The organism is Sporosarcina sp. FSL K6-1540, assembly GCF_038620285.1.
GTDB lineage: Bacteria > Bacillota > Bacilli > Bacillales_A > Planococcaceae > Sporosarcina > Sporosarcina psychrophila.
In genome coordinates this window covers 1,818,015-1,875,685 of sequence record NZ_CP152018.1, presented here as the reverse complement: position 1 = coordinate 1,875,685, position 57,671 = coordinate 1,818,015, and the positions used below count along the sequence as shown (strand labels likewise).

The following is a 57,671-nucleotide window of genomic DNA, read 5'->3' as shown; positions in this document are numbered from 1 at the left end:
GATTGGATCGGACATCAACTGATAGACGATACTCCCTAGTAGCGCCTCGGAATGTTCGTGCTTTAACCAATCACGTTGCGCTTTAGTTAACCCTTTTGGGAGCGGAATTGTTATGGCCTCTCTATGCTTTAAAAGTGAGTCATTCACCCCATCTATCACGAACTCCGCAATTTTACTGGAAAAGTTTCTTCTTTCGACTTCTTTTAACTTTTGCAGTTGCTTTAGTGTGTGGTCAGATGTATCTGATGGGAGACGAAATGTAATGGGCTGTCCCCTTTTTAATCCCGCGTCATTCATGCATAGTCACCTTACTTTGTTTTAACTAACTTTTCTTCTTCTTTAATTTTGACTTGTTGATTTTTTTTCGCAAAGTCTGAAATTAACTTGTAATAAGCGTTGGCCATCATCCAAACACTTTCTTTTTCATCTTCAAAGAAATCGATATTATAACCATCTAAGCTATTATTTAACGTTTTAAGATAGTCTTTAAGGACAATAGAGCCTCCGCCGATGAAATAGCAGATCTCAGATTGCGAGTTTCTTGCCCATACATTCCGTAAATGGCGGTATTGCTTTTTCGCTAACTCCAAGAGAATCCGATCTACAATGTCATGAACACTTGTCCGGCTTCCTTTTACCATAATATGATTACGGTTATTTTTCTTCGTTATAATGTCCACAACATCTAGACGACTGTCCAGCTCTACGCCATGTCTAACATAAATTTCTTCTCGAATAGCATCCAGAGACTCTGAAACACCCAAGTTAAAGCCTTGCGCCTTATCATCATCAACTTTACGATTCCTAATGACCGCAACATCCGTTGATAATCCACCGATGTCTTGTATCAAGATTTGTTTATCGATTAATTCTTTATTAATGATGTTTAAATTATTATCCATTACAAGGTTGATAAACGCAGCAAAACCTTCTGGATAAACCTTTACTTCATCAAATTTAATATTTACTTTTATACCTTGATATTTAGGTGTAACCAAAAACTCTACTTGGTGAACAGAGCTAAGCAATTGGGAACGATAACCAACGTCTTTCCCTTCCTTTACTTCTCTCAGTGGAAGTCCTGTACCTAGTGTATACGTAGCTTCAATTACATTATTATTACGTTTAAAAATACCTTTATTCTCATCACGAGCTGCATCTATTGCAAGTGCCGCGAACAACATCACCAAAGTTTGATCTTCCTCAGATTTGTTGCTACCTGGATCTAGTTCAGTTGAATTACCACTTTTCGTAGCAAGATTCCCAACACGGTAAATAGCGTTGTTATCTTTTAATGTTGGAGAGTGCAAACGAATATGAATGCCATCAGTAGGCTCTTGGTTGTCTAGTTCTTCAATGCCGATAATCGGACGATCTGCAATATCTTGTGCAATTACATTGGGTATATTGAGTTCTGCTTCCAATTTACCGAAAATGGCTTTTAATGAATCGTTTCCTACGTCAATTGCTGCAATACGTGTTTCTGTCATAAAAATCATCCTCCCCAATTATTCTATCTTTCTATTGAAATGGTACTGGAATTTTGTTGGCAGGTCAATCCAATTCAACTATTTAACACACAAATGTAATATTGTGTACCTTGCTGTAAACTTGTACACATTAGCGTATACACACGCCATCACTGGTTGCGTACGTGTTTGTACACTTGTACACATTAATGTTTACAAATGTATACATTAATGTATACAAGTACACTGTAATGTATACATCCACAAAAATAGTTAAGATGGACGTTTACTCAAGTTCGATATAAGCCCTCCTTCCCCTTCCCTTCCTAACTTCAAGCTGAAGCAGAGCTTGCTTACCATTCAATAAAAAGGGTATTCACAAATAAAACCCATTAGACATTCCCTTACTTTTCTAAAGTGCCAGTGATTATAAGTTGTTATTCGATCTGTTCCCACCTTCATTACAAGCATGCGAGCTGTTGACCAAGCAATTTCGGCTTCTCAGTTTCGCCTCTAACATGCCTTTACGGGTTAAATAGTATCATCAATCACCAATTAGCTTACGCCACACTCCAGGCCCCCAGCTGCATCTAGGAGTAACCTGACTAATAATAGGTGGCCGAACAAGACAAAATGACAAACATTTCATACACCAAAATAAAAAACACGAAAAAAAGTAGACATCTATTTGAATGTCTACTCATTTTCACGTTTTTACGTACTCCTACTAATTATTCCAAACCCACCAAACGTTGCTACTCAATACTAAGGCGTATCTGACTCAATCCGTTTCATGAATTCCTCTACTGCGCTATAACCTTGCTGCTTTAAATACCAGTTATTTGCAGCGGCTTCAATCAAACCTGCGATATCACGCCCTGGTTGAAGTTGAATTTGGATATGCGGAATCTGTACGTCCATGTATTCCACAAACTTCGTTTCCTGCTCTAATTCATTATTCAAGTCATTTTCTTTCCACTTAGTTAATTCGATATCCAGTGCAATCCGCGTTTCATCCTGGAAAGCGGCTCTTCCATAAAGGCGCACCACATTTAACAAGCCAATACTACGCAACGCAAGAAATTCTTTGCTATTTTCGTCGTGCGTCCCGAGCAAGGTTTGTGGGCTAAGCTTTTTCAACACCACGACATCATCTGCCACAAGCCGATGTCCCCGACCAATCAATGTATGAGCCGTCTCGCTTTTCCCTACACCAGACTTGCCGCGGAGTAGAATACCCATTCCCGATACATTGACGCAAACGCCGTGTATTGCAATTTCTGGAGCCATTGCTTTCACAACATACGCATCTAATTTCGCACTCAATTCACTCGTGGAATCACGAGTGCGTAACACCGGGATTTTCTCTTCCGTACAGTATTGAATCAGGCCCAGTGGCTCTTCCTGCTGGGATGTAATGATGATACATGGGGGCGCATATTGAACAATATTTGCAATCCGCAGCATACACTCCTCAAACGTCAGCGTATGAAGGTAATTAACTTCATTTTTCCCCAGAATTTGAACATGTTCTTTTGCAATAAAATCAAATATATCCATAAACTCTAATCCTGGACGACGTACTTTGGATTTTTTTATAATACGATGCAATTGGTCGTGTCCGCTTAACACTTCCAAGGAAAACGTATTGACTATCTCTTCAATCGTAATCGTTTTCATGAACAGCCTCCATTCTGCAGTCTTCTTACATGACCTCTTCGTTTACTTTACCACCAATTGGAGCTAATTCTTAGCGACTATCTCCAACTTAAAACTACACTAAATATGTTCAACAAATGAATACGGCGTATGCGCTTTACAAGGGCTTTTGGGAGGCCATTGAAAAAGCCCTTGTACTTGAAATGAATTAGGATTCCCACTAATACCGCTTCGACGCTTTGTGGATGCCTCCCGCGATAAGCCAGAAAGAAGACCTCTTTCAGTCTTATCGCTCCGGCTACCACGAAGACGCGCCTGCGCTGGATGGTCTTATTTGAAAAAGCGCATTTCATTATCTGTGATGGAATCTGCAACTTAGAGTGCATCTTTCTTGACTATGAATAGTATCAACTAGTAATCACATTATAATCTCGGTATAGACATCTCAAAATTACATTTCTCTCGATAATTAACACCCTAGCGCTCGCGAGGCAAAGACATCCCCACAGCGCCAAGCGTTCTACAATCCACACCTCGAATTACAACTCTCTCATTATTGAGTACCATAACAGATTCAATAGGATTCTTTAATTCAACATATATACATGCCTACTTACCGCCATCCACTGGTCCGTTCTACTGTTGGTACGAACGAACTGGATAATGCCTTCATCCTTGCTTCTAGCAATTTAAGACGCCCCTCGACAGTTCTTGTGTAGATGAAGTCTGACTTTCCAACCCGACGTTTCCACTCTTCCAAGAAAAAGTTCACATATTCTTTCTTTTGTCCGATTACTTGCGGGATAGCATGATAATCAAATCTCTTCCAAAGTTTTCCTGCCTTACGAATTAGTATATATCGTGGATTTTCAATTGGATTAAGAAATTCCTTCAATGCGGTCATGAAGATTGTCTTCTCATGCGTCGTCCCTTCTTCAAGCCAGCATGTATATGTCCCTCCGCCGTCTCGCGTCACCCGGATCATCTTGTTATGGAGTGGCGTTATAACAGCACCTGCATGAAGCATGGATGCATAGACAGTTTCCGCAATCTCTTTCATACTCGCTTCTATGGAAGGATGCTTGCTATACAACTTCACCGTTTTATAGCAAGAAGGTGCTGCAAAAAGGAGCCCGAGCACTGTCGCAATCGCCATTCCTTCTCCGAATGAAAACGCACCAAGCTTTCGGAAAAGATTGCTAAAATCGACTACTGCTTCTAAAGCGATAAACCCCGTGATCCACAAAAGACCTCTCAATGTGTTATCTAAATAATATGGACGCGGCAAGGAGCGTTTATCCGCCACGATTTCCTCGGTCATTTCACGGCCTCCATCAATGGCTCTTTGCCAACGGACGAAAAAAGTGTCCCGTTTGCTTGCACGTTGTACCATTTCATGATTTAACATGGTAACGCGCTCCACCGTGCCTGGGGGAGCCCCAGTCTCCAGTCGAGCAATGCCCGTTTCGATGATATCTCGCTTTGCTCCTATGCCAATTAGTGATCGAAATCTCCGCGTTAGATTATCATAATCCGCTCCTCCACCTGCATCACTTCTATCCACACAGACCAGATGCCAGATGGAAGACGTTTTAGCCTGATCATTTCGATCTGTCCGAATCGCACGTCCGCGCATTTGATTTGACAGCATAAAGGAACCGACATTAGACGCCAAAATAAGTGAATTTATGCAAGGCGCATCCCATCCTTCTCCAAGGAGGGCGGCCGTCCCGGTTAGTACATCCACGCCGCCCCTTTTGAGAACTTCGGTCATTATTGCGACCATCTGTTGCCGATCACCCGAGCCTACCTCAATTCGGATAAAGGACGCATCAACGTCAAGCGGTGATGCAACGACTGTCAACCCACGGTTATTTGCTGCCTCCTCAAATATGGACCATGCACTCACTGGAAGGACGACAATCGACCCAGTTAGGATGCCTAGCTTAACTAATGGACCGAGTTTTCTACGCAGTACTTCAAATATCGGCACGACACCAAGGCGAGCAAATGGACGCTCATCTCCTTTTTTTAATGGCATATCCGCAGCTCGAATGTAATCTGTCAAAATAACCATGCGGAGCTGTTCACCGAGAAGCGCTTTTTCCGCTTTCACAATTTCTTCTATACTCTTCAATTTTGATGCACTATGTATGAGTCCCCTCTTTATGGACGCATTTGAAAGAAGTACGACTTTCCGACGTTCCACCGCCCCGATACGCGTTAAACGTTTTCGTATGTCCTTTAAAATGACATCTTTATCATCCACCTGAAATAACAAGCCCGTAAGCAACTCTTCAAGCCAAGGAAGCGACAACTCCGGCATTTGCTCATCTTTCATTCCGATGATAGGCAGGGCATGGACGTATGCTTGTGAACCGTTATTTTTCAAGAACAAAAGCATACTGGAAAAAACACCTGGACTGGACAAAATCTGCTCTACATGTGCTTCTGGTTCAGCTATCCATGGATGCTTTTCGAGATACATCACAAATTCTTTATCCTTGATCAGTTGCTCGATGAACTTATCCACTTCGTCACGAAACTCTAGAATTCGCATCATTTCATCCGCTTCGGGAATTGAATAGTGAATAAAATCCTGGTGTGGACAAAGTTCCGACGCTTTCACAAGCTCGGGTACTGATATTTCCAGATCAATCGGTCCGCACAATGCGACATAACGCTGCCACTCTGCAGCACCTACATCGAAAGGCGGTGTAGCAGTCAGCGCAACGACAACAGGTTCACCAAGTCTCTCCTTCACATCCATCATCGTCCTCCACCAAGATGTGCGAAGATGGTGTGCTTCATCCAATATTAGTGTGCCAAAACCAATCTGATCCAGTTCACGGATTAGATCGTCACCACTTCCAGTAAAACTGTCTTCTACCGTTTCATCGTCAGTCTGACCTTCATCATCATCGGTTATTTTTTCTTCTCGTCTATTAAATAGACTATGTAACGATTGATAGGTCGTCACCGTGACAAATGCAGGTTCCTTTAAATTAGTCGACATCCAGGTAGGAAGTTCATTTCCAAGGAATAGCTCGGTGAACCTCTCCATCCACTGCGCCCGAATGGCCACGGTCGGCGCAACAATCAAGGTCGGTCGATCAAGCCGAAGCATAACTTCAAGACCTAGGACCGTTTTTCCAGATCCCGGTGGCGCCACGAGATGAAGATGCCCATTCACAAGATGACTTTCCAGTTCGTTCAGTATGCGTCTCTGATATGAACGCCACTCATAACAGAATTGGATGTTATCCGGAAACCGTTCCACAATTTACTCCCCCTTTGACAAGACTGGTCTTCCATACCCCGCTCATTTTTACTTATACTCAAATTATACCAAATGGACACCACCTTTTCTTACTTGTTAGCGGAAAGTTTTATCTACAGAAACTTGTGTATTCGCCATTAGATGCTGAAACTTTTTTATGGAATGAAAAACAGCGTCCCTTTTTGGCAGACGCTGTTTTGAATGACTATTTTCATTTAAAGCAAATACAGAACCCTTTCAGTGGTCTCTATCCACAAAACACTTTGTTTCCACTATCTTCACACTACTAGACTATTTGTTTCGGAAAAAACATTGTCAATATATGTTGAATTAAAGAATACCACTGAATCTACTGTGGTGCTCAATAATCAGAGAGTTGTAATTCGGGGTATGGATTGTAGAACGCTTGGCGCTTTGGGGATGCCTCTCACCGTAAGCCTGGATTAGCGCTTCGCATCCAGTCTTACAGCTTCGGCGACCCCTTTGCCGCGCCTGCGCTAGGGTGTTCATTATCGAGAGAAATGTGAATTTGAGATGTATATAATGTGATTACTTTTTGCTACTCATTATATTCAAGAAAGACACACTCCAGCTTGCAGATTTCATCCCAGATAATGAAATGCACTTTCTACATAGACCATCCAGCGAAGGCGCGTCTTCGTGGTAGCCGGAGCGATAAGACTGAAAGAGGTCTTCTTTCTGGCTTATCGCGGGAGGCATCCACAAAGCGTCGAAGCGGTATTAGCAGGAACTCCAATTCACTCCAAGTATTAGGGCTTTTCAGTGGTCTCCCAAAATCCCCTGTAAAGCGTATACGCCCTATTCATTTGTTCAACATATATAGTTCTCCATTCACTTCAATGCCCTTAATCTTTTACTTAACTCATTAAAAACCTTATCGAGGTCAGCATACCTTTTATCCCCTTGTTTCATCATACTCAACTGCCCAAGCACTGCCTGCAGCTCCGTTTCAAGCCGCAAACGTTCATCAGCAGTCTTTTCAGGTTGCACTATGGCACTGCGCTCTTGCCATTCAGCATATGTCAGCGGTATTTTCCGCACTGTCCCTTGCTCGAATAGAAGCAGCCCGTCTGCCATCCGCTCTGTGAAATAACGGTCATGTGAGGCGAAAAGCAACGTTCCTGGAAACGTCTCCAGTGTCTTTTCTAGCTCTTCTCTAGAAGGTAAATCAAGATGATTCGTCGGTTCGTCCAACAGCAATACATCCGTTTCCTCGACAATGAACTGCATCAATTTAACCTTCACCCGCTCGCCAACGCTGAGGTCCGACAACGGCAGGTCCCACTGTTGCTTTGAAAATCCAAGGTTTGTCAAATGTGTACGGATTACTCCCTGTTCGCGGAACGTATCCACATGAAAATAATTCGCCATCGTCATGTCTTTTGGAAAGTCAGTTGCTGTCTGACTCAAATAACCAATCGTCATTCCGTTCGTTTTCCAGAGACTTCCTTTATAATTCTCTTCTCCAAGTATCATCCGGAAAAGCGTCGATTTCCCTGCACCATTTGGACCGATAAGACCAATCCTCTCACCCGCTTGTACAGTAAACGAGACGTCTGCAAAAAGTTCATGCCCGCTGAATAACTTTCGGACATCTTTTAACTCCATGACTCGCTTCCCTTTTTTCTTCCCACCTTTGACGTCAAAAGACACGCCAATTTCATCTTTAGGCTTCTCAATACGATCTTTTTCCAATTCCCCTTCTAGCCGTTTATGCTTCGAACGGATTTGGACATCGCGTTTTTTCGCCTTCATCCGGAAGTATTCCTTTGCCCCCATCATTCTTCCGCCCTTTTTCGTCGATTCCGCATGTGCCTTCGCAGACCAATTTTCCAACTCGGCGATTTGTTCTTCCACTTGCTCAATCTTTCGCTGTTGCTGTCCATAATGCTTCAACTGGACTTCCCGATTCGCGTCCTTCAGATTCCGGTATTGCGTATAGTTTCCTTTGTAGACCGTCAGTTTGCCGTGCTCAATTTCGAATACGAAATCCGCCGTCCTGTCGATGAAATGCCGATCATGGGAGACGATCAGATACGTACCAATACCCTCATTGATGATCCGGATCAATTCTTCCAGACTGTCACTGTCCAAGTGATTCGTCGGTTCATCCAAAAGGTTCAGCCTGCTCTTCTCAGCGAGCGCAGACGACAGCCGCATCTTCATCCGCTCCCCGCCGCTTGCAGAACTATATTCAGCACGCTCCGGTACTTTCCACTTCCGCCGGTACGTATGGGTTTCTGCCCGTTCCCAATCGATTGTCCCCTCGTCTTCTTGTTCCTGCCTAAAATAGGTGATGGAAGGCGGCTTGCCATTCCAATTAACTGAACCTGACGTTGGCACTCTCTCCCCTGCTAGTAATGACAGCAGCGTCGTTTTCCCCGCACCATTTGCTCCAACAATCGCAATGCACGCCCCTTCCGGAATATCCGCAGACACTCCATCAAAGATTACCGTTTCACCATGTGCTACTGATACTTGATTTAATGTTCCAATAAGCATATCCATTCCTCCAAGTTCGGAGGGAATACAAAAATCCCTCCGACATAAAATCGGAAGGATTAGTCATTATTCATCCAAATTCAAAGTTCTCTAAAAAGCCTCTTGTTCGTGCAAAGAGGAAGGAACTTATTTAAATGTGGACAGACTAATCCTATTTTCCGTTCGAATAAAAAATTCAGTTTCCGGAATCAAAAGATTAGTACTTCATTGTCCACACGTCATTCCTTCCTCTTTTAAAGTTATACATATTATAGCATACTATTCTGTTTTTCTAACCAAGTTACCATAATTCAAGAATAAATTATTCATTCATTTCTTTCTTCTGATACTGTAAAATTAGATAAACACTGAAAAACCCTTCTTTACTCTTTCATTTTACTGAAAATTTCGTTTCCTATTACAATAAGGTGGTGATTGCTATTAAATTTAAAACTGTTATATTATCTACTTTTATAATATTGATTTTTTCGTTGACAGCTTGTACCAACGAGGAAGATTTAGTAAGAGTTGCTTTTGAAGGTGAAAGTGAAAATTGGCGAGTAGAATTAGAAGTAGAGAGGCTTGCAACTCCCGGTAGTGCTTTAACATATAGATTTTTTTATGTTGGAGAAGGTACTCGTCCGGAAACTTTTACTTATGAAATAGAACCTAAAGCCCCTAATACTTTTGAAGAAGAGGGTTCATTCGATGATGATAATGAAATGTATTTACAGATGTATGGCGATACTCAGCCCGTTCATAAAAATATGCCAATTCCAATAACCATTAAATGGGACGATAAAAGTGAAGACTTGTTAGTTAAAATGGTAAAGTAGGCTTCTTTTGAATAAAAAATTCTTATATACTTGACCTATTTTATACAAGGATTAAGTACAAAAAGTATCTCACTTAAAATCAAAGGGACACTTTTCAAATTAGACTTTAGCGTGGGCAAGGAAGAATAACCCTCCCCATTTCACTGAAAAATTTTTTCCATCAAAATTATAATATGGTGGTGATTTCTATTAAATTTAAAACTGTTATATTTCCTACTTTTATAATGTTGATTTTTTCGTTGATAGGATCTTGTACGAACGAGGAAGATTGTACAATGTGTTCTTTAGTAAGACCTATACTCCACATCATGTAAGCCCCTATAGAAAGTGACACTTCCTAAAATAAGAAAAGAAATAGAGATTAGATATAACGTACATATCTAACCTCTACTCTGTGAATATGCAATTTAAGAAACTTTGCACGCTAGGTATTACGTAATTCTGTTCAACTCCCAAAAGAGAAAGCGGTTTAACATTTACCTGGCTACTTATTTAGCGTGCTAAGAGGACTGACTGATAGTGCCTTTTTCGGTGGTATTTTTAGTGAACTTGATGTTATCGGTTGAGGAACAGGCGTTTCAATTCCGTACGGAGATACCGTGTTCATTTCGTCAAGTTTCCCTGTAATCGATAATGCTTCAGGATATCCGAAGCTTCCATGTTCACTATAGTCCAAACCGACTGTTTCTTGTTCTGCCGTCACCCTCAATCCCGTCATCACCTTTTTCATGACAAACAAAATTGCGAAGGATACGCAAAACGCATAGGCAGCCGATACGGTCACGCCCATGAACTGGACCCCAAGTTGAGTGAATCCTCCACCATAGAATAACCCCTCATGCCCAACAGTTGCCAATCTGGGTGAGGCAAAAAACCCAGTTGATAAGGTCCCCCATACGCCTGCAATACCATGAACTGAAAGCACATAAATTGGATCGTCTATTTTTCGTCTTTCAAAAAATCTAGCACTATAAAATACCAGTATTCCGGCAACAAGGCCAATGATTACCGACGCCCATGTCTCTACAAAAGCACATGAAGCAGTAATCGCAACAAGTCCGGCCAATGTCCCATTCAGCATTGTCGGAACATCAGATTTCCCTAAAGCAACCCATGAGATAAGCAACGCACTTATCGCTCCCGCTGATGCTGCCAAACTAGTATTTAAGGCAATAAATCCGAAGAATCCATTCTCTACTCCAAGTGTGCTTCCAGCGTTAAAACCGAACCAACCTACCCATAAGATCAAGACACCTAAAGTAGTGTAAACCTGGTTATGTCCGCTCAAGTTGTTAGCAGTTCCATCGACGTTGTACTTTCCAGCTCTTGGCTTCAATAGAATCGTAGCTGCCAATGCTGCCATTGCTCCTGTTAAATGGACGACTGTTGACCCTGCAAAATCCTGTTTTCCATGCGCTGCCAACCATCCACCACCCCAGATCCAGTGGGCTACTACCGGATAAACGATAATTGAGAACAGCAAGGCAAAGACAAGATAGGTGGAAAGTTTAGCCCGCTCTGCAAAGCCTCCGAAAGCAATTGCTAATGAAATGCCTGCAAATGCAAGCTGAAATACAAAGAATACGGCAGTCGAATAGGTACTTCCCTCTATTTCATAGCCTGAATAGAAGAAGTCAGACCACCCTACAAAAAAGTTCCCATTTTCACCAAATATAAATCCGTAACCAACTGCCCAAAAAACAAGTGAGGCAATTCCAAATGTAAATATAGTTTTACCGGCAATGTGACCGGCATTTTTCATCCTTGTCGAGCCCGCTTCCAATAATATAAATCCACCTTGCATCAAAATGACTAAAATAGCGCCCAACATAATCCAGACACTATTTAATAAGAATAAGTTATCCATCTAAAATTCCCTCCTCCTATTTTTTATTACTTCTAATTTATTTGTACGCGGAACTAGCACCAGAACACTTTCAGTTTTCAACACCGTTACTATGTTAATGTTTTAGCCTCATGTTGATTTGCTTTAGGCAGGCAATGAGCTATGATCCTATCTTGAGCAGGCCGAACCCAGAAACTTTGATAAGACACGAATGATAATAGTACGTGCTCAATAAATAGCACTTAAGTCTTTAAAGAGCGGTTCATGCTTGCGCCATGACTGTACTGGATACTCCCCCTTTTATGTTCGCCAGTACTGCAAATCCTCAAGCAACAACTCTGAATAAACATTCGTAAAAAAACTTATTGGCTCATTGGCTATCTTCCTCAACTCCTTTTCTCTTTCAATACTATCAGCCAGAGGATCCAAGATATTTAGATTATCTGATCAAACATTTACACTTTTATGTTCATAGATAAAGTTCATGAAATACATAAAAGCCAGGCAACTAAATGCCTGGCTCTTGAACGTATGGGTAGATTTCCGAATATGCTTATCGTATCTCTGAGGGATTTTTACCAGTGTACTTTTTAAATTGTCTACTGAAAAAATGGATGTTGTTATATCCTAGAGCATCAGCAACTTCTGTCACTGTGAGTCCTGTAAAAAGCAATAAATGCTCAGCTCGCTTTATACGAGAATAGACAATATAAGACTTGACGGTATGGCCGATGACTTGTTTAAAATTCTGTGAAAAATATCGTTGAGATAGATTTGCACGTTCAGCCAAACTATTAATCGTATGCGGCGACCCTGGATTTTGTTGAATATAATTGGCAATTTCTCGAATCGTTTCTAGTAATTTATTGCTCGTATTAGTCATTTGTTTTTCTTGTCCTCGTTCTTCTCTTAATAAATGGATCATCAATTGCTTCAAGATTAGCTGGGCCTCAATTTTTGCACCAAATGCCTGCACTAGAAATAATCGAACATATTGAGTTAAAAGCGATTCAAAGGTAATGGAATTTTTGAAGACCCGGTGACCTGAAGGTACCAATTGGAACGGTTCAGTTATATCAAAATGAATGTAAGTTAACACGAGGGGATTTTGCGGATTATGTGTGGCTGTTGTCTCATCGCCGGGTTTAAAAAGAAAGCAATGCCCTTTTTCTACATTATATGGCTTACCATTGAGCACTACTGTCCCTTCCCCAGCCCAAACATAAAATAAATCATAGTTGGGAATTGGTTTATCACGTTTTTTCCATTGCCAGCTCGGTTCACAATGAATAGTGGCCAAAAATGGTTTCAACATAAAATGATCTGAATTCAGATAAAGCATCCCAACTCCTCCTTTTATTCAGCAACAACTTACCTATTTACTTTATTCTGCATCTATATGTTAAGCAACTCTAATGCATTGTTCCATTAAAAAAACACCTACCACACGTGCTGATTAACCAAATCAACCAGTAAATAACTTGATTCCCCCCTTAGCACTACTTGTATAGTCGCGTTTTTGGATTACTTCGGATTGAATGACTTCTATTACGATTACCGAGATGTCTGAATGTATAAGTACACAGAGTGCAGAAGCTCTTTGGTATGAAAGAATAGCTGGCTTTTCTATGATGTTTGCCAATTACCAAGCCTGCGCAATCTGGGGCGATACTATTCGAACGGATCGATCGTGAATTCAAGTATTCATTTGATTATATGACCGACCAATTACTAACGATTTCTTGTGATTTTCGTGATATGAGTTGCACCATTTTCATGATTTTTGCTTCATTTGAACATTTTACACTTTTTATTTATTTTTTTAGATAAAATACACGAATTGGGAAAAGATATGAATTGAGGAATAAAAATAAAGGGGCGTTTAAAGCATGTCAATGGAATGGTTTAACAGAGTAACTACTGAGCTTCATGATCATCTGAATTCAATTTGCGATCAATATGATCAAGTCGGTCATATGTCGATTGACCAAAGTGCAAAACATCCACGTATCGAATTTTTTGTCGAAACGGAGGACGACGAAAGGGATTACTTCTGTACCCTTCATTTTGATCCACATAACGCAGAGTTTTACGTGGAAACTTTTGACTTTGAATTCGAACAGCAAACCAGAATCATTCTTACTGACATTGAAGATATAATTGACGCTATTCATGATATCTTCCATGATTTCATCAGTGATGATGAACTAGATGATCTTGACGAGGAGTTCGTTTTAGACGCCGTCAATAGTGGAGAATACTACGTGGGTGAAATTTCTGATACAGAGTTTGAGGAATTGAGCGTCGAATGGGAAACACCTGAAGTCACTGCTTTCCAAATCGAAGATGCAATAGAAATAACGCATCAATTTGGGGTAGTCAATGCTACTGGAGATGGTGTTCTTCGAAGGGTCAAGCGCTTTTGGTCGGAAGGCAACGAGCTTCACAAAGAGGAAAGCAGCTTCGTCTTTACAAAAGAAGAGGCGAGCACACTCATTGCTTTGGTTGCGAGTAATATGGATAAGATGACTTCATATGAAAATCTGTAAAGCTTAAAGAAAATAAACAGGCATTAGGGAATCTTTCCTAGTGCCTGTTTATCGTTTTCATTTCCACGTAGATTTATTTCCATTGAACCGCTACGGCGCTAGGGGAGGCATCTCGCCTTAAGCCAGATGAGGTATTCTTTAACCTATCTGGAATAACCTCTTGGCATTAACTGTATAATTATAGTCAAGAAATCCGCAATCCAGATTGCAGATTTCATCACTAATAATGAAATACTCTTTCTCACATAGACCATCCAGCGCAGGCGCGTCTTCGTGGTAGTCGAAGCGGGATTAGTGGGGAATCCTAATTCATTCCAAGTACAAGGGCTGTTTCAGTGGCCTCACAAAAGCCCTTATAAAGCGCATACGCCGTATTCATTTGTTCAACGTATATAGATTTTTAATTTCCCTTTTTAGTTTTATGTAATTGTTAAGCAATACTTCACATACTCTTATTACTGAGTATTTCCAACTAAGAGGAGGAAATGCATGGACATATTTGCTAGACCTGGAGATTCGTTTTGGAATTTCAGCCAGGTATTCAAGATGCCTCTTCAACTGATTATCGATTCCAACCGAAACATCAACACACAAATACTTACGACAGGTCAGCGAATTCAAATCCCTGGATTTGTTGCTACCAATTATAAAATTCAAACAGGGGATTCTTTATGTTTGATCGCACAAAGACTAAATCTTCCTTTGTATTCACTTCTTCTTGTCAACCCTAATCTTGAACCGAACCGCCTGCAAGTTGGACAGTTGATTAAAATTCCTCAGAGGATTACCTGGAGGCTTATAAACGGGAAACAAAATTTTGATTACGACATTATGATGAATGATATCAGAAGGTTACTAGCCGTTTATCCATTTTTGCAAACCGCTCCTATCGGAAATTCCGTTTTAAAACGAGAAATACCAGAAATCTTGGTTGGTAGTGGAACTAAACGAGTTCATTATAATGCTTCATTTCATGCGAATGAATGGATTACTACCCCTATCATTTTGACCTTTTTAAATGATTATTTGCTTTCATTAACGAACCAAACTACTATCCGCGGTCTTTTTACATTCCCCTTTTACCAACAAACGACATTATCCATTGTTCCGATGATCAATCCGGACGGAGTTAATTTGGTGTTAAATGGTCCGCCTGCAAATGAGCCATGGCGAAGCAGAGTTGTTGAATTGAATAATGGTAGCTTGGACTTTTCAGACTGGAAAGCCAATATAAGGGGTGTGGATCTGAATGATCAATTTCCTGCCAATTGGGATCGGGAAAGAGCTCGTAATCCTAAGTATCCGGGTCCAAGAGATTATGGCGGTGAGCGTCCTTTGTCCGAACCTGAGGCAATTGCAATTGCGGACCTGACAAGAAGGCGGGATTTTGCAAGAGTACTCGCTTTTCATACACAGGGAGAAGTTATTTATTGGGGGTACGAGAACCTTGAACCTCCTGAGTCTGAAGTTCTTGTTAACGAGTTCAGTAGGGTCAGCGGATACGAATCAGTTCAAACAATTGAAAGCTATGCTGGATATAAGGATTGGTTTATTCAGGAATGGCGGAGACCTGGATTCACAGTTGAACTTGGTTCAGGAAAAAACCCGCTTCCCTTGGACCAGTTCGATGAAATTTATCAAGAGACGTTAGGGATTTTTCTAGCAGGTTTATATGTATGACTAATTAAAAAAATCCGACTTAGTATGCGGGTGCCTGTGAACGAAACTGGGTTTTCTTGACGGTATGTGAAGTTCTTCTCCACCCCTTTAGACATTGCACACTAAATAATCATGACCGTTTGATAGCAAAAGGTATTCAATTCATAGTAAGGCAGGTAAACACGTATTGACACGTCAATTTTTCTCTGCTAAATTAACATCTAACACTAAAAGTCTATGACGAGAAAAAGTACGAAAAGGCCCCTGTTCCCTAATAAGTTGGCGCTTAGTGAAAGTCGACGAACAGCCCTTATCCGAAATTCATCTCTGAGATACAAAGCCGATAAGTCAGTTAGCTTTGACGGTTTTCCACCGTTATCTGGGGCACGTATGAGAATACGTTGACTGAAAGCCGTTTGTTTTTAGAAACCTGCGGAGTTATGGGTATAATCGCGAGCACGAACTCGTCCCTTTTTTAGGGTCGAGTTTTTTTATTTGCCAAAGCTGGAAGGAGATTTACTAGTTATGAAAAATTTAATTGTCGTCTTAGGTTCACTCATTATTGCATTTGCTTTTAACTGCTTTCTCGTTCCTTTCGGGATTTTAAGTAGTGGTATTAGCGGAATCGCAATTTTACTCGGCCTAATCAGCCCATTTAACACCGGTCTATTAAATCTAGTCCTTAACTTGCCTTTGATTGTTTTAGGCTACTACAAACTCGGAAAAACAATTACCATTAACACACTGGTTTGCGTCGTGTCGCTCTCGGCATTCTTATACGTGATACCAGTCGTTGCTGTGACAGACAATATCCTGTTATCAACGGTTTTCGGTGGCGGCATTGGTGGTATGGGCGTTGGTCTTATCCTCAAATACTCAGGAACTTCTGGCGGTTTGGATATTATTGCGATTATCGTTTCCCGTACAAGTTCTTTCAGTATCGGCCTTCTCCTCACGGGGATGAATGGCGTAATCGTGCTACTTTCAGGATTTGTCTTTGACTGGGAAATCGCGTTATATACCCTGTTGTCTATCTATATCACTGGTAAAATGATCGATACAATCTTCACAGATCACGTCAAACTGACGCTGCAGATTGTCACGACAAAAGGTGATTTAATACGCAATGAGTTACTGGGATCCATCTATCGTGGGATTACGATTACGGAAGGTTACGGGGGCTATACTCAAGAGAAGAAAGACATTTTAATGATGGTCGTCACGCGTTATGAAACGCTGCATGTTAAAAAGATTGTCCGAAAGCATGATGAAGACGCATTTATTAATATTTATGAGACGGTTGAAGTTGATGGTAAATTTTCAGTTAACTAGTAGATAGTAAAAAATAGGTGCCCGGTTCTGAAAACAACTCAAATTGTTTTAGAACCAGTGGCACCTATTTTAATTCAATATAACGGTTAAGAAACTGATTTATTTTCATATTGTATTTGTCTTCGTCCAATGCAATGGATTCACCGTGGTTTGCATTCGGGACAAGATAGAGTTCTGCGTCACTTGAAGTATGTCGATACAAATCCTTTGTCAACTCTGTTGGAACAAATGTATCGCTTTCCCCATGAATATACAGGATCGGGACACTCGTTTTCTCCACCTCTTTTAGTGCACTCGCTTCTCTGAATGAATAACCTGCCCTGATTTTGGTTAACACACTGGTGCTATCTAACAATGGAAATGCCGGCAGATGAAACATCCGATTCATTTGATACTGGAATAATTGATAGACGGACGCATAGGGACTGTCCGCTATGATGGCTTTGACCTGGCTAGGAAGTTCTTCTTCTCCACTAGCCATCAAGACGGTCGCCGCCCCCATCGATAAACCATGGTAGACCACTTTAATATCAGTTCCAAGTTTCTCCACCAATAGTTGTGTCCAATCAATCAAATCGAGCCGATCTGGCCAGCCAAATCCATAATAATTACCCTCGCTCTTTCCATGCCCTCGTGCATCAGGCATGAAAATATTATAATCCAAATCGTTATGATAATGCTGTCCGAATAGCCCCATTTGCTTCGCGTTTCCTAAATAGCCATGCGTTAAAATGACCAATTTATCCGTTGGCTTGGATGCCGGCAAATAGTAACCTGACAGTTTCAGTCCGTCGCGTGACGTTAAAGTGAGTCGTTCAAAATTTTGATCCGCGACCCAACCTATCCAATCTCCATTCAAAAAGAGGTTCATTGCCTTATCGGATACTTCCAAATCTGCATTCTTCTGCAAGAAATCTTTCGGTCCCCGCTTGACTGCTAGCTCATAAAAAAAGAAACTGCCGATGATTTGGATCAGCAAGAAAACTGTAGCAAAAAGAACAAGTAGCCTCTTCCATTTGATTCGAATCTTACTCATTCCCCTTTACTATGCTGTCTCTTAGCATTCATGACGCCTATGATTAGTATAGTAGAGAAACTGAGAAAAATGAAAGAAATCAATACGATTACAGGAAATACCAATAGAGTTTCTGATAGTCTATCGCATCACCCAAGCAATTCGTGCAAAAAGGAATGGTACCTATTTTGCATTCTCCTACATAGAACTCTGCACCTTGGACACAATAGCTAGGATGAAATCATTCTACAAAAGGAGGTTCAAGTCATGTCGGAAGAAAATAAAAACAAAAACAAAGACAAAGGTAAACAGCGGAATGCCCTCAAATACGATACAAAGCCGAAAGACGATGTTGAGTTTGCACGTGAAAGCGAATTTTTAAATTTAGATGGTAAGAAAAACAAAAGAAAGCGTTGAAAACAGTGCCTGTCAGTTTCCCCCTAGAGAACTGTTAACTGATGCACTGAATTCTACTTATCGCATCTAACATAAATCCCCCTAGTCAGATGAGCATCTGACTAGGGGGATTTATTTTGGATATTTTGACTTAAAACGTTATTAACTCAGCTACTCATCCTCATACATAATCGATTTCTACCTACAGAAAACGCATCGGCCTAAAGTTTAAATAATCACACGCATATATTAATCGAGGACAGACGTATTTTTGATAAGCATAAGGTATGAGATTTCTTTTTAACAAGGTATCAACAATAACTTGTTACGAATTGCGCTAATTGGAAAATTTAACGGTAGATGATGCATGCTTTCTACTACCTTGGTATTAATAAATTGATCAATAAAGGAATGAGGTCTTTGAATGAAAATTAGTTTTCTAACTCCAGCTTACAATAGTGAAGAATGGATTAAGATAATGCTGGATAGTATTCCGAAAGAATATGCTTATGAAATTATTGTTTGCGACGATGGTTCCACTGATAAAACAGTAGAACTACTAAAGGAATATGAAAAAACTTGTCCACAATTAAAAATAATAACGCATGAAGCAAATAGAGGTGCTAGTGAATCATATAATCGATGCATTGCTGAAGCAACCGGGGATTATGTAGCAATCATTGATAGCGATGATCAATATTTACCTCCGATTCGGGATGTACTAGCACAAGTTGACGGTGAATATGACATTTATTACTACAATATGTTAACGAAACACGGACTACAATTTGTGAAAAGTAAAGATGATGCTTATACGTGGTGTGGACAATTTAAGATCATTCGAAGAAGTTTTATAGGGGATGCAGTGTTCACAACGAGAAAAGATTTTGCCGGAGATTGGGATTTTAATAGAGTATTAATGGATAATAACCCCAAGTGTAAATATACTGGACTATTTGCCTATTGGTATAACTATCCTAGAGAAACTTCCGAATCTGATTTGCATCTTAGAGGGCTGAAATAAGGAAATGAATGTCGTTCTATTTCTGGAACAGCCTCTCCAATGAAAGGAGTTGACCTATAACTATATGTTTAAAGATAAAATATTACTAATAACAGGTGGAACTGGTTCATTTGGTAACGCTGTATTAGAAAGATTCTTAACTACTGATATCAAGGAAATTAGGATATTTTCAAGAGACGAAAAAAAACAAGATGATATGCGCATTTTATATCAGAATAACAAAATTAAATTTTTCATCGGAGATGTACGTGATAGTAGCAGTTTAAATAACGCTATGTACAATGTAGACTTCGTTTTTCATGCAGCAGCCCTTAAACAAGTTCCCTCTTGCGAATTTTTCCCCTTAGAAGCCGTAAAAACAAATATTCTTGGAACAGAAAATGTATTAACTGCAGCGATAAACGCAGGTGTGAAAAAAATCATTTGTCTCTCTACAGATAAAGCCGCATACCCTGTCAATGCAATGGGGATTTCAAAAGCGATGATGGAGAAAACATTCATTGCAAAATCTAGAATGGTTACTCCTGACAAAACCTTAATTTGTGGAACTCGCTACGGTAATGTGATGGCATCCCGTGGATCAGTCATACCATTGTTCATAGAACAAATTAAGAACGGAAAGCCGTTAACGGTTACTGATTCCAAAATGACTCGTTTTATGATGAGCCTTGAAGAAGCAGTCGAATTGGTGTTATATGCCTTTACAAACGCAGTGAATGGCGACATTGTGGTTCAAAAATCCCCCGCTTGTTATATAAAAGATTTAGCACAAGCATTGATTGAATTATTTAATGCGAAAAATGAAGTTAATATCATTGGTACCCGTCACGGAGAAAAAATTTACGAGGTACTTCTTACGAAAGAAGAAGCAGCCAAAGCAATTGATATGGGAGATTTTTATAGAATTCCTGCTGATAACCGAGATCTAAATTATGGGAAATACCTCGAAGAAGGTTCCCCTAAAATTACGTTGACCGATGAATATAACTCTAATAATACAAAGACCCTTTCAGTAGATGAAATAAAAGAAAAGTTGTTAAAACTAGATTTCATTAAAGACGAACTGCGTAAATGGAATGGAGGATAACATGAAATTCCTAGTTCTTGGGGCAACTGGAATGGCAGGTCACACCATCTCATTATTTTTAAGTGAGAAAGGGCATGAAGTTACTACCTTTTCAAGAACAGCATTTCCTTATTGCAAGAACATAAATGGGGATATTATGGATGATTTTTTGTTGAATTCAATTCTAGTAAAAGAAAACTATGACGTAGTGATCAACTGCATAGGTATTTTAAACGAAGCGTGTGAGTTAGTACCGTCAAGAGCTGTCTATCTAAATAGTTACTTACCACACCTTATAGCCGATAAATTAAAAAACACCAACACTAAATTAATTCATATGAGTACAGATTGTGTTTTCTCAGGTAAATCAGGACCCTATTCCGAAGATAGCGCTCGTGATGGTGAAACTTTTTATGATCGAACAAAAGCTCTGGGCGAAGTTAATGATAACAAAAATTTAACCTTTAGAAATTCAATTATTGGTCCGGATATGAAAAAGAATGGAATTGGTTTATTTGATTGGTTTATGAAACAACAAGGAACTATTAATGGATTTACAGGAGCCATCTGGACTGGCGTCACTACTTTGACTTTAGCAAAAGCTATGGAAAAGGCTGCAATCGAAGATTTAACAGGGTTATATCACCTTGTAAATAATCAGAGTATAAGTAAGTTTGATTTATTAAAACAATTCAATGCGAATTTTAAAGCGGATGAGTTAACGATTTTGCCTAGCGATTCCGTCAATGCCGATAAAACACTGATAAATAACCGACAGGATTTTTCATTCAAAGTACCCAGTTATGAAAATATGATCATAGAGATGAAACAATGGATTTGGACACACAAGAATTTATACCCACACTATTTCAGTAAACGTTGACCATGTTCTTCAGATAATGGAAGTATAAACAAAGGTACCTGGTCCTGAAGCGATTTAGAATTGTTTCAGAACCAGATACCTTTTTTAATTTGTAGTAAACGGGTTTGCGACCATTACTTTTCTTTAAGATCTTAAAGGTCACTGAAGACTTTTCCCTTGTAAACACTAGTAATTGCCACCTCGTAATCTTCCAGTTCACACTGTTCTTAACTTGCTTTATAACATTAATATTTCCCGAATGTCTTCTTCGGTTAAAGTAGACGACGCTTTCTCCTCAGAATCGATGATTTCTTCAATCAGATGCCTTTTCTTATCTTGCAATTCATTTATTTTTTCTTCGATTGTACCGCGGGCAACAAGCTTGATGACTTGTACAACATTTGTCTGGCCAATACGATGCGCACGATCAGCTGCTTGCTCCTCAACCGCAGGATTCCACCAAATGTCATATAGAATAACGGTATCTGCTCCCGTCAGATTGAGACCTGTACCGCCTGCTTTCAAGGAAATGAGAAATAAATCACGTTCACCTGCATTGAATCGATTACAAATTTCCACGCGTTTCTCTGATGGCGTTTGTCCATCAAGGTAGAAATAAAGCAGTTCTTGATTCGCTAACTCTCTACCTATAAGTCCAAGCATTTTCGTGAATTGGGAAAAAATCAACACCCTTCTTCCCGACAGCTTGGATTCCTCTATAATCTGCATTAGCTGTTCAAATTTCCCCGAACTTCCTTTATAGCCATCCACAAATAAGGCCGGGTGACAGCAAATCTGTCTTAACCGAGTCAAACCAGCGAGAATTTTGATGCGGTTTTTTCGGAGTGTATCCTTGTCGAGATGTTTCAGTGTGTCGTGTCTGAGCTTAGCCAAAAAGGCAGCATATAGCTTCTTCTGATCAGGTAGCAACTCCACCGATTCCAGCCACTCGACTTTTTCAGGAAGCTCCGCAAGGACATCCTTTTTCAACCTACGAAGCAAAAATGGACGAATCCTCCGGGCAATCGTTTTCCTTGGCAGATTACTGAATTCCTTAAGACCCTGAAATAATTCAGGAAAGACAACCCGGTAAATGGACCATAGCTCTTCTAATGAATTCTCTATCGGTGTACCAGTTAGGGCGAAGCGGTTATCTGCCTGTATCTTCCGCGCTGCTTTTGCTGTTTGTGTCACAGGATTTTTAAATGCCTGTGCCTCATCAAAATAAACGGTATGAAAGAACTGTTTTTCGTACCACATGATGTCACTGCGCAACAACGGATAGGAAGTGATAAGAACGTCCATATCTATTACATCCTTCTGTAAATTGCTCCGCTCTGTCTTATTACCATCTACCACAACAGCTTGAATCTCTGGAGAAAACTTCATGATTTCACTTAACCAGTTATACGTCAAAGATGATGGGCAGACAATAAGAACCGGGAGCTTCTTTTTACGGATGTTAGGAAGCTCGGATAAAATAAACGTGATGCTTTGCACTGTTTTACCCAGCCCCATATCATCTGCAAGAATCCCGCCGAATCCGTAATGAGCAAGTGTTTTCATCCATTTGTAGCCATCTTTTTGGTAGTCCCGTAATATTGGATCCAAACTTTTTGGGACTTCAAACCCCAAACTGTCTGGATTGTGGACGTTCTCCAAAAATTGCAGGAACGATTTCTCTAACGTGAACACATCACGATTATCGACTGAATCAAGAAGCTGAAGACCTTGAGCAAATGGTAATATCAAACCGCTTTCCAATTCTTCATGCTGTTCAGGAAGTGCATTCAAGAAGCGGTTCATTTCTTCAAACTCCCTCGTCTCCAATGAGAGTATGGATCCATTACCCAATCGATAGTACTTCCGTTTTTCTTCTAGAGCCAATAGAACTTCACGTATATGCTTTTCAGGGATACCATCGAGCTCAAATTTGAATTCTAGCCAATTGGTTCTCTCTTTTTTCATCTTCACAGTAATCTTCGGGTGAGCTTTGCCTCTAAATATCCGATTTTTCACAGCCGTAGTTGCATATATTTGCGCAAACGTTTTAAGCTTCGGAACGACATGATACAAAAATTCATATTCCAATTCTTCATTGTGCAAAAAATAACCGCCGTCTGTCTTGGAAAACAAGCTTTTTTCTATTAACTGCAAGATCTCTTCTTCCTTATCCATATCCCTCACAAAAGTGGAGCTTGCCGGGATATCCCCAGTAGGTTCCAATGGATTGATCATAATATTTTCATAATGAAACTCCAACCCAACGAGCAATCGGTTTTTCACACGATCCAAGTACACTTTAGCAATTAGCGGTGTCTTAAGAAGGTGCTTATACATACTGTCCGATAGTTGTACATTGCCTAGTTTCTTCAAACCAGGCACCACTTTTTCTAGAAAAAAACTAACCTGCTCTTGAGGAATCGAAATTTGATTCGTTCCTGAACCATCAAGCAACTCCTTTAGGTCCGAGAGACGTTTACAATCCTCACTTTTCAGCTGGATTAGTTTCCCTTCAGATAAGACAGAGCTGTATGAATTCAGCACAACCATTTGATTCAACCCTTTGATCTTCAGTTGATAGCCTTTGCCCTCAGCTTCAGCAAAGTCAAACTGTAAAGAAAGTGGTTCGTTCGATACACGAAGACCGGCATACATATTCCCGCCATATTCCAATTTAATCGATGGTACTCTCTCAAGTATGGGAAATAGCCTGTCCCAAGAAGATGGAGGAATCAGTAGTGTATGATGATCGCTGACATAATTTGATTTCCCCAACAATTCATCAACATATACATCTTCATCATGAATTACTTGGATAAGCTGCTGGATCAAAGCATTTGTTTCTTTTTGAAAGCAATGAAGATTAGGGTTAAACGTGAATGAATTAGAAAGCACGCTAGTATGTCCGTCTTTCACATGCTTCAGAAAGTCCCTGATATTCTGCACATTAGTCGGACCAATCCTCACCTTTATTCCAAATATATGCCGCCCCTCTCCTAGGGTAACGGCTTTGCACGTAAATTCCACATCAAGCACTTGCCTGTTTTCAAAGTGAAGCTGATGACCGCTAGAGCGTTTAGGTTGGGCATTGAAAAGTGTCAGTAAGCCTTCCGTTAGTTCTTGATTTGTTAATGAATCAGACTGGAATCCACTTAGACTATTGGGGATTTCCTGACGCTGAAGTGCATTAATCGATAGTAAAACGGCTGCAATATGCTGACAATCCATTTGAAAGGAAGCTAGTGCAGGACAGCTACATTTCGTAAGTAAACCACCTTTTTCATCCTTTTTAATGGTGACATGGAAATCATCCATTCCTGCAACTGTTGCTTCACAACCATTAGGACCGTAGTTTTTAACTGTCACTTTATTAGCCCGATAAAAAGCTTCACCTCTTTTGAAGGAGACTGTACCGCACTTGTCTTTAATTAACTCTCGGTTTAATTTTATATTCATTGGTCTGCCTCCTCCCTCGTTTCGGATTCCGGGTTCTCGCTTATTACCTTGAGTATACCAAACAAGCTTTCGGTAATGTAGGGGTTCTGGAACAGTTTGAAGTTTAATGAGAACTCGTCACCAATATAGGTGATTTAACCGAGATTCACCTTTAAAGACAACCAGATAGCGCAAGGTAAACAGACATCCATTTGAAGGACAATTATATCCTTTAATGGGTGACCATATTTTCACATTCTTGCAACTAGATACTCGGTACTTAACAAAATGGAAGCAAGTTGTTTTTTTGTGCTTAATACTAGGGAGCATTTTCCAATACCGCTTCATCGCTTGGTGATGGCCTCCCGTAATGAGCCCGCCAGAAGATCACTGTCAGTCTCATTACTTCGGCTCACACTTGTCGCTCCTTCGCTAGAATCATTCGTCGTACAAGGAGATTATTAAAGTTTCTATTGAATTCTAATTATAAATTTAAAGTGCCTAGTCTATAGCGGTAAGCCGCAACATAAAATTCGTGAATTTCTTCATCAACATTATCGATAGCCATGATTTTTTTTGAATAGATAGTAAGGTATAGTAAAGCTAGGTGATGATATGAAAACAAAGATTTACGTAAACAATGACAAATTTATAGCAGGGATGACCATGAAAGATGGAGCCGAACTTGAACACAACAACATGGCGCTCCATGCCTGCAAAAAAACCGATAATATAATCGAAAATCGCAAAAGATTAGCCGTTTCCTTACAACTCGAGCTGAGTGACTTCGTTTGTGCCACTCAAACACACAGCGCCAATTTCTATCGCGTGACGCTCAACGATAAAGGACAAGGTGCCGAGCGAATGGACACCGCCATTGCGGACACAGACGCCCTGTATACCTATGAGCCCAATCTTGTATTGTGCAGCTTTACTGCTGATTGTGTACCCGTGATTTTTTACAATGAAGTGAACGGCCTCATCGGCGTGATCCATTCTGGATGGCAAGGCACAGTCAAAGAAATCACGTCGAAACTATTCGAACATTTAACACAAGTTGAACGCTGTAATCCGAGCGATTTTCACGTCCAGATTGGTGCAGCGCTAAGCCAGGAAAAGTTTGAAGTCGATGAAGATGTCTATTTAAAATTTAAAGCGCTTGGCTATGCGGATGATTTTATGTATTACAATGACGACACTCACAAATATCACATCGATAATCAGCTCGTCGTGAAAAGGCAATGTGAGTTGGCGGGAATTCCAGCTGAGCGGATTGCGATTGATCGAACTTGCACGTATGTAGATCCAGATGGTTTTTCTTATCGAGAGGATAGACAATGTGGGAGGCATTTGGGGTTCGTTGTAAAAAAGGACATTGACCAAATGGAGATAGAGTAACAATCAATTACATCAATGCAAGCTATCCGAAAAAGCACATCAGCTTAATACGTTGATGTGCTTTTTCGGATATTACTGTTTTCTCAAATAGCGAAACTTCCCCCTTGCGGCAGGGTCCACCCTAAACTCGCAAAACCTTGTGGCTCTAGGTTCATGAGTCTGTTAAAGGTTACTAAGTCTATTAAGTCTTTAAATAAAATCATTATATAGAATTCGCTAATTAACATGCATTTCTCTTTTTCTATAAAAAATCAAGACGAATTATTACACTTAGACACAAAAGGATCTTACTAGAAAAAAAGAGGATAAATCCTCAAAAAGGACAAGTCCTACTCTCTCAGACTATCAAATATAGCCACAGAAACGCACAGGTTGCTCATAGACCAATGATAAACGGAAATAGGTGTATATGTCTTTACCTCTTCTTTTACGGATGATTCTATACTATCTGTGAGCGTTTTTAGAAAACCGAAGAAGATCAGCGGAAATGGCGAAAGGATTTTGTATAATTATTCGTTTAGACACGTCTAGCGTCCACCTGAAAGCCCGTTAATTCAACGATGTATAAAAATTTGATGCATAAAAAAGGGAAGGGCTATAGGAGAGAAACTGAGGCATGACAAGGGGTTGCCTGTTGGAAACAACTGCCAAGAATTTTTATTATGTAAAGCTGTTGTGTTTTGAACCTGGCGTGACTATCTTTGGGACTAATTGTGAATGAGGTTGCTTGGCTGATATTAGATGTTTAAACAAATATTTTTTGTTGTTGATTATAGAAAAATACAGTGACAAAAGCTCTGGCTACTACGTAAGCAAATGTTTCATTAAAACCATTTTTGATTAAGTAATCAGCAATTGCATCAGTAATGGTAGTGCCCGAGTTAGAAAGAACATTAATTAAATCGTTCATTGCTTTCCAATGAAAAATAACTAGTCCTACTCCCAAATTGTCTTCTATTTTCTTTATTGTTGCATCCCAGCCTTTTTGGCCAGTTTTATTCATTACTTCTTTTAAAGCCTTCGCGCCAAGTTTTGCTGTTAAAGTAAATTTACCTCGTGTTTGCATTTGGTCAGTTGAATCATGTTGGAGCTTTTCAATAAGAAAGTCTCCATATGATGGATCATTAAAATTTTCTTTTTCTGATTCAATGATTTCTATAAGGACTTTTTTAAAATTTTCTTCGCTTGATATAAGTTGGATTTCATTTTGAATGCTCCGATTTGATTGAGCATTAGCTGTTGGTATTATTAATGATGTACTTAATAAAATTCCTGACAGTACTCCCGCAATAATTTTTTGACTATTTTTCATTTCGTTTCCACCTTTTTCTTTTTTTTGCAATACTAACCATTAATATAGTACTATTTATTCTGTCACGAAGTCAATTAGAGTGAAAAATCAATTTTAAAAATATTTATAGGGAAGTGTTTTTTTGAGTGAAAATAAAGAAAATGAACTACCATGGTATTTGAAAAAAACACCTTTTTTGATCATTGCTTTTTGTTTTGCACCAGTGGCTTATATAATTGTTTTTTTAAATTGGAATCGTTTGGATAATGAAACAAAGGGGAATCGTTTTTTTGTAGCATCTATATTATTTTTAATCTTCTCTATAGGTCTTATGCCTCGTAGTGTTTTGAGTATTTCTCTTACAATTGGTGTAGTTATATTTCTTTGGGCTGCTACAGTTGCTGTTTTGTTAAGAAGGAAATAAATCGTAACCTTTGTGAAGCTTAAGAGCAGTTTTTTTTATCCCTTTCAATGTTCGTAACTTTTAAGTATTGACACCAAAATCAGGATGCAGTAATATCAAGGCATCAATCGGTGTCGTAACTAAGTGTCATAAATAGACCGCAAAAAAGGGGGGCAAATACATATGAAATATGGTTATGGTCGCGTAAGTACAGCATCACAAGATTTAGAGTTACAGCTACAGACATTGAAAAGTGAAGGTTGTGACAAAATTTATTCCGAGAAATTCACTGGAACTAAAGCGGATCGCCCCCAATTTGTAGAGTTACTTTCATTGCTGAAAAAAGGGGATACATTGGTAGTTACGAAGCTAGACCGTTTCGCAAGATCGGCAGAAGATGGGGTAAATCTAATCAAAGAATTGCTTTCAAAAGGAATCAAGGTTCACATATTAAATATGGGACTTGTAGAAGATACATCAATGGGCAGATTAATTTTAAGAATGTTATCAGCCATTGCGGAATTTGACAGGGATATGATAGTTGAACGATTAGCAGAGGGTAAAGCAATTGCGAAGCAGAATCCTGATTTTCGTGAAGGTAGACCGAAGAAATTCACTAAAAAGCAAGTAGCACACGCTTTACAGCTATTAGAAACAAATTCCTATACGCAAGTAGAAGAAATTACAGGGATTTCTAAAAGCACACTAATCCGTGCCAAAAGAGAAGTAACAAAAGGGTTGCTTTAGTTTAAGTATCGGCTGCCTTTACAGGGCAGCTTTATCTTATTGAGTAATGAAGTTAACTACTTCCGAGAAGAACAGTTATGGTACTTGTAACAGGTGCTGTTATTATTGGAGATGTGATGTGGGAAGCCACTACTTCAGTTGCAAAGAATATCATAAATTTACTTTTTTCTAAAAATGATCCTGTATACAAGACAGATAAGGAAGCAGAAGCAGCTGCAAAAAAAACTTGGTTATAAAAAAATTAGTGAGAAATGTGGTAAAGCCGCGATTTTTGATAAGGTGAAAAAATCCACAAAAGGGCCTGGTTATATATCTCGTGATATAGATAATCATAGCGGTAAGGCTGCTTGGAAAGGTGGCACTTCGCCGCAAAATCTCTGTTCAAAAGATAGAAGGAGTGGTACGTATGATACGAAACTCGACAGGGTCGCCGACTAAATCCATTAATACTAAGTCCGGGGTTCTCCTAACTGAACCGTGGAGTTCTTCTATGTATTTTGATGCACCCGTGGAGAATCGTGTTAGATTCTCCACGGGTTTTTTTAGTGAAGTTCGAGTAAAAGGTATTCAAAAGTTTATTAACGACCTCACGTTGGGTGAGCCAACTATCGATCTATTCATTTCCCTAGAATACAATAGGAGAAAGAAATATATTGCTAAAAACTTATCAAAGCGTATATGTTTAGTTAATTGGAAAGAATATAAACTAACAAGTGAAGAGTTTGATCTTGACGATGGGTTTGGTAAGATTGCATCAATAAAAGATGTACCAGTAAGTGAGGCAATCTTATATACAATAGATGTACTTCTCAATAAAAACACTTGTGCTTTCAATGCTTTATTTATTATTGTTACGAGTAAGTATCTAATCCACTTCGGAGCGAGCGGAGACGTAATCAATATCCTTTCTAAAGACCCTAAGAATATTGATTATATAAAAATGGGTTATAAGGGTATTTTTGATACTGTTCACGATGAACCTTTAAGCTGAAATCAAAGTCAAGATGATTTGTTAAAAAGCGACCTATCCATATATCTGAACGGAAGTGCTAATTGTCTCACAAGTTATCTGTATTTACATTCTTACAAACTCCATTACTCAATAGTAATGGAGTTAACTACTTCCGTGAACGGGTGTTATGTCAACCGCATCTATATGAGAGTTAAAAGGTAACAAAAACAGGGTCGCTGTTATATTTCAAAACAATTCAATATAGCAATTGAAAACTTCGAAATGAAATGATAAACTTATTGCATATCAACTTACTTTAACTTTTAATACCGAACCCATGCGGGATCGGTGATGACTAATAGAGGTCTTTGGACCGATTGAGACACAGTTCTTTTTTTGCTGTGATTAAAAATCGGACCAGGGGCTTTTTTCGTTCGATTCATGGCGAGTTATCAAAATTCGCAAGACGGAATATCATACAAAAATCAAGAAGGATGTTCCCAACTAATTTTTAAACGTTCATTTCATAAATAGAGAACGTTTAAGTAGGAATGAATATTACTGCTTCTTTTATTTCTAAAATTATGTATAATAGAGGTAGTTATTTAATTTTTTGAGAGTCCTTATAAATCCCACGTATTGACGTGAGCAGATTAAAAAGGGCATGAAATATTTTGCATTGCTTATTCCCGTATTCATACGAGCAGAACAGGCATACTGAAAAGTTTTTTATAAGGCGAATCCAAAGGCACACTTGCGCATTTTTACAATGCACTTGGGGTGTATTTTTTATATACAAAATTAAACAGGAACCGATTGTTAAGAAACCTTTACGGTTTGTTGTGAAGCCATTCCTGGATAAAAAAGAGAGCATGAAGGAACGATATCTCTGCAAATCCCGTCTTTTGACGAGCAGATTTAAGTAGAGTTTCACCAAAGTGATCAGTGTATCAAAAAAACTAAACAGGTAAGAATCCAAAAGACGTTTCATGCGCAAAATTGCGCCATAGATGCGTCTTTTTTGATTATAAAAAAGTGTATATTGGGAAGAAGTTGCTCATTTCCACAATACACTCGGAGTGTATTTTTATATATGAAAATTAAATGAAAGCAACCGTAAAGAAACCTCGGATTTTTATTGTTTTCTATTAATCAGTTACTGGAAAACACATCACACCAACTACTTAGAATATAATCCAATTAAAGCATCTACTATTACAGTCGAGCACCCTAGCTTTCATTAAACCGAAGTATTTTAGCGTCGTTTCCAAAGCAAAAAAAGCACTTCTTTGATCAATCAATGATCAAGGAAGTGCTTTTTTCAGAAGCTCGAGTGTTATATTATCGTGCTGATTTCAATAATTTTAATACCCCTTTGGCAACTGCACCACCTGATGCTGGATTTTGTCCAGTGACAACACGGTCATCAACTACAGCGAACGCTGCCCAGTCTTCGCCTTTCACGTAATTGGCTCCTCTGTTAACAAGTTCATCTTCTGTTAAAAATGGAACTATTTTATCTAATCCAAGTGCGATTTCTTCAGTGTTTGCAAAACCTGCAACCTTTTTGTCGGCAATTAAATAGTTACCTGCCGCATTTTTAATATTTAATAAACCAACAGTACCATGACAAACAGCAGAGACGATCCCGCCATTATCATATATTTTACTAGCAATGTTTTGTAACTTTTCATCATTAGGGAAATCCCACATTACACCGTGTCCACCTGTATAATAGATGGCATCATAATCTTCAGGATTAACATCTTCTGCCGATAAAGTAGCACCTAGCTTATTTAAAAAATCATCGTTTGAATAATATTGCCAATCTAATTCAGTCATTTGATCTGGTTGTAAGCTGTGTGGATCAATCGATGTATATCCACCTTTAGGGCTAACGTAAACTATTTTATATCCCTCTTTTTCCATCTCATCTACAAAGTGAACAGCTTCTCCTAACCATAATCCTGTTGCACGTTCCAGATTTGGATATTTAGAAATATTAGTTACAACTACTAAAATGTTTTTCATTATACATGCTCCTTTTTGTTTGATACTATGAACCTTAAAGGTTAAACCATACTTTAAGTCAAGGAGGACGTGCTGTGTATTCTATTCAAAAAGCTAGCCTATTAGCTCAAATTCCTTCAAGCACGATCAGATATTATGAAAAAATAAATTTAATTCCTCCAATAAAAAGAAATAAACAAGAACATCGTACATTTGATGATAAAGACATTGAAATTCTTAATTTAATAAGATGTTTCCGACATCTAGGAATGTCGATTGAAGATATAAGAGTAAGCATTTCAAACATAAATTTAGAATATGAAGATATGAATACTAAAGCAATTTTATTTCAGCATAAGAAAAAATTAGAAGAGCAAATTGGTATTTTAAATTCATACATCCATGAAATCGAAGAAAAAATAGTTATATAAAAATTTCAAAAGTTGATTCCATTTGAGCTGCCCCTGTCAAATAGACAGTGTGAATGTCTTCAATCAAGTGACGGCCAAATGAAATGGGTAATTTTTTAATTATCTTACTTATGATACGGCTCTCCATGATGTGGCTAAGTGCGGTTTTTCATGAAAAAAAGTACCTTGTCCATTTCACATGAATAAGATACTTTTACAATTTGATTATTATTTTCGATTTGCACATCAATACTTACCTTCAGTATTCTTTCTAAATATCCGCAATCCTCTAATTCTCTAGCATAAGCATGTTTTTCTAAACCTGAAGTACGTTGAAATTTTTCAACAACATCTCTATCTCTTTTATTAGCTACATCTATACACAGAAAAAGAATAGGACACTCACATGTCCTATTCCCTTGCTACATTATTCATTTGGAAATTTCGGTAGATAAATCATCGACTTAAATAAATCGCCATCTACTTGAACTAAGAACCGTCCGAGCTGGATGTGAATCAGGCTTTCAGCAATCGACAACCCTAATCCGCTACCTTGACTTGATCTAGATTCATCCCCTCGTTTAAAGCGTTCCATTAGTTCATCGACTGAAATATTTAATTCATATGCCGAAATATTTTTAAATGTCACGAGTATTTCATTCCCTAAATCTTCAACATCAATATAGACCCTTGATGCAGGTTGTGCGTATTTAAAAATATTCGAGAATAAGTTTTCGATGGAGCGCCATAGGAGTTTACCATCAGCCTTCACATACACCTTTTCTGTTGGGTGAGCTAACTTAAAATTTAATGACGACGCTTCAATTTTTTCATCCATCTCTCCTATTCCTTGCGTTAGTAATGATACCATGTCAATCCGTTCTAACTGAACAGGCATACTTCCGCTTGACGCTTTAGCCGCTTCAAATAAATCATCCGTTAAGATCTTAAGTCTTTTCGATTTTTGATCCAACACGTCTACATATTCTGCAATTATTTCAGGGTCGTTTTCTATTTTTAATAAATCGACGTACGTAATGATTGACGTTAAAGGCGTTCTGATATCATGCGAAACATTTGTAATGAGCTCTGTTTTTAAACGCTCGCTCTTGATCTCACTATCCACTGACTTTTTTAACCCATCGTTAATACTATTAATATTCGCTGCGAGTCGGCTAAACTCCCCTTTTCCGTCTACTTCAATTCGATGATGAATATCCCCATTCTTAATTTGCTCTACGCCCTCTTTAATGCGGTTAAATGACTTCACCTTTTTCATCGCAAACCAGGCAGCTAGACCAATGGTAACGGGAAACATGAAAAACGTTGCTGCAACTACTATTGGATAACCGATGACAAGCAGCACAGTTTTTACACCTATACTGCCACTATCAAATACATTTTTCACCGAAAGAAAAACCTTTTTGAGAATTTGATAGATGAGTGTATGCTGAAGTAATGATCTATTTTTGATATGCTTTACGAGCGATAAAATCATCAGTAAGGCAATGATAAAAATAGGTGCCGTGAGAAGCGTGTGCATATCGTGCAACACTTCAACAATCATTGCTATCCACATCGCTGTTAAAGAAACGACTATCACAATATTGAGATCATTATATAGTTTGTCAATGACATGAAAATGAATTTCTTTATCTTTAAATGACGTTCTTCCAATAACCATGATTAGATAAACAAAAGATAAAATAAATCCTGCTAGAAATACAATTAATTCATTAAGAAAACTTTTGGCAATCGCTTTGTCTTTTTCCCATCCCTGCATTTTTTGTTGTAAGAAAGATTCTTTAAACGCCACAAAAATGACGTCTTTTTGTGGATTCAACTTTTCAACATTGTGTGTAAAGTAATCGAGGTATTGACTTTCTTTCACTTCATTTGGATAAAGCTTTTGTTGATAATCCTCAAATAGCATATATGCACCAAATGATTCAAATTGCTCTTTCTTATTTAGTTCACTATTGGAGAATACATGTTCACCATCACTCGCATAATACACGCTTCCTTCATATGCTTCTAGTGTGCTGAGTAACCGATAAAATTCTCTTACCTGTTCTTTCATGCGTTCATCTTTTTTACGATTGATGTCATCTGCATATTCTTCTTTAAAGATGCGCTTATTGTCCGCTTCACTTAAGTCGGAATCATATCCGTTGTAATGAAATTCATTGAATAACTCGTTTTCAATTCCTCGTCTATCTTCTTTAGTCAGTGCCTTACCACCTAAAATATATTCTTCACTTTTATACTTTCCGATTAATTGCGTTAAAGAGGTAATAAGATCGTAACTTTCATCAGCAAATACTCGGCTCTCAAAATAATTATCTTGATTTATACTACTAAGATGAACCTCATTAAATTCCATGTTGATAATTGCCTTCGCTGCACCAGTTAAACAAACGATGGCAATCAGAAACACAACCACTTTCGTAATGAGTGCATGACTAATATTTCTCAACTTTATACCCAACTCCCCATACAACTTTTAAATACTTCGGCTCTTTCGGATTAATTTCAATTTTTTCTCGAATCTTTCGAATATGAACCGAAACCGTATTTTCTGGATTAATGGCCCTTTCATTCCATACCTTTTCATAAATCTCTTCAATCGTGAATACTCTCCCAGCATTTGCTGTGAGAAGCTTTAAAATTTTATACTGCACTGGTGTCAAATAAACCTCTTGTTTATCAACGGTAATGATTTTCTGTTCATCATCAATCATGAGCCCGCCCGTTTGAAGTACATAACTACTCGCCTCAAGACTCCCGAATGTCGTATACCTTCTTAGCTGCGATTTCACTCTAGCCACAAGTTCTAATGGATTAAACGGCTTGGCCATATAATCATCTGCTCCGATATTTAATCCAAGTATTTTATCATAATCCTCAGACTTGGCAGAAAGCATAATTACCGGAATCATATTATCTTGTCGAATCTTCATCGTCGCCGTAATCCCATCCATTTTTGGCATCATAATATCCATAATAATTAGGTGAATAACGTGATCTCGAATAAGATCGATTGCCTCTATCCCATTGTAAGCTTTGAATACTTGATAACCCTCATTTTCCAAATAAACGCTAATCGCTCTTACAATTTCTTTATCATCATCACAAATCAAAATGTTCAACTACATTCATTCCTCCATCTCTTTAGGCTCATGTGATCACCCCTATAGGATCTGTATAAGGATATGATACTATTTAAATCTTAACAAACACGCACACCAATTCTTAAGACTTTCTTAGTTTTTTTCCTAAGTAAATATAATTATGCCGAATAGACGATTCTGTGTTTCCTGATTCAATATAAAATCTTAGAAAATCATATAACTTGAAGTACATAAAAATTTGTAAAAGCCGATTTTCTGTTTGCTCAGAAAATCGGCTTTATTTTTGTATTCATATCTAATTTGAAAAATTTAAAGCAAAAACATCACTTACTTATGGTACGACTCCCTGCACCTGAAATTTAGTCTCCATAAACCGCTACTAATAAAAATACCTGGATCCGAAACGGTTTAGAGTCGTTTCAGATCCAGGTACCTATATTTCATTTAATAAGCGGTCCATCCTGCATCTGCCGTTATGACCGTACCATTGACGAAGCTCGAATCGTCTGAAGCTAGGAACAATGCCACCTTCGCAATCTCTTCAGATTTGCCCGTACGTGGATTAATTGCTAGTCCCGGTTGAATACGTCCCATCCCAAACGCATTGATGGATGTCATCGAAGCTCCGATGTTCGTTTCTACTCCCCCCGGTGCAATGGCATTACAACGAATGCCTTGCTTAGCGTACATAAAGCCCGTATTTTTTGTAAAGCCAACAACAGCATGCTTAGAAGCCGTGTATGCTGCACCCGCACGAGCACCGTATAATCCTCCTGCTGAAGCTATATTAATAATCACACCTTGCTCTTTCGCCAAAAAGATTGGCAATACTTTACGAGTTGAACGCATAACACTCGTCGTATTTATCGCAAAAATCCGATCCCATTTGTCATCTTCAATATCACCCGCGGCTTCAAAATTGTCCATGATACCCGCATTATTCACCAACACATCAACCGTGCCATACGTGCTGACAGCTGTGTCTATTAGATTTTGAATGTCCTCTTCTTTAGCAACATTCGCAACGACACCAATGGCTTCCCCACCATTTGATTTAATTTCTTCTACCACCGTATTAGCAGAATCACCGTTAATATCGGACACAACCACTTTTGCCCCTTCTTGCGCATAGAGCATAGCTATTGCTTTCCCCATGCCTGAACCAGCTCCTGTTACAACTGCTACTTTGTCTTGAAGTTTCATTTTATTCCCTCCTATTTTTAACTGAATGTGCTTACACAATTACGATAATGAACAGATGTTTAATATCTTTCAATTATAGTATAATCAATTCAAGCTACTTCATTCAATCAGCAAATCAACATCGACTTGTTGATTACTAGACAATCTATCCGAATTTTGTTCGTTTATCAAAAAAAATGAGGAGGTTTACTAATGTCCACTACACCACCAAGCGTGGATAGAAGAATTCGAAAATCAAAAGTAGCACTAAAAAACGCGCTTTTAAGCTTAATGCAATCAAAAGACTTCAAACATATTTCAATTACAGATATTGTCCAACTTGCCGATCTTAATCGGGGAACATTTTACAAACACTACCCAGACAAAGAAGAACTGTTGGAAGAAATAATCGATGAAGTCATGAAGGATTTAATCACATCATACCGTGCACCTTATGAAAGTCTGACTGTTTTCGAAGTCAGCAAGCTTACTGCTTCAGCCATTAAAATATTCGAACACGTGGCTACTAACGCCAATTTTTATACATTACTAGGAAAGTCAAATATATTAACAGGTCTACAAGCCCGTATATGCAACGAATTATCACAACTTGTCCTTCAAGACATATCCAATAGAACCATACACACAAATATCAACATCAAGATGTTAGCCAATTACCAGGCATACGCAATTTGGGGGATGATTACTGTTTGGATAGACAGCGAATTCTTATATTCACCGGATTATATGGCCGAACAATTACTCGCAATTCTCCATCAAAACTCGTTCAATGACACGGAATCGCGGGGCTAAAATAACAAAGAAAAAACGTACCTTGTGCTTTTCGAACTCTTTGGGAAGGCTTTGCTTAGTGTTATTTTTCTGGAGTACCATATATCGAGGGGTTATTGGCGATAGGATAGAGATGATAAATCGAGTGGATAGAATCATTCATTCTTCTAATTTATAAAGCAACCCTGCCACAAAATCGGACAACGTTGCTTTATATGTAACTGTCTACACAGAGTTTGTTAGATAAACTTCCATATTACGCAAAAGACCATCCATCTATTATCTCGTTAGACTCCTAATCCCTTTTGTTAATCTCAACAAAAGGGATCTTTTTAGCAAACATTCATGAATATTTCTTACATAGGTACCAAAAACTAAATTTAGATTGAATCAAGCGATTCTCATATATGTTTTAAACAAACTTACGTTATACTTGCACCAACTGCAACGCCTTCTTAACCTCCTGAACATCTTTTGCTAATACGCTCTTCACATTTGATCCGAACCATTCCAATGACGCATCTACCTCCTTCAGTGATAGTACTCCTGCTAGGAATTCATCATAATCAATTGCACCTTCAAACAATGGGACCATCCCTTCTCTAGACCCTGATGCAGCATAAACATTGTTTGGAGAAAAAACACCAAGTTGTGCACGTGAGGCAATATTTTTAAAGTGGAAATGTGAGATATAAGGACGAAGTTGCTTCATGGCGACAATAGGGTTTATCCCTGATTCCCATATATGCAAAACGTCAAAGTTCACTCGTAGGCTTGAGTGATTCGTTTCTTCGAGTAACTGCATCGTTGAAGGTAGATTATCTGTCAATGTGTTCGGATGAGTTTCAACAAGCAAATCTTGTCCTTTTGACTCAAGATAATCACAGAGCATTCTGAGCCTGGAAATCAGTTCTTTCCTTTCTTTCTTACTCGTGTCTGAACTGCCCTGTTTTCCTACAAATGTACGAATCTTATTCGTTCCCCAGCGCTTTGCAAGTGAAGATAACTTTTCTGTTTCAGCCATCATCTCAGAAATTGGTGCTTCTAATGGCAAATAATCACTAAGCATGCTTGTTTCCAAACCGTAGGAGCTTAGCCAATCTGCTCCATAATGAAGTTCATCTGCCAAGTTCTTTGCATGAACACCCCAGAGCTCGATTCCTTGAAAACCTTGAGTTTTTGCAAAGTGAGCTAATTGATCAATCGAGTGGAGATGGTGCCGAAACGAGATCGTACAGATAGATAGTTTCATAGTACAACCTCTTTCCTGTGCTGTAATGTCAACCATGCTTGAAAACAATCTTGTAATCCTTGCTTAATCTTGAACTCAAGGAGATTTTGTTCTTCTAACTTCGCAAAAATATCTTCAGCTAATAACAAATCTTGCGTCATCGCAAGTTTCATCGCTCGATAGTGAATCGTTGTATAACCATTCACTAGACGCTCAATTTCTTCACACCAAGTTTCAAAGCCTTCCTCATCGCGTCCAAGAGCTTCCCAAAAATAGGCGAATGCATGTTCATATGCATACTTTCTAATCGCTAAAACCGGCAATTGTTTTAATGCAGTTGGAAGTTTTGACATACTTTCTTTTTCTTTTCCTACGGTATACTCTTTAATAATCTCGATAATTGCGTCTGTCACCGGATTACAATGAAGCTTTATACATGTATTAAAATAGGCTTCAACCGCCTCTGTAGTTGGAGCAATAATTGTCTCTGAATCAAAGTAATAGCCACCACCGACAGTTGGCTCTTGGATTGCACCTATAATCCTCTCCTTCGGCAAAATCCCTTCCCAGCGAAAATCAGGATCATACATAAACCACTCTGCTTCATTTTCTGTCGATTCTAGCATCACATAATGTGGAAATGGACGTTGATGAAATTTATTCTCTCGCTCTGGAAGCATCGATAAATCCAGCATCACCATCACATGTTGATGTGGAGATTTATTTTCTAATAACCTTAGCAGCTTGTTTATATTTTCTTGTTTTGATTGTTCTTCGTCATACCATTTGTAAAGCTTGATTCCATAGAGCATTTCATACCATGTTTGAAAGAAATGATGATCAATTCGATCTGAGTGATATGTTAGCACTCCATTATCGAGCACATCAAAATCTGCATCCCATACCCCAAAATAGTAGGGCCTATGATCAACGCCTTTCGTTTTCTTAATAACTTCACAAACACAGCTTACAAAACAATGTACTTTTATCATTTTTCCCCTCCGATTATTGTACTTTTTGCTGTTTTTCTAGAAAGCTTGCTAGTGTTCCTACTGTTTTAAAATCTTTAGGAACGAGAATCTCATCGGGAATGGAAATGCCAAGATCCAACTCTAAATGAAGAATCAGTTGAAGGACCATAATTGAATCCATATACAAATCCTCATTTAACCGAGCATCTTCACTAAAAGAAGACAGTGTCTGCAACTCTAATGAATTTTCCATAATGTCATAGATGCCCTTGATTAATTGTTGTCTCGTCATACTGGTATGCCTCCAAGTTTTTTTCTACTTACCTTTCCATTTGGCAGTTTTTCAATTTCATGAACAAATACAAACTCCATTGGAATTTGATGTGGAGCGAGAAATTTCCGACACCATTCTCTAAGTTCCATATTATCGATTGGTTCAGTAGATACGTATTGTGCGCATACTCGCTCTCCTGATAGGTTGTTTTGTTTCTTATAGACGACCGCTTCGACTATTCTTGGGTCATCCATTAACACGGTTTCAACTTCTAGCGGATACACATTCAAGCCTGCTACATTAATCGTGTCATCCATTCTTGCAAGAAAAGAAAGAACATTATCTTCTATATAGCCAAGATCTTTTGTATAAATCGTTTGTGAAGACAATTCAATGATAATTTCTCTCGGTGTTTGTTTGTCACCAGCTGTCACCTTCACATGAGGAAGGGGATAGCCCATTTCTTTCGGATCCTCCATATTAGGGTGAATCGCAACACACCCGGATTCAGAACATCCATACTGCTGTAATACTTGGCGAGATTTCTCTCTTAATAATGTCAACCAACTATGCGGCATCACAGTTCCTGACGTCATCACACGATCAAATTGTTGATCAATAGGCAATAATCGACTTAATGTATAAAGTAACGCTGGAGCCGCATAGAGTATGTGCTTAGGATATTCTTTTAGCTTTTTCAGAATATATTTAGGATTACTATTCGTAATAATAACCGGCTTTGCTCCCCTTCTTATGCAGGCCAAGACACCACAAATGAATCCATAAGAATGAGTAACTGGACAAGCGACAACAGAATTTGTCAAGGAATCGACAGGTAATGTCTTCACATAGCTTTCAATCTCTTCTTCCACTGAACTCCACGTTCGTTCAATACATTTCGGAGCTCCTGTTGTACCTGAACTCATTTGAATTAATACTCCTTCTTGGTTATTGGAATGATTTGATAGTTCGATGAAAGAATCGATCGATTGGAACAACAAAAGATGACTACCTGCTGAAGAAGCAAGCCGCACAGCTCCCTCTTTTGGCGTCGCTGAATGGATTGGGACGACTGATCCACCTTTTTGGCGAATATATAAACAAAGAGCCATATATTGGAAAGTATTATCCGTACAAATTGCTAGTCTGCGATTATTACACTCTCTTAGATGAGATAAGCTTTCATATATTTCATATTGCTTCTCGATATCTTCTACTGTATAAAATTGATCATTGACATAAAACATCATCATTTCCCCTTCTTATTCGCTTGCGCCAATGTATTGCTGACGATATGTCGAAAGTTACCTTCTTCTTGATTTCGAAGTTTTTTTGTTAACAAAGATTCAACATAAATATGTATGTTAGTATGCTGAAGCTGTTCATTTCTTGAGCATAATGATGGAAACCGTTCAAAGTGCTTTTGTATTCCGTCCCTAACTTGATTCCAAAAACATGTTTCTGCAAATCCATACTGCTCTTCTAGCAAATTAGATAGTTCACTTAAATGAAACACGAATAATGTATCCATCACTAACTCTCGTAAAGCCTCTACAGAAGACATCCAATAATAATGATCGACAGGTGCATCTTTAAAACGTTCGTGTATCGTTTCAAAGTCTGGAATGAGGCTTCTGTCTGCAATAAATTCTTCAGTATATTCGATACTGTCATGGAAATCCCTCAGTACAACCCGAGTCGGCCAGCCATTTTGATGTAATAAAATCATATTTTGCGCATGGGCCTCAACAGCAATACCGTGAGCGACAAGCAAGTGCCACACAGGAATAACACTCACTTCGATCAAGCGTTTTACCCACTTCTCCGTTCCATATCGGAAAAGCCAATCATCTATAAACGGACGCCCATCTTTCTCCATCATCATTAGCACCGTAAATGGTACCGCTTCTTCATCATCCTTCATATACGAGCGCACACTTTCTCGCCATATCGAGCCAAGCTGACCTTCTAATTTTTTGCTATGCTCTTTTGCATTCGGTTCAAAAATAATCCCTGCATATTCTTCCAGTACAATAAGAGACGCTTCCTTTTGTAAATAGGAGTCTAATTGAATCACCTGTTTAAGCCATGTTGAAATATGAGGAGCGGCACAAACAGCATGAGAATGCAAATTTCGTAATGAAGAGGTATTCACCATATTCATCGAGCATTTTAATTGCGCCTTTTCAGGATTTGAAAAATTCCATAATGTTCGCACCGATTGGGATGCCCGAAAGTAATCTCCTTTCACTTCTAGAGGAATTAGATCTTTTTGCTCAATTAATTCAGCTAGTTCATGTTTCAGGTTATGCCACTGCCAAGGATGAACCGGTAAAAACGTATATTCTTCATATGTTCCATTGAATACTGCAAGCTTTGCAAGAAGGCCTTCCCACATCAAATGCCCTAGCTCCCTTTTCCAAAAACTCTCTTCCTCTTCAAGAACAGTGATTCGTACGTAGCTTCTTCTCACCGCAACCCATTGGAGGGTAAATGATTGCTTTGCCTCAGGGCCGTAGTCTTTATGGTCGTCGATTGTAAAACCGGTTCTTGATTTATAACAAGGGTGATATGGATGTCCTTCAATGATTTCTGATTCTAATTCTTCATAACTCGAATTTCTTCTCGACATTGGCATTTGGAGATGACGATCATTCCATTCACAAAGCTTACTCGTTAAATAAAGTTCTTTCAGTAATCGGGCTTTGTCACTAAGAGTCGAAAGTAATTCATCTACTAGATCCTCAAGCGTCGCCTCTAGTAACGTTTCATCTCTTCCTACTTGAAAAATGCTATCTCCCTTTATTCGGATGCGATCAAATGCCATTCTTCGGCCTTCACAACGATAGGTGTACTTCTGTCCAACAAGAGTAAGGATTGAAGTCCATTTATCTAGACGAGTTTCTTCATATTTGATTAATCCTTCAAAAATCATTGCTTCCACAAGCTGCCGTCTTACACGTAGCTCTCCTTGTTTAGAAGCTAAAGGCTGTAGCTGCTGCATATTCTGCCTCCTCATACTGAAGCACAAACGGATTTGGAATTTTCGTGTATACCGCTTGTTCAAGCTCGGCTTCTAGTTCATCTACATCATGAAACCTTGTTAATAAATTTGCTTTGAACGCAAGATTTTCTTGTTTTAGAATGTTACGAACAAATGCCTTCCCGTGACCTGTAAATTCTTTTTCTAATAAGTACAGTTGATCGATAGACCACTTCAAAAGAATTTTTTCATCGACTAGCTGATCTGCTCCAAATCGGGAAATAACGGGAAATAATTGATTCATAAACAAATAATAGGCAAATCTATCATGAATAAGGGCATCTTCGTAAAATAGCTCTTCTGTTTCATGTAGAGAAGGCTCTATTGAAAGAAGTTCTTCTTTATACGTTTTTGATAAGTAATATCCTTGGTTATCACGATAATAATAAGTAGTTGGATAACCTGAAGAAATGTTTAACACACTATTTTGCTGATGTGCTTCGAGAGCTATCCCATACTCATCGTATAACCTTAATAATGATTCAATTGCACATTTCCAATAGGCTTTAAACCAATCTAAACTTACGCTTTCTAATGAGCGGAATTCTGATTGAGAGAGTTTCATGATGAGCTGACACAGTCTCGATTTTTCTTTTGGCAGAGGCTCTTGAACAAGAGCAGCGATCATGCAGATTCCTTTATCATGTCCTTTAGGAAATATGTTTGAGCGAAAAATAACCTCAAACCCTGATTCCGTCTGATTTGGAAACTCTACAGTCATATAGGCTGGGTCATCAATCATCTGAAAAGATGATTGATTCTGTAAGAAATCAATCTTATTCATTAACCGAGCCATAACAATTCCCGCTTTTAGTTCATGAGTTCGATTTACCCTCAATGAATTCGTTATTTTGACAGGAATTGAGAACTTATACATCATTTCTTCATTTGGGCTATATACCGTTCTTATCGAAGAGGTTGCTGTATAAAATGCCCCAAGCGCACCTTCGTATTTTATCAATCCTTCGGCAATTGCTTTTTTTACATACTGTTGCTGTAAGAGCCACTGTGCTTGAAGCGGATGCATCGGAATGAGGCAATCCTTCTCTGACATAACAAAATCAGGTTGTGATTTTGTTAAAGACTGAGAAATGAGTTCACTCGCACTTCTTTCTAATACAGAGGACTCTTTCACAATTTTACGGTCGACACGAAAATAGTGAAGCTGGAAAGAACCTTGTAGCTCTGGAGCAAAACTCGTTTGTTGCCAATTTGCCATCCCTTGTCTGCTTTTAGGTGTCGGATGAAGCCAATGTCCAAATAAGAGAGACTGCTCAGCTTCAATAAACGTATCGTTAGCTCCATTTGGTTTCTTATCTTCCAAACTCTTTTCAATATAATTTGCCATCGTTTGATAGCTCTCAATTATGCGAAGAATGAGTTCATCAAAACAGGAAGAAAGTTCAGAACATCCATCTGCCTTAGCCATTAAATGTAGTTCTTGAATGAGCGTGATGAGTATCGTTAATTTATCTTCAAGAAGCCATTGTTTTTGTTTCGTACAATACTTCAACGCGACACCAAATGTATGTCTTCCAACAAGAGATTTGTATTCCACACCAAATGCAAAACGGGTGTTTTGCATCGGCAACTCAAGCTCTAACATATGTGCCTCTGTAATCAGGATAGATAGTCGCTGTTCTTTTATCCACTCCTCCTTTTTGACCCAGTGTCCGCTACTCACTTCTCGTATATAACAATTCATAAACGCCTGAAACGTTGCATTTTCTGCAATCTGTTTAGCAACCTGTTGCATGTAATTTACCATCCTTTCATAGAGCCTTTCACTAGTGAATGATAACTATTATCATTTACCGCCAAAAAAATTAGTCTTCCTAATTAGAAAGACTCATATAAGAAGTAAATGGAAACAAATTTGTTGCTGACATATGATATGCCTTCCTGTTAATTAAAAAGAAGATTAAGAATTTACAGGATAACAATAGACTAATAGCTACACATCATACTCATAAATGATAATGATTATCATTATCATTTATGAGTACATATTACATGAATATTGAAAATGTCTCAACTGTCAAAGGACCTATTGATCCAAAACAGGTCACAGTAAAAAATGATGATTACCATTTGATAGGTGCAGGGCACTCTAAGAACAAAAGCATAAGCAGAAACGCCCTATTTAATAACTTCTATAAATCGGGCGTTATGTTCTACTTTTTAAGTTACTGACGCATCAAAATACTTTTTTTGACTACGCATATGATAAAGCTCTTGACGGCTATCGATAATATAAGAAGGTGCTGGTTTGACTCTATTGGCACGATGACCTGCAAAACGATCACCCATTTACTCAGCATTGCCCTCTGTTACTTTAATCGTTTTTACTTGAATAAATATTTTTGTTCTTCCTCCATTATTATTTTATTTATTATCTGCTATCCTAATTAATAATGAATATTAGTGAACTACAAAATAGCTCGTCGATCAAAGGGTGGATTTATACAGCTGAAGAAAACGAATTTATTGTAGATACTTTTTCTATACTACAAATTAGCTGAAGGTGTGATTGTGGATTCAGATCAAGGAAGTATTTACACGTCATATGCGCGACCTTGTCAGCAGTATGCCGCGTAGAGGAAACTGTTGGGACAATGCGGTGATTGAATCTTTTCATTCGAACTTGAAGTCTGAGGAGTTTCAATATGTTAAATTTAATTTATTACGCAATCAAGACGGAACTAAGCGGGTAATTACTCGCAATTCTCCATCAACACTCGTTCAATGATACGGAATCGCGAAGCTAAAATAACAAATAAAAAGCGTACCTTGTGCTTCGTGAACTTATTGGAAAGGCTTTGTTTAGTGATGTTTTTCAGGAGGTTCATGTGCCAGTGGAGGGGTTTTATTGGCGATAGGATAGTAAATCGAGTGGATAAAATCATTCAGACTTCTAATTTATAAAGCAACATTTCCATAAATTCGGCAAGCATTCATCTCCCACCTACGCTTCGCGTTGAGGAAGGAGACTTCTGCCTTAATCGATTAAAGTCTCTTCAACCCTGTATTTATAGAGTCAATAGCAAAATCCTCATAACGCTGCATCCGTCCCCAATTAACCATATGCTCATACTCAGGGTGGTCGTGATCAGCAAGAATCTTGAGAAATTCTTCATAACCATACTCACCGCCTACATCTTCTGGTGGTGTATTCCCTTCACCTTCCAAGCAAACAGAATAGTTGGACTCATAGTTCTCTATAATGCTTTCTACTTCGATATCGTGGTTCCAGTCATCACCAAAATCATAGTTATATGTCAGCTTCTCGTATGCAGGAATATATTCCGATAGCTTCACGTCTTTTTCAAGCTTCATGTTTATTTCACCAGGATAAGAAAAAGCCTCTTCGGTGCAAACAAGATTGATGATGGGTTTTTGGATTTTTTCATTATGCCCTTCAGTGATGTGACTCCCCGTATTGTCCGCCTTACCATAAACAAAAAAGTCATGAAGATGGTAATCTTGCCACCCAAAGGCCGTCTGTATAATTTGGTGTAATTGGTTAAATGTTTTATTTACAGGGACCACAAGTCGCCGCCATACTTGACGATTTTCGAGCCTAAGTGTAACATTCAGGACTGCAGCTTTCGCTTCAAAAGTTGATTGGCCAGCAAAAAGGTTGAGATCCTTATACATCTCTTCATGCGGTAGAAAATAACTGTTCTTTCCGTCTCCGACTAACATGCGGCTAATCTTGATACCCATGTCCGGCTGGAAAATAGAATCTACATCCCATAACTCATCAAAAAAGTATACATTATCACAAGCCTTATTCATCCTTGCCACAGAAGTCCGATCCTTTGTCTTCGTCATGGAAACTTCACCAGTATGAAGTAAATACTGGTCAATCACCTTGTCCGATATCCCTTCTGCCTGAAATGTTTCGCGGATTCCTCGCAAGGCAATCTCGTTGAACCTTTTAAAGTCTTTTGCTTTCAGTCCGTACAACACAACGGCATAACGATTATGATCATTCACTAACACAACCGCTTTCCTACGATTAACCGTGATTAAATTTGCATGCCAAGAGAAAAGTGGATTGTCCTCGGTAACTGATTCAGGTTCGACTTTGAGTTCAACTAAAAGTTTCTTCGTACAACGGATATGCATAATTGATAACTCCTTTGAATGAGGGGTATCTGAAATCTAGTAGTATTAGTATTTTTCTCAAATAAGAGACCTCACCTACTTATGATAAGGCTACCATAGCGCATCAAAATGAGGTTATTGTCTTGTCTACTCCAACAATTCTTCTTCAAGTAGCGTAAACCCTTCAATTATCGTGTCTTCTTCCACCTCAATCAATATGCAACGTTTTCCATTAACAGTGACCTGCCTCACATATCTCAAGTCTTGCGGGCTGATAGCAATATTTGCTACTTTCGTTTCAATCTTGATGGACTTGGATGCGTAACTCGGAAGGATGTGGCTTGCCTTCATTTCATATGTTTTGTCTTCGATTACTTTCTGAAATGCCCTTTCCACTTTTTCCGTGCTCACATCTTTCACTCCACTTGCCTTCAGCACACGCTCCACTTCTTTAGTATCCAAAGTAGAAAGGCTTTCATCTTCTTCCTCGTTTTCCACAAGCAACATACTGTTTAATTCATCATATACACTGGCAAGGGTTTTTGTATTCATTTCATTACCAGCCACTTCTTTTACGATTTCTTCAAAGACGGCTTTATCATCCTCTGCAGTCATAATCTCTTCGCCGTCTAGCACATTCTCGATGAAGTGGTAATCTGGCTTATTCGCTTTGCCAGCAGCATACAAGATGTGATTGACGTCTGCCGCATTGTCAGTAAAGCAAGGGAACACAAATCCACCAATTGGAGAAGTTAAATTGATAATCGGATCAAGCATGTCACGCGACTTAAATTCCTTCTCATTGAAATCAAATATAAGTGACCGTTTCGGCAGTTCAGTCTGATTCATGCTGCAGAGAATGAATGGGTTCTTGTACACTTCATCCTGCTTTGCGACTTCCTCTTCATCATGATTCCTTTTCGTCGGTTTATAATAATTACCGCGAATAAAAGTCACTACGACGTCCTTTTCATATTGAGCGTCTTGCACCATCTTTCGGGCGATGCTTTCCATATTCGTTTTCCACTCTTCTACTTCATTCGTATGGAGACCCTCATATAAAAGCCGTTGCGTATGGTCCGTTTGCTCCTCCGCTTGCTCTTGAAACTTCACCTCAAATAATTTTAAACCCAGTTTTCCACCTAACACTTTTTTAAAGTTAGTCAGAAACAACTCTTGTTGCTCTCTGTCCAATAGGGCAAATGGTTGGCTTTCCTCATGATAGAAATCACTGCTCTCCTGCTTAATATACACTTTGTAAATGTCAGTGATTTTCAGTAAATCCGTATCCAACTTAAATTGCTTGCGAATCGCTGCAATGTCCTTCTTATTCATCTCTATTTCAACTCCCCAACTAGTATAATCTGTCATGTCGAATGTAAAACTCACATTATAAACTTAAAAAGAGCGTCAATGCTTTGATACAGCATTTGACACTCCCTTATTATAGCAATGTTTTTGATGATGGTAGAACCACAATCAACTTCGAATGATACGGCGACGTCTTCCACATGATTAAGAGATTAAAATCGGGGTATAACAAGGACATGCTTCACTTATAAAACTAGACAAAATTTTGGAGGAGATTATAATGGCTTTGAAACTCACAGGAGAAAAGAAATGGTTGAAACTTGGTGCAGCAACAATCCTGTCTGTCGGGATGCTTGCAGCGTGCGGCGACAGTGAAGACGACGTCGACGTGGATGTTAATAACCCTGTAGAAGATGTCGATCCTAATGACGGTACAGATACAAATGTGGATGTAGATACTGACGATGGTACAGATGCAGATGTGGATGTAGATACTGACGATGGTACGGATGCGGATGTGGACGTAGATACTGACGATGGTACGGATACAGATGCCGACAGTGATGATGGCACCGAGGGTTGATTAGCAAAACCGTTTAGCGCCGGAGTCTAGACACTGTTCCAGGTTGAAAAAACTTATACTTTCTTACCTTTTACAAAAGGACTGAATGGCACATCGGCCATTCAGTCCTTTTTGATGCTCAGAATATAATTTTCAAATGAACATCCCGGCGATTGCAGACCGCTCGACATTAAAGACAAGTATAAATTCAATGTAGTAGGACCCATTAAAAAAATGATTTACATTCAACTTGCACCATTTTGATCGATTACATGAGTCCTGGCAAGCAAATTTTAAGTTGTTTGCCATCTTCAAATAAAGTTAATCTTCAATCAGAGGGGGGTCTTCATCCTCCACTGATTGTTAGTTTAACCATTCGGGCTTTTACGGGCAGTTGATCCCCCACTTATTCTTCTCGTGTCCTTGATGACTTGAAGTGGGGGTCTTACTGCCCGTTAATGCGGGATAAAATCACAAAAACTTTTTTCACAACATTGTCCCCTAAACCTCAATTCCCTTCTATATAAAGAATAAAGGGGATATTCTTTATGACAACTTACCTAACGGAATACGCACACTTCACAAACAAACACGATTTAGACGCAGCGACAAGACAACACGTACTCACGAATTGGAACGACATAAATCAAACAGAGCGGGCTGTTCTCGATATGATTCGTCGTTACTCCGTTAAATACGGTGCTGCACATTTGAAACACGAAACAATCGAAAAGGCTATCAAGAAATCCAATGCAACTGTTCGACGCGCCATCCGTAAATTAGAAAAGCTAGAAATCATCGAAAGGATTCACTATATCCGCCCTGTTATGAGCGGTCTAGGCGCTAACATTTACGTCATTAAACCTACTAATGACCAGTCGAAATTGAACACCCCGAAGGATGACGAAAAGCCTTCTAGCAGTAAGTTTGAACCCGCTAATCTACAAACCGAAGCTTCTCTTTCTAAAGCGATAAAACCTAAAGACCTTAAAAGAACGTCTCCTACGGAAATTGTGCCTACTACACTTTTCGGTAAAATGAAATCTCTTCTTTCTTCAACAATCGGAGAAAGTAAATTAGCACGCAATTTTTACGGCGTCTACCGGAAACAGTCCCTGCAAATGCTAAAGTTCAGCATTCACGAAGACAAAGGAGAACTGTTCGAGCAATTAGCCATGCACGCCCTTCGTATTGCGGTTCAAACAACCAAACAGAAAAAAATCCGGAATCTGCCCGGCTATTATTCAGGCGTCTTGCGCGAACTCATCGGCAAGGCCTTATTCAGCGAGGCTTTCATGGATTATGACGTGCCAGTTGAGGGGTTTTTCTGCCGGTAGTTGTAAATCGATTGGAAAAATAATTGGGATTACTTATTTCCCCATGTTTTCACTTAGGTTTATGCATTGTTGTGTTGCGGGTAACGTTCTCGTAGTCTAATAAACATTAAAGCGCACTCCGAGAAGTGCGCTCAATGCAATTCCTTATTTGAAGTACCAGCATACAGCTACTCTTTCAGACGTTCCTGCTCTTCTAAATGCTTGCGAAGCCGGATTAAATAATCCGGTGCATCCATCGGGTCAGTGACAATCATTTCAATCATGCACAGCTGGCTCGTTTGCGCTTGCTCCGCTGCGGAAATCGCCTCATCCAACTCTTGGTTTGTTCGTACTTCAACCGTGAATGCCTTTCCGCCAAAGGCTTCAGCTAGCTGCGTATAATGCCAGTTTGGAATCTCGTTATACTGCTGGTTAAACGTCTTGATATTTAAGTATTTTTCAATTGTGTAGCCGCTGTTATTGAGGATGAACAGAATGGGTCGGCAGCCATTATCCAGCATCGTACTGATTTCTTGAACCGTCACCTGCAGCGAACCTTCCCCAGTAAACAGCAGCACACGTCTGTCCGGTTCCGCGATGCATGCCCCAAATGCAGCCGGCGTTGCATAACCGATGCTCTGCCAACCTTGCTGGCTAATATATTCGGCTCCTGCCGGCAGTCGCACTTGTGACATCCCATACCCAAAGGTTCCAGTCTCAACCACAACAATGTCTTTGTCCTTCAACATCCGCTGGAAGCGTGGATAATAAGATGCTGCTCGAATTGGCTGCTCCGGCTCACCAGATAGTTCATCATAAGGGAAGGAAACTTGAGGTAAAGCCCCGCTTTGGGTCCACCCGCACGTGTTTAAGGCAGCGACGAGATCTGCCGCCATCACCTGCTCGTACATGGATTCTCCGACCCGCACAAACTCAGGCTGAATGTCGATGAGACGAAACCGATAAAGCATTGCCGTTTCCTTCGCAGAATTCGTGTCGTTCCAAATCATGCCAATCGCAATCACACAGTCCGCGCTTTCAACGATTGTTCTGACCTGTTCACTTCCTAATACTCCGCCATACACGCCGATATAATTCGGATGCCGTTCGTCGAAGCTACTCTTGCCCATCATAAGCGAAGCAGCCGGTACGTTTAAATCCGACGCCAGCTGGTGAACGGAATCTCTAAGTCCATAACGGAGCGACAGCATATCCGATAAAAGAACTACATTGTTCGTACCGTTCAACAATCTCGTTATATGCTGAATCGCAGCCTCAAGCGCTGGTTTGTATGTCGTGACTTTAGTGACTTCCGGAACACCCCGCTGAACGATGGGCTTCGTGACCAAATCCATAGCTACCATCAAATAGACCGGCTTGCGTTTTTGTTTAGCTATGCGGATTGCTGCTGAAATCTCCTGTTCGGCATTTTCCGGCGTCACGATTGCTGTATAGGCGCACAGATGCGTAGACACTTGCCGGAATACGTCAAAATCGCCGTCCAGTAGGGAATGGTGCGCTAATTTATGCGCCTGCTGATCCATTGATTTGGCAGCTCCGACGATATGTATGAGTGGCACATATTCACTGTTCGCACCCGCGATAGGATTGCAGGCACTCATCTCGCCAACACCAAAAGTTGTAATGAACGCTGACAAGCCACGAAGTCGTCCGTAGCCATCAGTTGCATATCCCGCCCCTAGCTCGTTGCGTGCATTTATGAAACGAATTCCATCATATTGCTCCAACGTATCCAGAAGGCTAAAATTATAATCGCCTGGAACGCCAAAAACCTCGGTAATACCCTCCGCTTTTAGACTGTCGAAAAGATACTGCCCGAGTGTGGGCGGGTGTGTTGGTATCGGCTGTTGCATTTTATCCATTTTAGTCTATTCCTCCTTTGCGTTTTTCAAAGGTTAGCTGTTTCCGAAACAATGGAGCGTTTCGGTAGCTACTCTATTATCTGAATTACCCCATCTCCCCCTACTTACTCCTAATTATTCGCCAGGTATTTCCGTTCATACGAAAGAAACACTACAGCAAGTCACTGTAGTGTTTCTTTCGTAATTTATCCCATGCTGTTTTTCATCCTATTTGAAGGGATACACTAAACTAGGTACGTAAAACGAGGACTGTTTCTCCCCCAAAAGCTTTACGGAACCTGTGGGGGTGATTGCCTCATTTTAATGATCTTTCACAATCCCATTGGCTTCGTTTAATTGCCCCTTTATCAAATCTAGCTGTTCTTTGTTTTGCTGGACTGAATTTGCTGGCTCATCCTGCTGTTCAGCATGTAAGCGTGCCTTGTCAGCGCGTGATATCGAATTGAAAGCATGCTCAACTGCAATCTCTTCTGGGTGCGTCATGGCTTGCTTCACTGCACGATCCGCTTTTTGAACAGAGTTGCTTAAAAATGTGTTTGGATTATCCTTCTTCCAACTTGTATCAGAACGCTTAGCCATTTATACCTCTTCCCTTCCTACAAATAAAATAAGTTACAGCGCACTTAGTATTGTGAAATATTCTAAAAGTATGCACGGCAGAGGCTATATCAATTTAAAAGCAAGGAATTTATTTATCTTAAAAACAATGCATGCATGCCTTCCTCCGTCTCGCTAATACTACCTTCGAATAGGAGGGTACTAAATGGATGAAATCACTTATTCAGAAGCCGTATTACAGGAATACAAAGTTGGAATGGGCAGTTTCTCAGAAAAATTGCCGGAGGTGGCTAGGGCGTTTCATGCATTCACTGAGTCGTGTTTCGAAGACGGCAAATTGAATCAGAAAGACAAACAGCTAATCGCTCTCGCCATTAGCGTGCACGCAAATAACGAATATTGCATCCTCTATCATACAAAGGGTTGCCTGGATGCGGGTGGCACTGAGGAAGAAATGATGGAGGCAATTGGGGTGGCTGCGGCTCTAGGCGGCGGTTCCGCAATGAGCCAAGGTGTAACCATTTGGCAGGATGCACTCGAAGACTTTATAGGAATAGTTCAATAACATGTAACAGCCACCTGAATCAGGTGGCTGTTTTCTTGTTGCACTCAATCTATATCATCCATATTTCATACAAATCCCCGTAAAGCCCCGGTTTACCTGGGCCCTTATGCTTTTTTGGTGGCTCAAGTAAAATACTCCAACTTCGCATTCGGAAAGTACTTTTCCATGTAGCCGTATAAATATGATTTGATTTCTTCCTCTTCGTCCTTTTGGTAAATATACTTACCGATTCCATACTTGCCCCACTTGTAGCGCCTTTTATCTTCATCTAACTCCAATTTTGTCTTCGGGTAGTTCTTTTCAATTACTTTTTTCGCAGGCTTCGTAAATCGGTGTTGAATGAATTCAAAAGTAATATCCTCTCTTGCATCTTGCGGCAATTCCTCGTCAAGTCGCTCAAACAAGTAGCGGTAGCCTTCCTCCCAGCCCTCATGAAGGTAAATGGGAGCAACTATAAAGCCTAGTGGGTAACCAGCTCTCGCGACTTTCCCTGCAGCCTCGATTCTTTTATCCAGAGGAGAAGTGCCGGGCTCGAAGTTCTTGATAACATAATCAGCGTTTACGCTAAATCTGAATCGCGTATTGCCATTATGCTTAGCATCCAATAGATGGTCTACAAAATGGAATTTCGTCACAAAACGCAGCCTACCTAATTCTGTTTGACCAATATGTTCAATTGCTCTTTTTAATGAATGTGTCAAATGGTCAATTCCTACAATATCGGATGTACACGCAGCTTCGAATCGGGTAATTTCAGGCGCACGTTCTTCGATGTAGCGATCAGCCGCTTCTAAAATCTCCTCCACGTTAACGTAAGTTCGAATATAGGGTTTGCTGCCCATCGTCGTTTGCAAATAACAATAATGACAATGCCCCATACACCCTGTCGCAAGCGGGATTGCATATTCGGCTGATGGTTTCGACGTCTCAAATTTTAACGTTTTCCGAATGCCTACGACCAAGGTAGATTTCGCGATACGGTATTTTTGAGCGTCCGTATCACCCGGCAAGTCCCGAATCTGATTATGTGAGGTCGTAAAGCGCGTTTCAATCCCCATTTTCTCGAACTTTTCCTTTAATTCTTTTCCAAGCGGATATTCAAGTGCATTAGGCTCAAAATAGACAAGCTGTGGTGTGAAGGGTTTATTCATACTGCGAACTACCTAATCCATAATTAATATCCATTTAATCACCTTTCTCCTTTTATATAGCTTGTCTTAAAAGCGAGAAATTATGAAAATGGAATTAATTTCAAAAAGGTACCCGATACTAATACAATTCGGAATTGCATCTGAACCAGGTACCTTAAATTACAGTGAATGAAGGTAATTCACCAATTGCAAGAAGCGTCAAGGAAATCGAGGAATACTGAATAAATCTCTTTTATTATTTTACCAATAATCTATTTGCTAGCTGGCGGTCTTCTTTATCTTTTGTCGTAATTGCAATATTTTTAATGCTTTTCTGCAAAGCAGGCTGTTGGGAAATCGATGGAGACCACCTTTCTAGCACACTGAGTGCATGGTATTGCAAACTCCCATTATCTGATGCAAGAGCAGCTTGAATCAGTGGTAATCCCACTCCTTCATACCCATACAAATCTTGAACAATGCATTGCAGACAATGTTGTTCTTCATTTGACAGACTTGATAACGATAAATGCGTTTCTGCAAATATGCAGATGTCTTCGATATACTTATGATTTTTTGTATCCATAACCACTACATATAGTTCCCTGTTTTCGGGATCTTTCTCTAGCATATCAAACAAATTCTGTGTAACGTCTACTTGATAAAAGAGAGCGATTTTAAGTGCTTTCATATTGTTTTCTTGCTGTAGTGCTTCCAATACAAGCTGTGACCATTTAGGTTCATTTATAATAGGTTGAATCGCTTGCTGAATGGAAGCGTACTCTTGTTGTTTCCACTGATCGTTAAACCGTTCTTCCCAAACCTCACTATCGGCATTTAAAAATTCACTTATTTTCATTAACGGATAAAAATCCTCAAGTGTTTTACAGTGAGTACGTGCATGGTAAACGAAGCGTGAAAGAACCGCGCTTGCATATCGATAATCTTCGATACTTTCTGGAGCACGCTCATTAAGAAGGGCTTGGATGATAAGACCTGCTCCATCATATAGCTCTTTCGAAATCGTTTCTTCATATAGAGCTACGTCAAGCTCTCCTTTTACGGCACAACTATAGGCTAAATACTCATCCATAACTTTATTTCTGCAGCCCTTTGTCAGTAACCATTGTTTTATTTCTGGCGTTGTTGCTTCCAGTTGGCCAACAGCCGCAATCTTCCCCCAACCATGAACGGATTGAGCAAGTTGCCAAACTTGGTTGTTTGCCCGCATTGTACCATTCTTCAATGCAAATAGGACATAGGGTGTAAACTCTTCATGCATACCCAATGTGAATAATAGCTCTTTATATTTTTCACAATCCGTACATCCAAGTACGGTGATTGAAAATTTTACAACCTCCCTATGTGCTGCATGCTCTAGAAGCCATAATGCCTCTTGTTGTACACGGGATTCGTCAAATTCGGCTTGCTTGAATCGTTCAATGAATTCATCACTGTAGTTGGCGATATTGTCAAAAATGATTTTTTCATATGTACCTTTTCGTGTTTTGGTAGAAGGACGATTTAGCTGCTCTTCAAAAAGCTTCAGTAGTTTTTTCACGTAAAATGGTGTAGGTATATCATCTGCAACATTATCGAACATACCTGAAGCCATTCGTGGATGATTTTCATCATACAAATATTCTTCATCTGGTAAATGATCATCTACTATTTTGTTGTGCGTTTGAATTTGTTGTTGAATAAAGGCCACAATTTTTTCTTTATTATCCCACGGAAGAAAATCTAACTTCAGGGAGTCGTCTAAAACCGTTTCATTATCTATTTTCACAATACAATTAAGTTTTACATAACCACCGAGTTTAACGGAAATGACATGCTTTCTGCCATCTTGCAGATCAAGTATGCCTGATAACTTGGAATACGGGATAATATGAGAAAGTAAAGATTTTCGTTTATTTCGATCAACTGTTACACCATCAATGATAAGTAACTCTTCTTTCATCTGGTTTATAACTTCAATCCGATGCCCTTTGTAATCCATCTCCCAGGTTTTATGTACTTCTTTTTCTACGTCTTTCTTTATGTTACGCATCTCACGTTTAAAATCGTCTTTAAAGCCCATAAAGTCCTCCTTGAAATAGGAATGGAATACAGTATAATTTGTACTCGTTTCCGATTCCTTTTTGCAATTCTATATTTATAAAGTTATGAAAGGTGCTAACGCAATCGAGAATTATATCAGAACCAGGCACCTGAAATTTAATACTATTACATGCAGTTTCCAGATGAATTGACTCCCTCAGCAGACTCATAGTCAACATGTGATTACATTGAAAAGACTCTCCATAATGGTACAAAGTGAGGTTATTTCAATGTAATAAGTAGTTCCTTCATAATTAAAAACATCACTCACTTTATAATTCCTATAAAATGTTTCAAAATCCTAGCCGTTAAACCCCAAATTGTATAGTTTTCATAATCAAAAAACCATTCTTCCATTGAACGAGCTCTCCATTGATACTGCGTACCATTCATTATTTTTTCATAGGGAAAGCTTGGCAAAGGCATTGGTTCAACGGATACTACATGCATATAAGGCTCGTAATTCAATAGCCATTTAACGGGTATTGTAAATACCTCTTCAACTTCTTCTTTGTTATACGAATGAATAATTTGATTGTAATCAATGGTTGCTACAAATGGATAAATAACAAATGAAGATGAGGCAATATAAGGACTTAATGTCCCTACGATCGTAACCGTTTTTGGGTCGACCCCTAATTCTTCATGCGTTTCTCGTAAAGCGGCTGCCATTGGGGATGGGTCTGTGGAGTCGATTCGACCACCGGGAAAACTAATATCACCGGGCTGTTTTCTCATGGTCAATGAACGTACTTCGAAAAGGATATGCCATTCTTCATCCACTTGAACTAGCGGTATTAGAACCGCTGAACGTAAAGCTGTTTCCTCCCCTATAAACAGGGACTGATTTTCATTTAACTGATTTTTTAGTTGATCTAAGAACATGAAATCCCCCTCTCCATAGTTGGTTATATTCTTTTTATCGTACCATGTAAAGATTGACGATTAAAGAATCCAAATGATCCTGCTGTGGTACTCGATAATGAGAGAGTTGTAACTCGGGGTGTGGATTGATTGCAGAACGTTTGGCGCTTTGGAGATGCCTCAATCAAGCCTCATATAATCGCAGTACGTTTTATGTACATTATCAAGATAAAATTCAATTGGCAGAAGACTTACTTGAATCTATGCTGAAAGGCTTAGAAAATTCAGTAGGAAAGCCATATATACCTGGTCAAAAATTTTATACAACAAAGCTAAATACACCTTCTTTTAATATCATTTCTACATATATGAAAACCGGATTTTTTTTCTGATCAAATATGATGAGCCTTTACCAGGATTGCATACAAGATTCCCACAAACAATTTTAAAAATTTATCAAGAACAATTCATTTTCCAAACGATTAACAATATCCCTGTAAA

General features: G+C 39.1%; 45 protein-coding genes and 2 pseudogenes (2 of these 47 cut by a window edge). 20 read left to right on the top strand and 27 right to left on the bottom strand.

Translation table 11 applies throughout. The features are described from left to right. The 5 genes from MKY15_RS08515 to abc-f form a co-directional block, all read right to left on the bottom strand. A protein-coding gene (locus MKY15_RS08515) for a hypothetical protein (protein WP_187046424.1) crosses the window boundary here: on the bottom strand, nucleotides 1-297 show its 5' portion. It extends 234 nt beyond the left edge of the window; the window shows 297 of its 531 coding nt (coding positions 1-297); it begins with the start codon at nucleotides 295-297; its stop codon lies beyond the left edge, outside the window. An 11-nt stretch (nucleotides 298-308) separates the two neighbouring features. Then, nucleotides 309-1,490, bottom strand: coding sequence for a ParM/StbA family protein (locus MKY15_RS08510; RefSeq protein WP_067204556.1), 1,182 nt, complete (start codon nucleotides 1,488-1,490; stop codon nucleotides 309-311). A 744-nt stretch (nucleotides 1,491-2,234) separates the two neighbouring features. Next, complete coding sequence (gene hprK / locus MKY15_RS08505) at nucleotides 2,235-3,149, bottom strand: HPr(Ser) kinase/phosphatase (protein WP_067204553.1); 915 nt, start codon at nucleotides 3,147-3,149, stop codon at nucleotides 2,235-2,237. Between the two features lie 592 nt (nucleotides 3,150-3,741). After that, nucleotides 3,742-6,408: a DEAD/DEAH box helicase family protein gene (locus MKY15_RS08500; protein WP_342539443.1), complete on the bottom strand. Its 2,667-nt coding sequence runs from the start codon at nucleotides 6,406-6,408 to the stop codon at nucleotides 3,742-3,744. Nucleotides 6,409-7,260: 852 nt separating this feature from the next. Beyond that, nucleotides 7,261-8,931, bottom strand: a complete 1,671-nt coding sequence (gene abc-f, locus MKY15_RS08495) for an ABC-F type ribosomal protection protein (RefSeq protein WP_342539442.1) — start codon at nucleotides 8,929-8,931, stop codon at nucleotides 7,261-7,263. Between the two features lie 410 nt (nucleotides 8,932-9,341). On the opposite strand from abc-f, the gene MKY15_RS08490 reads away from it, so the two are divergent. Next, nucleotides 9,342-9,746, top strand: coding sequence for a hypothetical protein (locus tag MKY15_RS08490; RefSeq protein WP_067204543.1), 405 nt, complete (start codon nucleotides 9,342-9,344; stop codon nucleotides 9,744-9,746). Between the two features lie 484 nt (nucleotides 9,747-10,230). Here the strand turns inward: MKY15_RS08490 and MKY15_RS08485 are convergent, their stop codons facing one another. Together MKY15_RS08485 and MKY15_RS08480 are read right to left on the bottom strand one after the other, a co-directional pair. After that, the gene (locus MKY15_RS08485) at nucleotides 10,231-11,613 is read right to left on the bottom strand and encodes an ammonium transporter (RefSeq protein WP_342539441.1); all 1,383 of its coding nucleotides are present in this window, start codon (nucleotides 11,611-11,613) and stop codon (nucleotides 10,231-10,233) included. 532 nt (nucleotides 11,614-12,145) lie between these two features. Then, nucleotides 12,146-12,934 (bottom strand): AraC family transcriptional regulator, encoded by a 789-nt coding sequence (locus MKY15_RS08480; RefSeq protein WP_067204540.1) that lies wholly within the window; start codon nucleotides 12,932-12,934, stop codon nucleotides 12,146-12,148. Nucleotides 12,935-13,481: 547 nt separating this feature from the next. Here MKY15_RS08480 and MKY15_RS08475 point away from each other — a divergent pair. The 3 genes from MKY15_RS08475 to MKY15_RS08465 all read left to right on the top strand — a co-directional run bounded on the left by MKY15_RS08475 (nucleotide 13,482) and on the right by MKY15_RS08465 (nucleotide 17,132). Further along, the gene (locus MKY15_RS08475; RefSeq protein WP_342539440.1) at nucleotides 13,482-14,141 is read left to right on the top strand and encodes a hypothetical protein; all 660 of its coding nucleotides are present in this window, start codon (nucleotides 13,482-13,484) and stop codon (nucleotides 14,139-14,141) included. Between the two features lie 489 nt (nucleotides 14,142-14,630). After that, nucleotides 14,631-15,821 carry a M14 family metallopeptidase gene (locus MKY15_RS08470; RefSeq protein WP_342539439.1) on the top strand — a complete coding sequence of 397 codons (1,191 nt, stop codon included), beginning with the start codon at nucleotides 14,631-14,633 and terminating at the stop codon, nucleotides 15,819-15,821. A 504-nt stretch (nucleotides 15,822-16,325) separates the two neighbouring features. Beyond that, entirely contained in the window at nucleotides 16,326-17,132 is an 807-nt protein-coding gene (locus MKY15_RS08465; RefSeq protein ID WP_342539438.1) for a YitT family protein, read from the top strand. A 64-nt stretch (nucleotides 17,133-17,196) separates the two neighbouring features. Here the strand turns inward: MKY15_RS08465 and MKY15_RS08460 are convergent, their stop codons facing one another. Beyond that, a complete protein-coding gene (locus tag MKY15_RS08460) occupies nucleotides 17,197-18,168 on the bottom strand; it encodes an alpha/beta hydrolase (RefSeq protein WP_342539437.1) in 972 nt (323 codons plus the stop codon). Between the two features lie 246 nt (nucleotides 18,169-18,414). Here MKY15_RS08460 and MKY15_RS08455 point away from each other — a divergent pair, with 246 nt between their 5' ends. From MKY15_RS08455 to MKY15_RS08440, 4 genes are all read left to right on the top strand, one after another. Beyond that, the gene (locus MKY15_RS08455; RefSeq protein ID WP_187046415.1) at nucleotides 18,415-18,564 is read left to right on the top strand and encodes a hypothetical protein; all 150 of its coding nucleotides are present in this window, start codon (nucleotides 18,415-18,417) and stop codon (nucleotides 18,562-18,564) included. Nucleotides 18,565-18,967: 403 nt separating this feature from the next. Beyond that, nucleotides 18,968-19,567 carry a glycosyltransferase family A protein gene (locus MKY15_RS08450; RefSeq protein WP_067204523.1) on the top strand — a complete coding sequence of 200 codons (600 nt, stop codon included), beginning with the start codon at nucleotides 18,968-18,970 and terminating at the stop codon, nucleotides 19,565-19,567. Between the two features lie 64 nt (nucleotides 19,568-19,631). Next, on the top strand, nucleotides 19,632-20,654 hold the full coding sequence (locus MKY15_RS08445) for a polysaccharide biosynthesis protein (protein ID WP_342539435.1): 1,023 nt from the start codon (nucleotides 19,632-19,634) through the stop codon (nucleotides 20,652-20,654). Between the two features lies 1 nt (nucleotide 20,655). Then, complete coding sequence (locus MKY15_RS08440; protein WP_342539433.1) at nucleotides 20,656-21,516, top strand: SDR family oxidoreductase; 861 nt, start codon at nucleotides 20,656-20,658, stop codon at nucleotides 21,514-21,516. Nucleotides 21,517-21,732: 216 nt separating this feature from the next. Here MKY15_RS08440 and MKY15_RS08435 read toward each other — a convergent pair whose 3' ends face one another. Beyond that, complete coding sequence (locus MKY15_RS08435) at nucleotides 21,733-24,954, bottom strand: SNF2 helicase associated domain-containing protein (protein WP_342539431.1); 3,222 nt, start codon at nucleotides 24,952-24,954, stop codon at nucleotides 21,733-21,735. Between the two features lie 594 nt (nucleotides 24,955-25,548). Here MKY15_RS08435 and pgeF point away from each other — a divergent pair. After that, complete coding sequence (pgeF, locus tag MKY15_RS08430) at nucleotides 25,549-26,331, top strand: peptidoglycan editing factor PgeF (RefSeq protein WP_187046412.1); 783 nt, start codon at nucleotides 25,549-25,551, stop codon at nucleotides 26,329-26,331. Between the two features lie 745 nt (nucleotides 26,332-27,076). Here the strand turns inward: pgeF and MKY15_RS08425 are convergent. Next, nucleotides 27,077-27,643, bottom strand: coding sequence for a hypothetical protein (locus tag MKY15_RS08425; RefSeq protein WP_342539430.1), 567 nt, complete (start codon nucleotides 27,641-27,643; stop codon nucleotides 27,077-27,079). A 121-nt stretch (nucleotides 27,644-27,764) separates the two neighbouring features. Between MKY15_RS08425 and MKY15_RS08420 the strand changes: the two genes are divergently transcribed. The 4 genes from MKY15_RS08420 to MKY15_RS08405 all read left to right on the top strand — a co-directional run bounded on the left by MKY15_RS08420 (nucleotide 27,765) and on the right by MKY15_RS08405 (nucleotide 29,763). After that, nucleotides 27,765-28,046: a hypothetical protein gene (locus tag MKY15_RS08420; protein WP_342539429.1), complete on the top strand. Its 282-nt coding sequence runs from the start codon at nucleotides 27,765-27,767 to the stop codon at nucleotides 28,044-28,046. 162 nt (nucleotides 28,047-28,208) lie between these two features. After that, a complete protein-coding gene (locus MKY15_RS08415) occupies nucleotides 28,209-28,772 on the top strand; it encodes a recombinase family protein (RefSeq protein ID WP_342539428.1) in 564 nt (187 codons plus the stop codon). A gap of 77 nt (nucleotides 28,773-28,849) precedes the next feature. After that, nucleotides 28,850-29,008 carry a hypothetical protein gene (locus MKY15_RS08410; protein ID WP_342539427.1) on the top strand — a complete coding sequence of 53 codons (159 nt, stop codon included), beginning with the start codon at nucleotides 28,850-28,852 and terminating at the stop codon, nucleotides 29,006-29,008. A 254-nt stretch (nucleotides 29,009-29,262) separates the two neighbouring features. Further along, nucleotides 29,263-29,763, top strand: a complete 501-nt coding sequence (locus tag MKY15_RS08405) for a hypothetical protein (RefSeq protein ID WP_342539425.1) — start codon at nucleotides 29,263-29,265, stop codon at nucleotides 29,761-29,763. 1,302 nt (nucleotides 29,764-31,065) lie between these two features. On the opposite strand, the gene MKY15_RS08400 is transcribed toward MKY15_RS08405, so the two are convergent. Beyond that, complete coding sequence (locus MKY15_RS08400) at nucleotides 31,066-31,755, bottom strand: type 1 glutamine amidotransferase domain-containing protein (RefSeq protein WP_342539424.1); 690 nt, start codon at nucleotides 31,753-31,755, stop codon at nucleotides 31,066-31,068. Between the two features lie 74 nt (nucleotides 31,756-31,829). Here MKY15_RS08400 and MKY15_RS08395 point away from each other — a divergent pair, with 74 nt between their 5' ends. Then, nucleotides 31,830-32,165, top strand: coding sequence for a MerR family transcriptional regulator (locus MKY15_RS08395; RefSeq protein WP_342539423.1), 336 nt, complete (start codon nucleotides 31,830-31,832; stop codon nucleotides 32,163-32,165). Between the two features lie 406 nt (nucleotides 32,166-32,571). Here the strand turns inward: MKY15_RS08395 and MKY15_RS08390 are convergent, their stop codons facing one another. The 3 genes from MKY15_RS08390 to MKY15_RS08380 form a co-directional block, all read right to left on the bottom strand. Next, nucleotides 32,572-34,620: a sensor histidine kinase gene (locus tag MKY15_RS08390; RefSeq protein WP_342539422.1), complete on the bottom strand. Its 2,049-nt coding sequence runs from the start codon at nucleotides 34,618-34,620 to the stop codon at nucleotides 32,572-32,574. Next, the gene (locus tag MKY15_RS08385) at nucleotides 34,607-35,293 is read right to left on the bottom strand and encodes a response regulator transcription factor (protein WP_067204501.1); all 687 of its coding nucleotides are present in this window, start codon (nucleotides 35,291-35,293) and stop codon (nucleotides 34,607-34,609) included. Before MKY15_RS08385 ends, MKY15_RS08390 begins: the two co-directional genes overlap by 14 nt. A 426-nt stretch (nucleotides 35,294-35,719) precedes the next feature. Next, entirely contained in the window at nucleotides 35,720-36,478 is a 759-nt protein-coding gene (locus MKY15_RS08380; RefSeq protein WP_067204498.1) for an SDR family oxidoreductase, read from the bottom strand. A 192-nt stretch (nucleotides 36,479-36,670) separates the two neighbouring features. Here MKY15_RS08380 and MKY15_RS08375 point away from each other — a divergent pair, with 192 nt between their 5' ends. Further along, complete coding sequence (locus MKY15_RS08375; RefSeq protein WP_342539421.1) at nucleotides 36,671-37,270, top strand: TetR-like C-terminal domain-containing protein; 600 nt, start codon at nucleotides 36,671-36,673, stop codon at nucleotides 37,268-37,270. Nucleotides 37,271-37,676: 406 nt separating this feature from the next. On the opposite strand, the gene MKY15_RS08370 is transcribed toward MKY15_RS08375, so the two are convergent. Genes MKY15_RS08370 through MKY15_RS08345 form a run of 6 tightly spaced genes read right to left on the bottom strand, consistent with a single transcriptional unit; the run spans nucleotide 37,677 to nucleotide 44,524 of the window. After that, nucleotides 37,677-38,501 carry a sugar phosphate isomerase/epimerase gene (locus MKY15_RS08370; RefSeq protein WP_187046405.1) on the bottom strand — a complete coding sequence of 275 codons (825 nt, stop codon included), beginning with the start codon at nucleotides 38,499-38,501 and terminating at the stop codon, nucleotides 37,677-37,679. Beyond that, nucleotides 38,498-39,472, bottom strand: coding sequence for a DUF6005 family protein (locus MKY15_RS08365; protein WP_342539420.1), 975 nt, complete (start codon nucleotides 39,470-39,472; stop codon nucleotides 38,498-38,500). Before MKY15_RS08365 ends, MKY15_RS08370 begins: the two co-directional genes overlap by 4 nt. A 13-nt stretch (nucleotides 39,473-39,485) precedes the next feature. After that, a complete protein-coding gene (gene asbD, locus MKY15_RS08360; protein WP_187046403.1) occupies nucleotides 39,486-39,743 on the bottom strand; it encodes a petrobactin biosynthesis protein AsbD in 258 nt (85 codons plus the stop codon). After that, nucleotides 39,740-40,972 (bottom strand): AMP-binding protein, encoded by a 1,233-nt coding sequence (locus MKY15_RS08355; RefSeq protein ID WP_342539419.1) that lies wholly within the window; start codon nucleotides 40,970-40,972, stop codon nucleotides 39,740-39,742. Before MKY15_RS08355 ends, asbD begins: the two co-directional genes overlap by 4 nt. Nucleotides 40,973-40,974: 2 nt before the next feature. Continuing rightward, a complete protein-coding gene (locus MKY15_RS08350; RefSeq protein ID WP_342539417.1) occupies nucleotides 40,975-42,729 on the bottom strand; it encodes an IucA/IucC family protein in 1,755 nt (584 codons plus the stop codon). Then, nucleotides 42,701-44,524: an IucA/IucC family protein gene (locus MKY15_RS08345; RefSeq protein WP_342539416.1), complete on the bottom strand. Its 1,824-nt coding sequence runs from the start codon at nucleotides 44,522-44,524 to the stop codon at nucleotides 42,701-42,703. Before MKY15_RS08345 ends, MKY15_RS08350 begins: the two co-directional genes overlap by 29 nt. Before the next feature lie 764 nt (nucleotides 44,525-45,288). Between MKY15_RS08345 and MKY15_RS08340 the strand changes: the two are divergent. Beyond that, a pseudogene (locus MKY15_RS08340) lies at nucleotides 45,289-45,430 on the top strand (IS3 family transposase); the annotation flags it as partial. Between the two features lie 344 nt (nucleotides 45,431-45,774). Here MKY15_RS08340 and MKY15_RS08335 read toward each other — a convergent pair. Both MKY15_RS08335 and MKY15_RS08330 read right to left on the bottom strand, forming a co-directional pair. Beyond that, a complete protein-coding gene (locus MKY15_RS08335; RefSeq protein WP_342539414.1) occupies nucleotides 45,775-46,899 on the bottom strand; it encodes a plasmid pRiA4b ORF-3 family protein in 1,125 nt (374 codons plus the stop codon). A gap of 126 nt (nucleotides 46,900-47,025) precedes the next feature. Further along, a complete protein-coding gene (locus MKY15_RS08330; protein ID WP_340741207.1) occupies nucleotides 47,026-48,213 on the bottom strand; it encodes a DUF4317 domain-containing protein in 1,188 nt (395 codons plus the stop codon). A 256-nt stretch (nucleotides 48,214-48,469) separates the two neighbouring features. On the opposite strand from MKY15_RS08330, the gene MKY15_RS08325 reads away from it, so the two are divergent. After that, nucleotides 48,470-48,772 (top strand): DNA primase, encoded by a 303-nt coding sequence (locus MKY15_RS08325; RefSeq protein WP_342539412.1) that lies wholly within the window; start codon nucleotides 48,470-48,472, stop codon nucleotides 48,770-48,772. 527 nt (nucleotides 48,773-49,299) lie between these two features. Further along, on the top strand, nucleotides 49,300-50,088 hold the full coding sequence (locus MKY15_RS08320) for a helix-turn-helix domain-containing protein (RefSeq protein ID WP_342539410.1): 789 nt from the start codon (nucleotides 49,300-49,302) through the stop codon (nucleotides 50,086-50,088). 167 nt (nucleotides 50,089-50,255) lie between these two features. Here MKY15_RS08320 and MKY15_RS08315 read toward each other — a convergent pair whose 3' ends face one another. Both MKY15_RS08315 and MKY15_RS08310 read right to left on the bottom strand, forming a co-directional pair. Then, the gene (locus tag MKY15_RS08315) at nucleotides 50,256-51,950 is read right to left on the bottom strand and encodes a thiamine pyrophosphate-binding protein (protein ID WP_342539408.1); all 1,695 of its coding nucleotides are present in this window, start codon (nucleotides 51,948-51,950) and stop codon (nucleotides 50,256-50,258) included. A 300-nt stretch (nucleotides 51,951-52,250) separates the two neighbouring features. After that, entirely contained in the window at nucleotides 52,251-52,529 is a 279-nt protein-coding gene (locus MKY15_RS08310; protein ID WP_187046395.1) for a hypothetical protein, read from the bottom strand. Nucleotides 52,530-52,713: 184 nt separating this feature from the next. On the opposite strand from MKY15_RS08310, the gene MKY15_RS08305 reads away from it, so the two are divergent. Next, nucleotides 52,714-53,073, top strand: a complete 360-nt coding sequence (locus MKY15_RS08305; RefSeq protein ID WP_338654159.1) for a carboxymuconolactone decarboxylase family protein — start codon at nucleotides 52,714-52,716, stop codon at nucleotides 53,071-53,073. A 122-nt stretch (nucleotides 53,074-53,195) separates the two neighbouring features. On the opposite strand, the gene splB is transcribed toward MKY15_RS08305, so the two are convergent. From splB to MKY15_RS08290, 3 genes are all read right to left on the bottom strand, one after another. Next, a complete protein-coding gene (splB, locus tag MKY15_RS08300) occupies nucleotides 53,196-54,224 on the bottom strand; it encodes a spore photoproduct lyase (RefSeq protein WP_187046393.1) in 1,029 nt (342 codons plus the stop codon). Between the two features lie 235 nt (nucleotides 54,225-54,459). Then, nucleotides 54,460-56,286, bottom strand: a complete 1,827-nt coding sequence (locus tag MKY15_RS08295) for a hypothetical protein (RefSeq protein WP_342539406.1) — start codon at nucleotides 56,284-56,286, stop codon at nucleotides 54,460-54,462. A 287-nt stretch (nucleotides 56,287-56,573) separates the two neighbouring features. Continuing rightward, nucleotides 56,574-57,191 (bottom strand): CoA pyrophosphatase, encoded by a 618-nt coding sequence (locus tag MKY15_RS08290; protein WP_342539405.1) that lies wholly within the window; start codon nucleotides 57,189-57,191, stop codon nucleotides 56,574-56,576. 158 nt (nucleotides 57,192-57,349) lie between these two features. Here MKY15_RS08290 and MKY15_RS08285 point away from each other — a divergent pair. Then, a pseudogene (locus tag MKY15_RS08285) lies at nucleotides 57,350-57,671 on the top strand (TetR-like C-terminal domain-containing protein) (its annotated part continues 157 nt past the right edge of the window); the annotation flags it as partial.

Coding starts and splice junctions, on each gene's coding strand:
- MKY15_RS08325 (WP_342539412.1), top strand. CDS start 48,470: ATGGCTTTGAAACTCACAGGAGAAAAGAAATGGTTGAAACTTGGTGCA.
- hprK (WP_067204553.1), bottom strand. CDS start 3,149: ATGAAAACGATTACGATTGAAGAGATAGTCAATACGTTTTCCTTGGAA.
- MKY15_RS08345 (WP_342539416.1), bottom strand. CDS start 44,524: ATGCAACAGGTTGCTAAACAGATTGCAGAAAATGCAACGTTTCAGGCG.
- MKY15_RS08335 (WP_342539414.1), bottom strand. CDS start 46,899: ATGCATATCCGTTGTACGAAGAAACTTTTAGTTGAACTCAAAGTCGAA.
- MKY15_RS08425 (WP_342539430.1), bottom strand. CDS start 27,643: ATGAAAAATAGTCAAAAAATTATTGCGGGAGTACTGTCAGGAATTTTA.
- MKY15_RS08510 (WP_067204556.1), bottom strand. CDS start 1,490: ATGACAGAAACACGTATTGCAGCAATTGACGTAGGAAACGATTCATTA.
- MKY15_RS08355 (WP_342539419.1), bottom strand. CDS start 40,972: ATGTTTTATGTCAATGATCAATTTTATACAGTAGAAGATATCGAGAAG.
- pgeF (WP_187046412.1), top strand. CDS start 25,549: ATGAAAACAAAGATTTACGTAAACAATGACAAATTTATAGCAGGGATG.
- MKY15_RS08465 (WP_342539438.1), top strand. CDS start 16,326: ATGAAAAATTTAATTGTCGTCTTAGGTTCACTCATTATTGCATTTGCT.
- MKY15_RS08475 (WP_342539440.1), top strand. CDS start 13,482: ATGTCAATGGAATGGTTTAACAGAGTAACTACTGAGCTTCATGATCAT.
- MKY15_RS08290 (WP_342539405.1), bottom strand. CDS start 57,191: ATGTTCTTAGATCAACTAAAAAATCAGTTAAATGAAAATCAGTCCCTG.
- MKY15_RS08350 (WP_342539417.1), bottom strand. CDS start 42,729: ATGCAGCAGCTACAGCCTTTAGCTTCTAAACAAGGAGAGCTACGTGTA.
- MKY15_RS08315 (WP_342539408.1), bottom strand. CDS start 51,950: ATGGATAAAATGCAACAGCCGATACCAACACACCCGCCCACACTCGGG.
- MKY15_RS08455 (WP_187046415.1), top strand. CDS start 18,415: ATGTCGGAAGAAAATAAAAACAAAAACAAAGACAAAGGTAAACAGCGG.
- MKY15_RS08470 (WP_342539439.1), top strand. CDS start 14,631: ATGGACATATTTGCTAGACCTGGAGATTCGTTTTGGAATTTCAGCCAG.
- MKY15_RS08450 (WP_067204523.1), top strand. CDS start 18,968: ATGAAAATTAGTTTTCTAACTCCAGCTTACAATAGTGAAGAATGGATT.
- MKY15_RS08435 (WP_342539431.1), bottom strand. CDS start 24,954: ATGAATATAAAATTAAACCGAGAGTTAATTAAAGACAAGTGCGGTACA.
- splB (WP_187046393.1), bottom strand. CDS start 54,224: ATGAATAAACCCTTCACACCACAGCTTGTCTATTTTGAGCCTAATGCA.
- MKY15_RS08295 (WP_342539406.1), bottom strand. CDS start 56,286: ATGGGCTTTAAAGACGATTTTAAACGTGAGATGCGTAACATAAAGAAA.
- abc-f (WP_342539442.1), bottom strand. CDS start 8,931: ATGCTTATTGGAACATTAAATCAAGTATCAGTAGCACATGGTGAAACG.
- MKY15_RS08305 (WP_338654159.1), top strand. CDS start 52,714: ATGGATGAAATCACTTATTCAGAAGCCGTATTACAGGAATACAAAGTT.
- MKY15_RS08310 (WP_187046395.1), bottom strand. CDS start 52,529: ATGGCTAAGCGTTCTGATACAAGTTGGAAGAAGGATAATCCAAACACA.
- MKY15_RS08460 (WP_342539437.1), bottom strand. CDS start 18,168: ATGAGTAAGATTCGAATCAAATGGAAGAGGCTACTTGTTCTTTTTGCT.
- MKY15_RS08370 (WP_187046405.1), bottom strand. CDS start 38,501: ATGAAACTATCTATCTGTACGATCTCGTTTCGGCACCATCTCCACTCG.
- MKY15_RS08440 (WP_342539433.1), top strand. CDS start 20,656: ATGAAATTCCTAGTTCTTGGGGCAACTGGAATGGCAGGTCACACCATC.
- MKY15_RS08445 (WP_342539435.1), top strand. CDS start 19,632: ATGTTTAAAGATAAAATATTACTAATAACAGGTGGAACTGGTTCATTT.
- MKY15_RS08415 (WP_342539428.1), top strand. CDS start 28,209: ATGAAATATGGTTATGGTCGCGTAAGTACAGCATCACAAGATTTAGAG.
- MKY15_RS08400 (WP_342539424.1), bottom strand. CDS start 31,755: ATGAAAAACATTTTAGTAGTTGTAACTAATATTTCTAAATATCCAAAT.
- MKY15_RS08410 (WP_342539427.1), top strand. CDS start 28,850: ATGGTACTTGTAACAGGTGCTGTTATTATTGGAGATGTGATGTGGGAA.
- MKY15_RS08405 (WP_342539425.1), top strand. CDS start 29,263: ATGTATTTTGATGCACCCGTGGAGAATCGTGTTAGATTCTCCACGGGT.
- MKY15_RS08380 (WP_067204498.1), bottom strand. CDS start 36,478: ATGAAACTTCAAGACAAAGTAGCAGTTGTAACAGGAGCTGGTTCAGGC.
- MKY15_RS08320 (WP_342539410.1), top strand. CDS start 49,300: ATGACAACTTACCTAACGGAATACGCACACTTCACAAACAAACACGAT.
- MKY15_RS08480 (WP_067204540.1), bottom strand. CDS start 12,934: ATGCTTTATCTGAATTCAGATCATTTTATGTTGAAACCATTTTTGGCC.
- MKY15_RS08485 (WP_342539441.1), bottom strand. CDS start 11,613: ATGGATAACTTATTCTTATTAAATAGTGTCTGGATTATGTTGGGCGCT.
- MKY15_RS08375 (WP_342539421.1), top strand. CDS start 36,671: ATGTCCACTACACCACCAAGCGTGGATAGAAGAATTCGAAAATCAAAA.
- MKY15_RS08365 (WP_342539420.1), bottom strand. CDS start 39,472: ATGATAAAAGTACATTGTTTTGTAAGCTGTGTTTGTGAAGTTATTAAG.
- MKY15_RS08330 (WP_340741207.1), bottom strand. CDS start 48,213: ATGAATAAGAAGGACATTGCAGCGATTCGCAAGCAATTTAAGTTGGAT.
- asbD (WP_187046403.1), bottom strand. CDS start 39,743: ATGACGAGACAACAATTAATCAAGGGCATCTATGACATTATGGAAAAT.